This is a genomic window from Streptomyces sp. NPDC036815 (genome assembly GCF_055609205.1).
Map to the genome: position 1 here is coordinate 46,855 of NZ_JBVJPW010000017.1, position 56,174 is coordinate 103,028.

The following is a 56,174-nucleotide window of genomic DNA, read 5'->3' on the forward strand; positions in this document are numbered from 1 at the left end:
GTCGCCAGCCGCCAGCCGCCAGCCGCCAGCCGCCAGCCGCCAGCCGCCAGCCGCCAGCCGCCAGCCGCCAGCCGCCAGCCGCCAGCCGCCAGCCGCCAGCCGCCGCAGCCCCGTATCCCGGGCCCCTCAAGGAGAGAGCGGCCCCCGGCGCTGGGGGAGCGAGACCACCGAACCGTCTCCGGGTCCAGCGGGCGGCAGCCCCGCGATCTGGCAGAGCAGGTCGCACCACGCCGCAAGGTGCGCCCCCGTGTCCGGCACGCCGCCGCCCCTCTCCTCCCGGGGCGTCCACGACGCGCGGATCTCGATCTGCGAGGCGGGCGGGCGCTCCGAGAGACCGCCGAAGTAGTGCGATCCCGCACGGGTCACCGTGCCGCTCGCCTCGCCCGCGCAGAGCCCGCGCGCCTGCAGCGCGCCGGTCAGCCACGACCAGCACACCTCCGGCAGCAGCGGATCCGCCGCCATCTCCGGTTCCAGTTCCGCCCGGACGAGCGTGACCAACCGGAAGGTGCCCTGCCAGGCATCGTGGCCCGACGGATCGTGGAGCAGGACGAGCCGCCCGTCCGCGAGGTCCTCATCGCCGTCGACGACCGCCGCCTCCAACGCGTACGCGTACGGCGCGAGCCGCTGCGGTGCCCGCGTCGGGTCGATCTCGATCTCCGGCCGCAGCCGTGCCCCCCGCAGCGCCTCGACCGCCGCGCGGAAGGGCAACGGAGCCGAATCCGCCACCTTCCCCTCCGAACTCTCCATCTCGCCAGCGTCGTCCGACCGTTGTCCCTGAGCCGCAGCCATGCGGGGAAGGTTAAGGGGAACGGCGGCTTCGCGCAGGGAGAGACACCCGTGAGGGCGTTCTCGGTCAACGTGCGAGACTTTCCGCGTGAGTGCCAATGACAGCCGAGGCCCCGAGGGCCGGCAGAACGCAGCGACGTACGACTCCCCCTTCATGAAGGCGTGCAGGCGCGAGGCCGTGCCGCACACGCCGGTCTGGTTCATGCGGCAGGCGGGGCGCTCACTGCCCGAGTACCGCAAGGTCCGTGAGGGCACCGCCATGCTGGAGTCCTGCATGCGGCCCGACCTCGTCACCGAGATCACGCTGCAGCCGGTCCGCCGCCACCACGTGGACGCCGCGATCTACTTCAGCGACATCGTCGTCCCGCTCAAGGCGATCGGCATCGACCTCGACATCAAGCCCGGCGTCGGGCCCGTCGTGGAGAACCCGATCCGCACGCGCGCCGACCTCGCGCAGCTGCGGGACCTCACGCCGGACGACGTCCATTACGTCACCGAGGCGATCGGGATGCTCACGGCCGAGCTCGGTCCGACGCCGCTCATCGGCTTCGCGGGGGCGCCCTTCACCCTCGCGAGCTACCTCGTGGAGGGCGGCCCGAGCCGCAACCACGAGCACACCAAGGCCCTGATGTACGGCGACCCGCAGCTCTGGGCCGACCTGCTCGACCGGCTCGCGGAGATCACCGGCGCCTTCCTGAAGGTGCAGATCGAGGCGGGCGCCAGCGCCGTGCAGCTCTTCGACTCGTGGGTGGGTGCCCTGTCGCCCGCCGACTACCGCCGCTCGGTGATGCCCGCGTCGGCCAAGGTCTTCGACGCGGTCGCCCCGTACGGCGTGCCCCGCATCCACTTCGGCGTCGGCACGGGCGAGCTGCTCGGGCTGATGGGCGAGGCCGGTGCCGACGTCGTGGGCGCCGACTGGCGGGTGCCGATGGACGAGGCCGCGCGCCGCGTCGGGCCCGGCAAGGCGCTGCAGGGCAACCTCGACCCGGCCGTCCTGTTCTCCACGCGCGAGGCCGTCGAGACCAAGGCCGACGAGGTGCTCGCGGCGGCGAAGGACCTGGAGGGGCACATCTTCAACCTCGGGCACGGCGTCCTGCCGACCACGGACCCCGAGGCGCTGACCCGCCTCGTGGAGCACGTGCACACGCGCACGGCCGTCTGAACGGAGTCCGTCCGAAAGATGTCCGAAAAGGGTCCCTGCCCGGGTGGGCGGGGACCCTTCTCCGTGCGGCTCAGCTCCGGTCCGCCCGCACCGCCGCCACCGCCTTGCGGGCCGCCACCAGGACCGGGTCCCACACCGGCGAGAACGGCGGCGCGTACCCCAGGTCGAGCGCCGTCATCTGCTCCACCGTCATCTGCGCCGTGAGCGCGACCGCCGCCACGTCGACGCGCTTGCCCGCCCCCTCGCGGCCGACGATCTGGACGCCGAGGAGGCGCCCCGTGCGCCGCTCCGCGAGCATCTTCACCGTCATGAGGGCCGCCCCGGGGTAGTAACCGGCCCTGCTCGTCGACTCGATGGTCACCGTCACGAAGCGGAACCCGGCGGCCCGCGCGTCCTTCTCGCGCAGACCGGTGCGGGCGATCTCCAGGTCGCAGACCTTGCTGACGGCCGTGCCGACGACGCCCGGGAACGTCGCGTAGCCCCCGCCCACGTTCGAGCCGATGACCTGCCCGTGCTTGTTGGCGTGCGTGCCGAGCGCGATGTGCCGTTCGCGCCCCGACACCAGGTCGAGGACCTCCACGCAGTCGCCGCCCGCCCAGACGACCCCGCCCGCCTCGGCCCCGCGCACCCGCATCGCCAGGTCGGTCAGCAGCCCGCCGTGCTCGCCCAGCGGCAGCCCCGCCTCCCGGGCGAGCGTCGTCTCGGGACGTACGCCGATGCCGAGCACCACCACGTCCGCCGGGTACTCGGCGTCCTCCGTGGCCACCGCCCTGACCCGGCCGTCCCCGCCCGTGAGGATCTTCGTGACCTCGGCGTCGTTGACCATCGAGATGCCCATGCCGGTCATCGCGTCGTGCACGAGGCGGCCCATGTCCGGGTCGAGCGTCGCCATGGGCTCCTTGCCGCGGTTGACGACCGTCACCTCGTAGCCGCGGTTGATCAGCGCCTCGGCCATCTCGACGCCGATGTACCCCGCGCCGATCACCACGGCCCTGCGGCCCGGCGTCCGTGCCAGGGTGTCGAGGAGGGCCTGGCCGTCGTCGAGCGTCTGCACGCCGTGCACGCCGGGGGCGTCGATGCCGGGCAGCCGGGGGCGGACGGGCCGCGCGCCGGTGGCGACGACGAGCTTGTCGTACGACGTCCAGTACTCCTCGTCCGCGTCGAGATCGCGGGCCAGGACGCGCCGCCCCGCGAGGTCGATCCTGACCACCTCCGTGCGCGTGCGCAGATCGATGTGCCGCTCGCGGTGCTGCTCGGGCGTCCGCGCGATCAACCGGTCCCGGTCCTCGACGTCGCCGCCCACCCAGTAGGGGATGCCGCAGGCGGAGTACGAGGTGAAGCGGGTGCGCTCGAACGCCACGATCTCCAACTCGGTGGGGCCCTTGAGCCTGCGCGCCTGCGACGCGGCCGACATGCCGGCCGCGTCGCCCCCGATGATCACCAGTCGTTCTCGTGTGCTGCTCATACGGACACGCTACGGCGCGGGGGTTCCGGTCGACGGCCCCTCGGCCGCCGTCCGTTCGGGCGCCCCGCCACCGGCGGAGGGACGGCGCCGCAGCCGGGGCCTGACACCCCGCAGCCACAGGACGAGCAGCAGCGCCGCCACCGCCGCGAACGGCAGCACCGCGGCGAGGACGACCGCGACCCAGCGCAGCGCCGTGACGAACGCCTCCCAGCCGCCCGCGAGCGCGTCCACGAACGACGGATCGTCGTCGTCCTTCACCCGTGCCGCCACGGGGCTCTCGGTGAGCGAGAGCGTGATCGTCGCCATGCCGGTGCGGTCCTTCAGGGACGCCCGCTGGGCGAGCAGCGCCTCCAGGTCCGCCTGACGGGTGCTCAACTCCCCTTCCAGGGCGACCACATCGCTCAGCTTCGTCGCCCTGTCCATCAGCTCCCGCACCCGGGCCACGCTCGCCCGCTGCGACTTCACGCGGCTCTCCACGTCGACGACCCGGTCGGTGACGTCCTGGGCCTTCGCGTCGCGGCCGAGCAGTGTGCCGGTGCCTTCGAGCGCGTCCAGGACGTCCTCGTACGTGTCCTGCGGGACGCGCAGCACGACCCGGGAGCGTTCGCGGCCCTCGTCGTCGCGGGAGGTGTTCTCGTCCCCCACGAGGCCGCCGGAGTCCTCGGCGACCGTGCGGGCCCGGTCCAGCGCCGTGGGCACGTCCTTGACGCGGACGGTGAGGCGCGCGGTGCGGATGATGTGCGTGCCGGTGGGCGCGGGCGGCTTCTTCCTGCCCGCGGAGTCGGCGGGGCGGGACGTGTCGGCGCCGGACGTGTCGGCGAGGCCGCCGCCCGCGCCCTTGTGATCCCGCTCGGCGGAGACACCCGCATCCCGGTCGTCGCCGTCACCGCCCGCGTCGTCGCCCGCACTGCACCCCGTGAGCGCGAGCGCGGCCGCCAGCAGGACCCCCGAGAGGGACCGGGCGGCGCGGTGCCGTGAGCTGCGGAGCTGTGACGGGCGGTGCGGGGACCTGTCGGTCGAGCGCATCGGCGTACCCCCAAGGAAGTGGTGACTGATGCTCCTTCGACGGCGGAGAGGGGCACAACGGTGGTTGCCGACCGGTCCCGATGGGGTCACGGTCGGGACTCGCGCGGTGCGAGGAGCACGGCTCGTAGAGTGGAGGCATGCGCGAAACGGACACACGTACGGGTCATGTCGTCGTCATCGGTGGCGGGATCGCCGGACTGGCCGCCGCCCACCGACTGATCGCCACCGGGGCCCGCGTGACCGTCCTGGAGGTCTCCGACCGGCTCGGCGGCAAGCTGCTCCCCGGCGAGATCGAGGGCGTCCGCGTCGACCTCGGCGCCGAGTCGATGCTCGCCCGCCGCCCCGAGGCCGTCGCCCTCGCCCGCGAGGTGGGCCTCGCCGGCCGGCTCCAGCCGCCCGCCACCGCGACCGCCGCGATCTGGACCCGCGGTGCCCTGCGCCCGATGCCCAAGGGCCACGTCATGGGCGTGCCCGGCGACGCTTCGGCCCTGGCCGGAGTGCTGTCCGACGAGGGCCTGCACCGCATCGAGCAGGACCGTGACCTGCCGCCCACCGAGGTCGGCGACGACGTCGCGGTCGGTGCGTACGTCGCCGCGCGCCTGGGCCGCGAGGTCGTCGACCGCCTCGTGGAGCCGCTGCTCGGCGGGGTCTACGCGGGGGACGCGTACCGCATCTCGATGCGCTCGGCCGTCCCGCAGCTCTTCGAGGCCGCCCGCACGCACGGCTCCCTCCTGGAGGGCGTCCGCGCCCTCCAGGCCCGCGCCACCGCGAACCAGCAGACCGGGCCCGTCTTCATGGGCATCGAGGGCGGCGTCGGCCAACTGCCGCTCGCCGTCGCGGAATCGGTGCGCGCGCGGGGTGGTGAGATCCGCACCGGCACGCCGGTCACCGAGCTGCGGCGCACCCCGCGGGGCTGGCAGGTGACCACGGGGGAGCAGACCGTCGACGCCGACGCCGTGATCGTCGCCGTGCCCGCCTACGCCGCCGCCGCGCTGCTCGGCGTCGAGGCGCCCGCCGCCGCGGCCGAGCTCGCGGGCGTCGAGTACGCCTCCATGGCCCTGATGACCCTCGCCTACCGCCGCAGCGAGACCGACCTCCCCGAAGGCAGCGGTTTCCTCGTGCCGCCCGTCGACGGGCACACCATCAAGGCCTCCACGTTCGCCTCGCGCAAGTGGGCCTGGATCGCCGAGGAAGACCCCGACCTGCTGGTCCTGCGCACGTCGGTGGGGCGGTACGGCGAGACGGAGATCCTCGAGCGCGAGGACGCCGAGCTCGTCGAGCTCTCCCGGCACGACCTGCGCGCGGCCACCGGCCTGACCGCCGCCCCGGTCGCCACCCGCGTCACCCGCTGGCACGACGGCCTGCCGCAGTACCCCGTCGGCCACCACGCGCGCGTGGCCCGCGTCCGCGAGCACGTGAGCAAGCTGCCCGGCCTCGCGGTGTGCGGAGCGGCGTACGACGGAGTGGGCATCCCCGCCTGCATCGCGAGCGCCAACGCCGCCGTCGACCAGCTGGGCGGTGACCTGGCCGGTGTGCAGGAGCTCACCAGGAACCCGGTGCAGAGCCTGCACGGCGGCGGAGGAGAATAGGGCCATGAGTGACGACGCCCCCGCCAAGAGCCCGAACGCGGGCAAGAAGGCCAAGGACCTCAACGAGGTCATCCGCTACACGCTGTGGTCCGTCTTCAAGCTGCGCGACGTGCTGCCCGAGGACCGCGCGGGCTACGCCGACGAGGTCCAGGACCTGTTCGACCAGCTCGCCGCCAAGGACATCACCGTCCGCGGCACGTACGACGTCTCCGGCCTGCGCGCCGACGCCGACGTCATGATCTGGTGGCACGCCGAGACCTCCGACGAGCTGCAGGAGGCCTACAACCTCTTCCGCCGCACGAAGCTCGGCCGCGCCCTGGAGCCCGTCTGGTCGAACATGGCGCTGCACCGCCCCGCCGAGTTCAACAAGTCGCACATCCCGGCGTTCCTCGCCGACGAGACGCCGCGCGACTACGTCAGCGTCTACCCCTTCGTGCGCTCCTACGACTGGTATCTGCTGCCCGACGAGGACCGCCGCCGCATGCTCAAGGACCACGGCATGATGGCCCGCGGCTACCCCGACGTGCGCGCCAACACCGTCGCCTCGTTCTCCCTCGGCGACTACGAGTGGATGCTCGCCTTCGAGGCGGACGAGCTGTACCGCATCGTCGACCTCATGCGTCACCTGCGCGCCTCCGAGGCCCGTATGCACGTGCGCGAAGAGGTGCCGTTCTACACCGGCCGCCGCAAGTCCGTGGCCGAGCTGGTGGCGGGCCTCGCCTAGCCGACAGGCGCGGATCACGACGAGAGGCCGGACCCCGACGGGGCCCGGCCTCTCGTGCGTGCGTTCAAGGACGTGCTCTCAGCGCTCCCTGGGCAGCCCCGACGTCCGCACGCCGGACGTCGGCCGGGGCTCCGCGTGCGGTGCGCACGCCGCGCGCCGCACGGGGAGCCTGCCCTCCAGGAGATACGCGTCCAGGTGCCCGTTGACGCACTGGTTGGGTCCGCCGCCGATGCCGTGCGTGCCCGCGTCCCGCTCGGTCACCAGGACCGAACCGGCCAGTCTGCGGTGGAGCTCCTGGGCTCCCGCGTACGGCGTCGCGGCGTCCCGCTCGGCGGCCAGGATCAGCGTCGGGGGCAGCGCGCCCTCGGGCGTGCCGACGTCTACGGGACGCTGCCGGGGCGCGGACCAGTAGGCGCACGGCAGGTTCATCCAGGCGTTGTCCCAGGTCTCGAAGGGCGCCACGCGCGCGAGGTGCGTGTTGTCCCGGTCCCAGGTGGCGAAGTCGGTGGGCCACGCCGCGTCGTTGCACTCCACGGCCGTGTAGACGGCGTTGGAGTTCTCCGCCTCCGCGGCCCCCCTCGGCTCGGGCGCGGCCTGCTCGACCAACGGTTTCGGGTTGCCCTTCAGATAGGCGGAGAGCGCCGCGGCACGCATCGGCCAGTAGTCGTCGTAGTACCCGGCCTGGAGGTAGGCGGACTGCAGCTGCCCGGGGCCGACGTTGCCGCCCGCGGGCTTGCGGGCCAGCTCCGCGCTCACCTTGTCGTAGCTGCGCAGGACCTCCTCGGGCGTCTTCCCCAGGTGGTACGTCTTGTCGTGCTTGGCCACCCACGCGCGGAAGTCCGCCCACCGCCGCTCGAACGCGAGGGACTGTTCGAGGTTGTTGCCGTACCAGATCTGCGTGGGGTCGGGGTTGACCGCCGAGTCGAAGACCATGCGCCGCACGTGCGACGGGAAGAGCGTCGCGTAGACGGCCCCGAAGTACGTGCCGTACGAGGCACCCATGAACGTCAGCTTCTTCTCGCCGAGCGCCGCCCGCACCACGTCCAGGTCGCGCGCGTTGTTCAGCGTCGAGTAGTGGCGCAGCCCGGGGTTGCGGGACGCGCACCCGCGCGCGTACGCCTTCGCCTGCGCGATGCGCTCGCGCTTGTACGCGTCGTCGGGGTGGACCGGCGCCTGCGTGGGCGCCTTGATGTAGCCCTTGGGGTCCTGGCAGGACAGCGGCGCGGAGCGGCCGACCCCGCGCGGGGCGTAGCCGACCAGGTCGTACGCCGCCGCGATGCGCTTCCACTCGGGCAGGGCGCCCACCAGCGGGAAGTACGTGCCGGACGCGCCGGGCCCGCCGGGGTTGAAGACCAGCGAGCCCTGCCGGGCGACGGCCTTGCCGCGGGCCTTCTTGGTGGCCCCGGTGCGGCTGACGGTCAGTTTGATCTGCTTGCCCCGCGGGTGGGCGTAGTCGAGGGGCACGGAGACGGTGCCGCACCGGAGGGACGGCGGCAGGCCCTCGGCCTTGGCGCAGGTGCTCCAGTGGATACCGGCGGCCTCGGCGCGCTGGGCCGCGACGGCGGTGCCGTGCGTCTCGGGGGAGGGCGGGGTGCCGCTCGCGCTTCCCGCGGGGGCGGCGACGAGGGCGGTCAGGACCAGGGATCCGGCGGTTCCGTAGCGGGCGGCTGCTGCTCTCATCGCGCTTGTCTACCCCTTTGGTTCGGATGTGTGTCCGGGCGTACTCGAAAAAACTGGAGTACTCGAACAAAAGGGATGATTCGTGTGGTAAACGGCGAAGTAAAGCACCACCCTGCCGGTGTCGGCTCAATGACCCCGTTGCGCCGCTCCCCGGCGCGGCCGGTGCGAGAAGGCCGCCCGCAGCTCCGGGTCGCCCGTGGCCCGGACCCCGCGCACCGCCACCGCGGTCAGCCCGTCGCCGCGCGCGGGCAGGGCGCCGAGCAGCCGCTGGCCCGCGGGGGACGCCCACCGCGTGTACGGATGGACCTCGACGCGGGCGATGAGCAGACAGGCCGTGCACACCAGGAGCGGCAGCGCGAACCAGGCCGCGACGGGCACCTGTCCGGCACCCGGGCGCTCCTGGGGCATCAGCACGGCGACGGCGCCGAGGGCGAGGACCGCCACCGTCGCGGCCCGCACCTGGCGCACCGCGGCCGCGACGCCCGAGCCGGCCTCCTCGGGCACGGCGAGGCCCGCCGCGACGAGCCGGTCCGCGAGCGCCCGCACCGGGTCGGCGGCGGCCGCGCCCTGCCGTATCCGCCCTATCCGCGACTGCCCCGCGGGCCCGATCGTGCCGAGGACCGAGCGCTCCATGTCGTCGCGGCCCATCGGGTCGACGACGGTGGCCCAGCCGGTGTGCGCGATCAGCAGCCGCCGGGCCCTGGCCATCGCGACGAGCGTCACGTCGGCGACGCGGGCGGGGCCGCCGGAGAGGAAGGCCGCTTCGTAGAGGGTGAGTTCGTGCCCGCGGCCCGCGGCCTTCTCCTGGGTGGCGGCGCGGCTCGCGGCGAGGCAGAGCCGGCCGCAGGACAGGCCGGCCGCGGCCCAGGCGACGAGGAAGAGAGGGACCCAGAACATGGCGGTGTTCTATGTGACGTCGCCGCATTGCGCCATGGCTTATTCACCATGCGGACACCGGGTGACGGGTAGGTAACGTTCCGTTTGCGGCCGCGGGGGCTCACTTCTCCTTCTCCGGCCGTGGGCGGGAGACCGCGGGAGGCAGCGGGAACGTGGGTGACGGGCCGACCGGTGTGGCCGAGCGGGGGGTGTCCGTCGGCCCCGGTGGCGCCGGTGAGCGGGTCGCCGGGCCCGCGGGACCGGAGGTCGCCGCGTCCCGGGCGAGGCCGTCGAAGTCGACGAGGCCGGTGCCTTCGAGGATCTTGATGTGGTCGAGGACGGTGCTGTTGGCGTCGTCGGCCAGGGCGCGCACCAGCGAGTTGCGGGTGTTCGCGCGCACCTCCGCGACCAGCGCGAAGACCTTGCCGTGGGCGCGGCGCAGGATGTTGGCGAACTTCCGCTGGTACGCCTCGCCGCGCGCGCCGCTCAACTCGGCGAGCCACGACCGCTGCCGGCCGTTCGGCTGGCTGGGCAGTTCGAGACTGAGCCGGGTCGCGACCTCGCGTACGCGCGCGTCCAGGAACGTGTGGCCCTGCACGAGGTGTTCGCCCGCGGTGCGCACGGCCTCGGTGGTGCCGCGCTCCTCGGCCTGCTGTCCGGCGGGCAGCTCCCACAGGCCCGCGAGCCGCACCTTGGTGACGAAGTCGCGGTCCAGTGCGGACAGCGGCCCGAAGTCGGTCGACACGGCCTCGGAGTTGAGCCGGTCGAGTCCGGTGCCGGAGCGGTCCTCGTAGGACCAGAGGGGGAAGATCAGTGCGGCCAGGGTCGCGACGAGGCCCGCGACGATGAGGCCGGTGCCGTTGATGGTTCGGGATCGCATGACGCCTCCTGTTGCGGCACCGCACGTTAGTGCGCGCCGGGAGGGGCGCGGCCCGATACGGCCGGGAGTACGTCAACTGCCTTATGCGGGGCCTCGTGCGGCGGGCTCGGCGTGCGCCCTCGGAGCGAGGAGGCCGCACTGCTCAACTTGACCCGCCACCACAGGAGGAACCGCCTCCGCACGAGGACCCGCCCCCGCAGGACGAGCCACCCCCGCAGGACGAGCCACCTCCGCAGGACGAGCCACCTCCGCACGAGGACCCGCCGCCGCACGAAGAGCCGCCCCCGCCGCACGAAGACCCGCCTCCGCCGCTCCCGCCGCCCGAGCCGCACCAGACAGGCGTTGTGCCGCCCGAGTGCGAGGTGCCCGGGAACGGATCACGGTACGGGGCGGAGGGCGAACCCGCGGCGGTCACCGTCCCGCCCCGTACCCGCGCGGCGGCGGCCAAGTGGCCCCGCAGGTCCGGGTGGGCCGCCGCGAGGCCGCGCGTCGCCACCAGGTGGGCCGCGCCCGTGAGATGCCGCGCCGAGGCGACGTACTGGCGCAGCGCGTACCGTCCGGCGACGGTGCTCTGCTTCGACGTGACCGAGAGGCAGATCATGCCGCTCGCCACGCCGAGGACGGCGGCGGGCAGCAGGGCCAGGAGGTCGTCGAGGGCCGCGTCGGAGCTCCCCTGCTCCAGGCCGGGCTCCAGGTGCGCGGCACCGTGGTGCAGCAGGACCAGCGCGGCGGCCACCACGAACCCGAAGAGGGTCAGAAAGGCCTGCGCCCCGGCCCGGCGGCGCCACTTCCGCTGACGCCCCGGCCGCACCACGAGCCCGCGCCGCGCGAGCTCCTCGCCCGTCTCCTGCACCGGCGCGCTCCGCATCACGGCCGCCCGCAGCCAGTGCAGCGCGGCGTGGGGCGACGCGGTATGGGCGTCGATGACCGCCTGCTCCCCGGCGTTCCTGGCCGCCCGTGCGGTGAGGCCGACGACGCCGGGCCCGGCGAGGACGAGGCGGCCGTCCTCGTGCAGCCCCGCGAGCAGCGCGTCGGCGGCGCGGGCGGGCCCGCCGGAGAGGAACGCGGCCTCCAGGGTGCCCCGGACGAACACGCCGTGCTCGGCGTCGAGCGGGGCCCTCGCCCGGTGCGGGGCCCCAGCCCGGTGCGGGGGCCGGGTGCGGCGGGCCGCCGTCACGCCCCGGACGAGCTCCATGGCGGCGAGCGAGACGACGAGGGTGTAGACGACGACCACGATGCTCATGACGTCACCGCCTCAGCAGGACCCGGCGGGTGGCGTCCAGCAGCCTGGTGCCGGGCCGCCGCGACAGCGGCGCCGGGCCCGAGCGCTCCAGCCACCAGTCGCTCAACCGCCGCCGGGCGTCCGCGTCCCCGGGCCGCCCGGCGAGCAGCAGGTGCTCGGCGAAGTGCAGCGCGTCCCGGCGGTAGCCGCCGGTCATCGGGCGGGTCCTGGCGTACGCGAGGAAGTCGGCGCGGTACGCCGCGCCCAGGATGCCGGGGAGCTCGGGCGCGACCTTCGCGACGACGTCGGCCCGCTTGGCGGCCAGGGCGTGGCTCTGCACCTTCAGCCGCGTGTGGTCGAAGCCCTCGGGCGCCGGGGTGCCCGCGACGAGCGCGGAGAGCAGGGCGGTCTGGGCGAGCGCGGTGCGCTGGCGGGCGGCGGGGGAGGCGGGCGGCGTCGCGCGCGGGCGGCCCTCCGTCGGCGCGGGCAGCTCGCCGGAGGTCTTCACGGTGGCCCGTATCGCGTTCAACTCCCGCTCCAGCTCGGCCGGTTCGGGGAAGTTGTCGTCCCGCTCCAGGAGCACGCCCGGCGGGCAGACGCGGGCCGCGAGGTCGGCGAGGATCGCGAGGACGGGCTCGGGCACCGGGTGCGCGTGGCTGTCGTGCCACACGCCGTCGCGCTCGAAGCCGCCCGCCACGTGGACGTAGGCGATGGCTTCGACGGGCAGTTCGGCCAGGGCCTTCGCCGGGTCCTCGCCGCGGTTGACGTGGTTGGTGTGCAGGTTGGCGACGTCGATGAGCAGCCGTACGCCGGTGCGCTCCACGAGCTCGTACAGGAACTGCCCCTCCGTCATCTCCTCGCCGGGCCAGGCGAGAAGCGCCGCGATGTTCTCCACGGCGAGCGGCACGGGCAGCGCGTCCTGCGCGATGCGGACGTTCTCGCAGAGCACGTCGAGCGCGTCGCGGGTGCGCGGCACCGGCAGCAGGTGACCGGCCTCCAGGGGCTGCGTGGCGGTGAGGGCGCCGCCCGCGCGGACGAACGCGATGTGCTCGGTGACCAGCGGCGAGCCGAGGGCGGCCGCCCGCTCGGCGAGCGCGGTGAGCCGCCCCTCGTCGGGGCGGTCCGCGCCGCCGAGGCCCAGCGAGACGCCGTGCGGCACGACGGTGACGCCGCGCTCGCGCAGCCGCAGCAAGGAGCCGGGCAGATGGCCCGGGCAGAGGTTCTCCGCGACGGCCTCGACCCAGTCGATGCCGGGCATCGCCTCCACGGCGTCCGCGATCTCGGGCCGCCAGCCGATTCCGGTTCCCAGGCGCAGCTCCGGACTCCGCATGTCGCTCCCCCTTCGTCCCCCGGGCCCCCCGGCCCCTCGTCCCCAGGACCATGACCCGGGCGGGCGGCGGCGAACCCCCGGGTGGAGACGTTCAGAGCTACATTTGAGGTTCCGGGCGGCCGGTGTTCACCTCGCCGGGCGGCGCGGGCGAGGGCCGGGACGTGGTCGGCACGTCGCCGCTCGGCGTGGCGGGCGGCGGCTCCGGGGGCGTGGCACCGGACGGCGGCGGAGGCCCGGTGGGGCTTGCGGTCGCGGTCGACGCGGCGCCGTTCGCGATGCCGTCGAAGTCGACGAACCCGGTGGACTCCAGCATCGTGATGTGGTCGAGGACGGTCTGGTTGGAGTCCGTGGCGAGCTGGCGGACGAGCGAGTTGCGGGTGCTGTCGCGGACCTGCGCGATCACGGCGAACACCTTGCCGTGCGAGGCCCGCAGCAGGTTCGCGAACTTCCGCTGGTACGTCTCGCCGCTCGCCGCGGTCAACTCGTCCAGCCAGCCCTGCTGCTGCTCGGTGGGCTGGTTGGGCAGCTCGACGCCGAGCTGCGCGGCGGCCGCGCGGACCCGCTTGTCGAGGTCGGTGTGGCCGACGATGAGGTGGTCCCCGGCCTCCTTGACGGCCTCGGTCGGGGCGCGTTCGACGGCCTGCTGGCCCGCGGGTATCTCCCACAGCCCGGCGAGCCGCACCTTCACGAGCAGGTCCCGGTCGGCCGCGGAGAGCGGCCCCCACCGGGTGGCGACCGTCCCTGCGGCCAGATTGGCCTGGCCGGTCCCGGAGCGGTCGGCGTAGGACCACACGGGGAACGCGATCGCGCCCAGTGTGGCGACGAGTGCCGCGATGATCAGAGCCGTGCCGTTGACGCGCCGCAAGGTGCCTCCCGTGGTGCTCCCGTGTCGCCGGTGGTACGGGGGAGTACGGAAGATACGGGCGGGGTGTTCAACCGCGCGGGACGGTGGACGGCACGCGTGCGGGGGAGCGTCCCAAGTGGGTGAGTATGCCGTCCAGGGGCGAGGCGTCGGCGGGCGTGGGGAGCGGGGGCGCGAACGCGGCACCTGGGCCCCGCTGTTCGGGATGCGCGGGCACGCGCCGCGCGACGGCGAGCGCCGCGTCGGTGACGTCGCCGGGGAAGGTGACGGGGGCGCCGAGCGCGGTGGCGACGTCCCACGCGTGCACCACGTAATCGAGCAGATGGAACCCGACGGCGACCCGCCCGGGGAAGCTCCCCCCGATCTCGGGCAGCACGAACTCCCGCTCCACGCCCGCCTCTTCGTACTCGGCGAAGGCGGCGAGCAGGTGGCGCACGGACTCCTCGTAGCGGGTGAACGGGTCGCGCCCGAGGTCGTGCTCGATCCAGTACGTCCGGTCGTCGCCCGCACCGCGCGCGGCCGCCGCGAAGCCGTGGTGCTGGGCGGTCATGTGGGTCACGAGACGGCGCAGGGTCCAGCCCGCGCAGGGGGTGGGGCGCTCCCAGTCCGCCGCGGTGTGGGCGGCGGACAGCGCCTGGAGCGAGGTGCGGACGGCGATGCGGTCGAGGGCGACGAGGTCGGGCACGGCGTACCTGCTTCCTGGGGGTGCCGGGTCCCCCAGACTAAAACTAAACGAACGGTCGTGCGCATAATTTCCGAACATCGGGTACGGGCGGCACGGCGGGTGCGGCGGCACGGGGGGTACGGCGGGTGCGGCGCCGGAGACCCCTTAACGGTCAGGGGAGTTGAGGCACCGCCGACGCGTCGGCCGCCGCCCCGCGCAGCCGCGCCGTGATGGCCGCGCCCGCCCGCCGGTACGCGTCCGGCGTCCCGTGCAGGACCGAGCGCGCGTTGGCCGTCTCCATGAAGGCGACCAGTTCGAAGGCGAGTTGGCCGACGTCCGTGCCCGCCCGCAGCTCACCGGCGTCGAGGGCCTCGCCGAGGCGGCGCTCCACCTGCGCGTTCCACCCCCGGTCGGCGTCGGCCAGTGCGTCGTGCACCGCTCCTTCGCGGGCGTCGTACTCGGCGATGGCCCCGTAGAAGAAGCAGCCGCCGGGAAAGACGCGCCGCTCGGAGTAGTCGAGCCAGGTCGCGCAGAGCCGCCACACCCGCCCGATGCCGGGCGGCTCCTGATCGGCGGGCTCCACCACGGCGTCGAGGAAGATCCGGCCCGCGGCCCGCACCGTCGCGAGCTGCAGCTCCTCCTTCGACCCGAAGAGCGCGAACACCCCGCTCTTGCTGAGGCCCAGTTCGGTGGCGATGCGCCCGAGGGACAGGGCGTCGAGCCCCTCGACGGAGGCGATGTCCACGGTGCGGCGCAGGACGAGGCGCCGGGTCTGGTTGCCGCGCTCGACCCGCCCGTCGGACCGGGTCGGCGCCGTCGCCTCGTGTTCCGCTCTCACCTGCATGTTCCCTTCGCGGGTTGCGCCGCGGGCACGGCGGGTGGGTATGCGCTCCGAACCCTAGCGCCGCGGCGGACGCGGCGAGGCGCCGTCGGCGTGGGCGCCAGTACCTCGCTTCGTGCAGCGCCGGTGTCCTGCGGGCGCGCGGGCGCGACCGACGGACGGCTGACGGCTGCGGAGAACCGGCTCGGCCTTCAACTGCCCGCCAGCTACCCGCCCTGTCCTTGTCAGGGTTCCTTGACATCGACCCTCCGTCAGGGCAGCCTGACAGGCATGGGAGCTGAGGACACACCGGCCTCGCTGGCCGGGCAGGTCACCAACAAGGACCCCGCGGTGGGACTGCAGGCTGTTGTCGCCCTGCGCCGTCTCCTGGAAGAACTCGAACGGGTCCACGTCGACAACGCCCGCGACCAGGACTGGTCGTGGCAGAGCATCGCCACGTCGCTGAACGTCAGCCGACAGTCGGTGCACGAGAAGCATGCGAGCAGACGCAAAGCCGAAGGCAAGGAGAAGTAGAGGTGTTCGAACTTTTCACCGACCGCGCGAGGCGCGCCGTGTCGCTGTCCCAGGACGAGGCGATCGCCCTCGGACACGACTTCATCGGTACGGAGCACCTGCTGCTCGGGCTGGTCGGCACCGACCGGAGCACGGCTGGGGACGTGTTGCGCGAGGAGGGTGTCGAGCTGACGCGGGCCAGGGCGGAAGTCGTACGCATCCTGGAGGCCGCCGGAATCGTCGCCGCCGGCGGACAACCCGCGAAGGACGCCCTGTCGTCGCTCGGTATCAACGTCGAGGAGATCCAGCGTCAGGCCGACACCAACTTCGGCCCCGGAGCCTTTCAGTACCCCAGGCCCGCCTACACGCCGGACGCCAAGAAGGCGCTCGAACACACCCTGAGCGAAGCCCGCGCGCTGGGCCAGGAGAAGTTCGGCACCGAACACATCCTTCTCGGCATGCTGGCTGCAGGAGAAGGCCGCGGTCTGGAAGTGCTGGCCGCCCTGGAGGTGGACCCCAACGGCCTGCGCGAGAGGGTGCTGACCCGCGTGGCCAGGGAGGCTTCGTAGCGACGACCGGCAGATGCGGGCGCCGTCCGGCCGGAAAGGCCGGGCGGCGTCGCGTGCCCACGCCGACGCCCCATAGCCCATCCGTAACCCCTGCTCAGGGCAGTAATTCCACCTCGGGCAACAATCCCGTGCCGAAGTTCCCATTGTGGCAACGATGGGCCTCTCCGCAGGATGAGGGACGTACCGAACCGGCACGACCCACGAGGTGTTCATGATCGTCATTACTGCTCCCACCGGGAACATCGGGCGCCACCTGCTGCCCCTGCTCCTGGAGTCCGCCCCCGCCCGCGGCGAAGCGCTGCGCGTGGTGGTGCGGGATCCCGCCCGGCTTCCCGACGCCGTCCGCGAGCGCGTCGAGGTGATCACCGGATCGCACGGCGACGCCGAGGTCGTCGACCGGGCCTTCGATGGTGCGGACGCCGTCTTCTGGCTCGTACCGCCGGACTCCTCGCGGACGCCGGAGGAGGCCTACACCGGCTTCAGCCGGCCCGCCGCGAAGGCGCTCACCGCCCACGGCGTCCGCCACGTCGTCGGTGTCTCCGCGCTCGGCCGGGGCACTCCGGTCGCGGACCGCGCCGGACTGGTCACCGCCTCCCTCGACCTGGACGACTTCATCGCGGACACCGGCGTCGCCTACCGGGCCCTTGCCAACCCGTCGTTCTTCGAGAACCTGCTCGAAGAGGTCGACTCCCTCCGTGAGCGGGGCCTCTTCACCGACGCCGCCGACCCCGACCGCCCGGCCCCCTTCGTCGCCGTCGCGGATATCGCCGCCGTCGCCGCCGACCTCCTCCTCGAGCGCTCGTGGACCGGCACCGGCAGCGTCCCGCTCCACGGGCCGCAGGACCTGTCCCCGAACGACCTCGCCCGCATCATGACCGAGCAGCTCGGCCGTCCCGTCCGCTTCGAACGCCAGCCGCTCGACGAGCTCTACACCACCCTCGTCGGCTACGGCCTCGACGACGCGTTCGCACAGGGCATCTGCGACATGAAGCGGGCCAAGGACGAGGGCCTCGACGCGGGAGTCGCCCGCACCTCGGAGGCCGCCGCCCGCACCACGTTCGCGCAGTGGTGCGCCCGGACGCTCAAGCCCGCCGTCCAGGCCTGACCGCACCACGACCGCCCGCCACTCCGCCCGCCGCTCAGGAGGCACGCATCATGTCCACCCAGGAAATGCACACCCAGGAAATGCCCGCCCAGGAAACGTCCACCCGGGAATCCGCCCCGCCCGTCACCGCGTTCATGCTCGTCAAGACCACACCCGAGTGGCTCGCCATGACCCCGCAGGAACGCGTGGACGCCTTCGTGACCGAGGTCATCCCCGCGATCAAGGCCAAGACCACCGGCGTCCGTTCGCGCTTCTACGACACGGAGTTCTACTCCACCCGCGTCACCGACGTCTGGGTCTGGGAGGCCGACGACCACAACGCCTACCAGCTCCTCGTCGACGCCCTGCGCGAAACCCCCTTCTGGGACCGCTACTTCGAGGTCGTCGACCTCTTGGTCGGCACGGAGAACGGCTACGCCCGTACGTACGGCGTGGAGGCCGTCACCACCATCAGCACCTGATCCGGAAACGCCATCCGGGAGCGCTGGTCCGGAGGCCCTACGGGCGGTCTTCGTGCGGGAGCCTTCCGACGCGGTCCACCCCTTCGACCGCGACGGTCTTGCCGGGCGCGATCTCCGTGAAGCCCGCGTCGCGGACCACCGGGTTGCCGCCGGCGGTCACCGCCCGCCAGTGCTCCGCGTCGGCGGTCCGGACGGCGAACGGGAAACCGGCGTCGCGCCAGGCCGCGCGCTCCTCGTCCGACAGCTCCCACCAGGCAAGCTGCGCGCCGTGGCCCGCCTGGGCCATCGACTTGCCCGCCGTCATCTCGACGTGCGGGTTGAGCCAGAGCACGGGGTGCGTCGGGTCGGCGCCGGGCGGCGGCTCCGGATCGTCGAGTTCGGTGCCGGACACCTGGAGCTTGGCCAGTTCCCTGGGCCAGCCGTCCAGGGGTACGGGCGGGAAGACGCGGACCTCCGCCGACTTTCCGGTGACCGTGATGCCGGGCAGCGCCTCGGCCTTGCGCCACTCGGCGCCCCTGGCCCGCCGCACCACCTTGCGGATGCGGGCGTCCTGCCAGTCGCGCATCGCCTGCGCCCACTCGCCGTCGCCCAGGGAGCGCTCGTCGCTCAGCATCACCAGGACGGCGCGGGCCGCGGTCTCCAGGGCGTCCGTGCGGGCCGGGGGAGCGCCGCGCTCGATCCGCGCGACCAGGGGCAGGACGTACTGCGGGGCCTCGTCACGCGAAGCGATCTCATGGTTGAACGGGCTGCCCTCGGCGGGCGGCCCGGCGGGGGTGGTCGTCTCGTCGCTGCTCACGCCCGCCAGTCTGCCAGCCCCCTCCCGCCCCTTCGGGTCCCGCCCGCCCCTCCGGGCCCCGCCCGGCGGGGTGGGGCCCGTACGCGAGGATGGCCCGCATGGAACGTGATCTCGCCGTACGGCTCGACGGGGTGGGCCGTCGCTACGGCATGGGCGGGGCGTGGGTGCTGCGCGGAGTCGACCTCGGCATACCGCAGGGCGCTCTGCTGCGCATCGAGGGCGGCAACGGCACAGGAAAGTCAACGCTGTTGAGGCTCCTCGCCGGTATCGACGCGCCCTCCGAGGGGCGGGTGTCCGGGCGCCCGCGCACGGCGTTCGTGCCCGAGCGGTTCCCGGCCGCGCTGCCCTTCACGGCGGTCGGCTACCTCACGCACATGGGCAGCGTCCACGGCCTCGCACGCGGCGCGGCCCGCCGCCGCGCGACGGAGTGGCTGGAGCGCTTCGGCGCCGAAGCGTACGCGCGCACGCCGCTGGCGGAGCTCTCCAAGGGCAGCAGCCAGAAGGTCGCCGTCGCCCAGGCGCTCCTCGCCGACCCCGGACTGCTGGTCCTCGACGAGGCCTGGACGGGCCTGGACGCCCTCGCCCGCGCCGAACTCGACCGGGCGGTGGGCGAGCGCACGGCGGCGGGCGGCTCCGTGGTCTTCGTCGACCACGATCCGCGCCGCCTCCAGGGGGTGGCGGACGAGACGTACGTACTGGCGGGCTCGACGCTGAACCGCCGTACCGGGCAGGCGACTTCAGGCCTGTGGGAGGGGCCCGCGGTCCTCATCGAGACCCAGGGCCCGCCGGGCGCCGGGCTCCCGGCCGCGGTGACGGCGGCGGCCCTGGCGGTGTCGCGCGTGGGGCCGGAGGGCCCGGACGCGCCCGCCGGTCTCACGCGCCTCACGGTCCCCGCATCCCACTCGGACCGGGTCCTGCGGGACCTGCTCACGGCGCGACCGGCGTGGCACGTGGCGAAAGTGGTGAGAGTGGCGGAAGCGGCGAAGGCGGGCGCGGTGGAGGCGACGGAATCGGCGGACGGTGAGGCGCTGTGATGCGTGCCCTGCTGCGCTACCAGACCGCCCTGCTGGTGCGGTCCCAGCGGTGGCTCCCGCCCGTGATCCTGTACGCCGTCTTCCTCGGCATCGGCGTGCAGGGCGGGCAGCCCATCCTGGACTCGCTCGCGTACGCGGCGGGCGGACTGCTGCCCGTGACCGCCTGGCTGGTACGGATCTGCGTGACCAACGAGCCGCCCGCGGCCCGCAGTTGTGCCGCCGCGGCCGCCGGGCCGGGACGGGCCCACCTCGCCGCGCTGCTCGCCGCCCTGCTCGCGGCGGCCGCGCTCGGCGGGGCGGCGGTCCTCCTCGTGACGGCCATCAGCGATGCGTCGAGCACGAACGCGCGGGTGGCGGTGGCACGGGTGCCCGCGGGGGCGGCCGGTCTGCTGGCGATGCTCGTCAGCGCGCTGCTCGGCACGGCGCTCGGGGCGCTCGCCAACCGGCCGCTGCTGCGCTCCGCGGGCCGGTCCGTCCCCGCGCTGCTGCTCGGCGCGCTGTTCCTGCTCGTCACCACGGGGTCTCCGGCGAAGTCGGTCCTCACCGACCTGACCACGGGGTCGCGGGAGGGGGCGGTGCCGGTGCCGGTGGGCGCGCTCGCGGGGGCGGTGGCCGTCGCGGCGGCGGCCATGTGGGGGGCGTGCGCGCTCAGTTCGCGGCGGAGCTGATCGGAGCGGGGCCGACCCGGGCGCGGCCGGTGCGGACGGGTGCGCCCCGCCTCATCCCGAACACGCCGAGCGCTCCGCCTCCCGCCACGCGCAGACCGGGCAGAGCGTGACGCCCCGGTGGGACTCCGGGTACTCGGTGGGCGCGCGGCACAGCACACACTCGGCGCAGGGCTCGCCCGGCGCCGCCGCGCTGTGGTCCTCGTCATCCGCCATGCCGGTCAGCCTAGCTGCGCGCTCCCGCCGTTCCCGCCGCCCCCGACGACCGGATCTGCTCCGAGACCCGCACGAACCGGTACCCGCGCTCGCGCAGCTCCGGAACGATCGTGCGCAGGGCACGCTCGGTGGCGGGCGCCGCGCTGCGCGTGCAGTGCATGACGACGACCGAGCCGGGGCGCACTCCGTCGAGCACCTGCCGGGCCACCGCGCCGGAGTCGGTCGCGAAGGCGTCGCCGCTGACCACGTCCCACTGCACGGCGGTGACGCCGCCGGGAGCGAGGGCGCGCAGGGCCTGCCGGTCGTAGCAGCCGCCGGGGAAGCGGAAGTACGGCACCGGGCGCTCGACGCCCGCCGTGCGGAACGCCGCGAAGGCGCGTTCCATGTCGGCGCGCATGCGGGCCGCGGGCACGGTCGGCAGGCCGTAGCAGCTGCCGGTGAAGGCGTGGTGGCTGTACGAGTGGTTGGCGACCTCGAAGAGCGGGTCGCGGCCGATGTCCTTGGCCTGGCCCGCGTACTCCTCGGCCCACCGGCCCGTCATGAAGAACGTGGCGGGCACCTTCAGCCGCCGCAGCGTGGCGACGAGCGCCGGATTGTCGAACCGTTCCCCGGCCGCCGCGCGCCGCCCCTGGTCCGCGGTCATGTCGGCGTCGAAGGTGAGGGCGACGGTGCGCCCGTGCTTGCGGGAGCCGTTCGTGAACACCGGGGTCAGACCGGCGGGGCCCGGCGCGAGGGTGGGGGGCGCGGACGGCGAGGGGGCGGTGGTGGCCGCCGCGGTCCGGTCGGGACGGCCCGCGTGACCGGGCGTGCCGGGGGCTCCGGCGCATCCGGCGAGGGCGGCGGTCAGGGTGCCGAGGGCGCAGAGCGCGGCGCATCTCCGTACGAGAGTGATCACCCGGTGAAGATATAGGCATTAATGCTGCAAATAGGACAAGCTGTCGTGTCGCCCCGCCCACCGCCACCCGTCCGGGGCCCCGGCGCTCACCTCACAGCCAGCCGTCCAGGGAGCTCATGAACGCGTCGAAGTCGTCGCGGTGGATGGTGTGCCCCGCGCCCCGGACCGTACGCACCTCGAAGCCGCGCCGCCCCAGCTCGGCCTTGAGCGCCTCGTCGACGACGATGCTGGGGTCTGCCACCTGCACCAGCGAGGGAACGACCGGGGCCGCCGGGACGTGGTCGACGGCGCCCGCGCCGGAGATCGACAGGGCGGTGTCCGGGTCCCAGTCGGCCAGCGTGGCGACCTCGACGTCCACGTCGGCCTCCTCCCAGCGCGGGTTGAACTTCGCTATGAGGTTGCGCGGGATCCGCCGGAACTCCACGAACATCGCGGGGTCGACCGCGCCCTCGGCGCCGAGGGCCCACGCCGGGTCGGAGTAGACGGCCCGCGCGGGGGCGAGCCGCTCCACCGCGAGGGCCAGCGCGAGAGCGCCGAGGGAGTGCCCGATCGCGAGCTCGGCACCGGCGGGCAGGGTCTCCACGAGGTCGTCCGCGAAGATCTCCGCACCGTACGGGCCCCGCCCGCTCGCCCCGTGCCCCCGCAGGTCCACGCCGATCACGCGGTACCCCTTACCGGCGAGAGCGGGCCCCACGCGCCGCCACGTGCGGTGGTCCGACATGATCCCGTGGACCAGGAGGGCGACGCGGTCGCCGGTTCCCCACTCGTGGGTGTGCAGCTTCATGGTGGTCCTTTCCTCCGCGCGCCTCCTCGACGCGGCCCGCTCGTCCGGGGCGAACCCCACGGTATGCCGCACACCGCGTGGTCCGTGCACGGACAATGCCGTCACGGGGTGCGTCCAGGCGGCCCCGGACCATCCCGGAAGTGACGGAAGGAACCACGATGCGGCGGGTACAGCGCGACGACGTACGGCAGTTGGCGAAGGCGTGGGCCGACCGGGCCCGCGATGACGCGCTGCGGAACGGGGAGGAGCCGCCGCCCGCGTTCGACGCCATGCCCGACGACCGGCGCACCCCGCTGTTCCGTGAAGCGCACTACTGGCACACGCTCGCGTCCGGGATGTTCCTGGAGCAGTCCGCCCCGCCGCGCCCCACCGAGGCGAACGTCCGGGCCATGCGCACCCACGTGGAGACGTGCCTGGAGCAACTGCGCTCGATGATGGAGGCGCGCGGCGAGCTGCTGCCCGAGGGGGCCCGCGAGCAGCTCGCGGCGATCGAGCTGCGCGTGGCCGAGTCGGTCGGCCTCGTGGCGGACGCGGGCCAGGACTGGGCGCGGGAGGCCGACGCCGCCTGGCACGAACTGATGCTGTGGGCCCGCCTCCTGGACTACGACCCCTCGCGCGCGTCCGAGGCGTGGGTCCCGGAGGGGTGGAACAACTTCGCCGGTCTGTACCTGGTGTAAGGCTCTCACCCGGGGCGGAACGGACGGGCGGCGCGACCCCTCTTCCCCGATGGCCCGGTACGGGCACCTGCACCGCACGCGCCGCGCTGACGTCTCGCTCACGCGCCCCGTGAGCCCCACCCGTCACGGCACTCCGGATATGCCCGGCATAGCCCATCACCTGGCCGTTTATCGGCTGTTGATCGGGCGCGGAGATCCTCTGCGAGTCCGTGTCCGGCACGGACGACGGAAACGACCGGAGGTATGCACATGAAGGTTGTCCGCTCCCTCAAGAAGAAGATCACCGGCGAGAAGAGCCTCAAGGCCTACGCCTGGTACCACTGGTACTAGGCCGGCGAGCCGGTCACCGCGCGCATCCGCGCGGATGCGCATCCCGTAGGGACGTAATGCGCCGTCGAGGCCCGCGCCCGGTGTGCCCTGAACCGGACACCGGGGGCGGGCCTCCCGCACCTGGAGACCACCGATGTCCATATCCGGTACCGCCCGGCTCGCGCGGACCACCGTCTTCACGCCGCGACTCCACGCCCTGCTGCGCGACCACCTCGGCCAGGACGTGTTCCGCCTCGACGACGACACGGTCGGTGTCGCCGGGCCCGCCCTGACCGACCAGATCCTCGCCGCGCGGCCCGCCACCGAGCGCGAACGCCCCACCTTCAAACCGCTGCACGGGCGTTCCATTCCGCACACCGAGGCGTCCACCGTCATGCAGGCCATCGGCCGGGACGTGCGGGCGGCCCTGAAGAAGCCGCTGCCGGGCACCATCGACCTCTCCGGGCCCTGGCCGCACGTCGGCCACGTCCACCTGCGCGACCTGATCCTCGGCGCCGACCCCTACCGGCTGCGCATCCTCATGGACCGCACCCTGGAGCTGACGCCCAAACTCACCTGGACAGTCATCGCCACCGGCGCCGCCCTGCCCGGCAGGCTCCACCCGGGCGCGCCCGTCACCAGCATCGCGGGCCTGACCGCGAACGCCACGACCTACAGCGACCGCCGCTACGCCATGGGCCTGTACCGGCGGGCCGCAGCGCCGGTCTGCTTCACCGTCTCCACGCTCGTCGCCAACGCGTACTGGCTGGGAGCGCCGTTCGACGGGGACACGCCGAACGAGCACATCCTGTACGAGTCCATGCGGCTCCTGCCGCCGTCCTGGAACATCCTGCGGAACGCGTCCCCCGAGTACCCCGCCCTCGACGACCGCATCGGCAAGGGCGACGACGTCCTGCTGCTGCCGCTGCTCAGCCACCGCGACCCGGAGCTCTGGGACGACCCCGACGCGTTCCGCCCCGAGCGCTGGGCCACCCTCGACCCCGACAACCACCCGGGCTACCTCCCCTTCGGCCACGCCTCCGAACGCTGCTGGGGTCGGCACATGGTGATGCCGCTGGCCGGGATGCTGCTGGACGTCCTGCGCGCCGAGGGCGTGGGCGTCGACCCGCGGCAGACCTCCGCGAAGGTGCCGCTGGCGGGGCTGCTCGGCGTGGACAAGGTGCGGCTGGTGCGGCGGACGACCGGCAGGCTCTGACGGCCGGTCAGCGCTCCGGCTCCGCGTCGAGCGCACTGAGCGCGGCCCGTACGCGGAGCGCGTCCGGGCCCGCCGTGACGTCCAGGCCCGTGATCTCGGCGGCGCGGCGCAGCCGGTAGTCCACCGTGTTGGGGTGCACGCACAGCTCCTGCGCGGTGCGGCGCCGGCTGAGCCCGCAGCGCAGGTGGGCGCGGACCGTGTCGAGGAGTTCGGGGCGGGCCGTCAACGGCCGTACGAGCAGGGCCAGTTCGTCCCTGGCCGGTCCCGGGCGCATCAACTGGTACTCAAGCAGCACGTCCCGGAGCCGGTGCAGCCCCGGCGGCTGCCCCGACGCGGCCGCCACCCGGCGCACCTCGCGGGCCAGGGCGACGGCGGCGGGCACGTCCTCGGGGGCGGCCGCCGCCGCACCCGCCATGATGTCGACACCGGCGACCCGCCGCATGTGGGTGACCGCGTCGGCCAGCCGCGCCCATTCCCGGTCCGTGACCCCGTCCGGCTCCGTGCGGCAGGGGATCAGCGCCAGACCTCCGTCGCCGGAGAGGGCGGACAGGACCGTACCGTCGGCGTGCCGGTCGAGTTCGACGCGCAGCCGGCGCAGTTTGCGCTTGCCCGCGATGGCCGGGCTCACCCCCTCCAGCGCCTCGTCCGGGTGCGCGCCGACGGCGAGGTCGAGGACCAGGTAGCAGGGGGGTACGTCGAGGCCCCAGCGGGCGGCGGTGCCCGGGGCGTCCGCGCCCTCGACGAGCGCGGTCAGCAGAGCCTGGCGCGCGGACTGCTCCTCGCCGAGGACCGCCTGGCGCTCGGCGAAGTAACCGGCCACCACGGTGACCGTCATGCGCTCGAGGAACTGCAGCACGAGGACGGTGACGGCCCGCACGTGCTCCAGATCGTCCGCCGTGGCATGGCCGAGCATCTGCTGCAGGCACTCCTGCGCGCCGACGTGGTAGGCCCGCACCACCGCCTCGACGGGTACGCCTTCCCCGGCCCGCTTGGCCGCCGACTGACGCAGCGCCAGAAGCTCGTTCTCCGTGGGGAGCCGGCCCGTGCGCAGCATGGCGGCGAAGGAGCCGATGCCCTGCTCGACGACTCTGCGGATCTCTCCGTGGAGCTGCTCGCCGGGCATCGTGTCGTAGACGGGCACGTGGTCGACGAGGCGGCCGAGGACGCGGCCGGTCAGCTCGGGGAGCGCGTCGCTCAGGCGCTGGTGGAGGCCGACGCCGTCGAAGGCCGGCGGCAGTGGCGTCCCGCCCTCATGATCCATGCCGCCCTCCTCGCCCGTCCCGGGACCGTCCACCCGGAGATCGTCCACGCGCAGCGGTAGCAAAAGTCGCTGGCCGCGGGCGGGCCGTCAAGGGCGCGGCGGCCGGTGTGAGCGAGGTCTCCGGGGCGCCGGGCAGGTCCGTTTTTTGTGACGGCTCACAAACGGCGCCCCGGATGTCTGGACGTCAGCCGGGGTCCATGGGGCGGTTGCTCCTTCAGTCTTCTGCTGGGGCGCTTCCGCGTATCGCGGCGGGCCGCCCCTCGTTGATCCGCCTGCCGCCACCCCCCACCTGGGAGACCTCCATGCCAGTGACCGAGTCGTCCACGCGCAAGCTCCGCACGGGACTGGCCGCCGCGGCCGTCTGTGCCGCCACCGCCCTCACCTTCTCGTCGGCTGCCCCGGCGCAGGCCGACGAGGGGCCGAAGCTCCGCGAAGGGGGTGTGGCGCAGGCCCTGTGGAACTACGTGAGTTCGCCGGGGGCCGTGCCCGGTGCCAACGACTGGTCGTGCGAGCCGAGCGCCGCGCACCCCGAGCCGGTCGTCCTGCTGCCGGGCACCTTCTTCAACTTCGGCGCCAACTTCGTGAAGACGGCGCCCCGGCTGAAGAACGCGGGCTACTGCGTCTACGCCATGAACTACGGCTTCACCTCGTCCTCCCTCGGCCGCGCCGGGGGCCTCGGCCCCAACCGTGAGTCGGCGGCCCAGCTCGACGCGTTCGTGGACAAGGTCCTCGCGTCGACGGGCGCCAGGAAGGTGGACGTCGTCGGGCACTCGCTCGGCGGGAACGTCCCCATGTGGTGGATGAAGAAGCTGGACGGCGCCCGCAAGGTCGACAACTACGTGGGATGGGCCCCGAGTTCGCACGGCTCGAACCTCGACGGGATCGTCGATCTCGGCGCCAGGCTGAACCTGATGGGCTTCGTGAACCACCTGGCGGACGCGGGGCGCTTCCCGGGCGTCGTCGAGCAGGCGAGCACCTCGGACTACATCCGCGAGATGTGGGCCGACGGCGACACCGTCCCCGACGGCCCGCACTACACGGTCGTGATGACGAAGTACGACACCGTCGTGACGCCGTGGGCCACCCAGGCGCTCAAGGGCAAGGACGTCGACAACGTGGTCCTGCAGGACGTGTGCCCGGCGGACCGCGCGGGGCACATGGGTCTCTTCAACGACGATCCGACGCTGCAGATCACCATGAACGCCCTCGCGGACGGCCCGGCGGACTTCAAGCCCGTGTGCCGGGACTACGGGCTGCAACTCCTGTGAACCGGGCACTGCCCGCGGGCCCCCGCGGATCCGACGTCGCGGGGGCCCGTAGAGGGCGCTACTTGTGCCAGGGGCCCGTCACCGCGAACGTCGTGCCGGGCGTGTAGCAGTTCACGTACATCGTGTCGTGGTCCGGCGAGAACGTGACGCCCGCGAACTCGCCCCACTCGGGCTCCTGCGGGGTGCCGATGTTCTGCCGGCCGCGGGCCATCGGATAGACCTCGCCGCCGCGGGTCAGGCCGTACACGTGCTGGACGCCGCCGCCGTCCTCGCACACCATCAGGCCGCCGGTGGGGGCGAGGCAGATGTTGTCCGGGGACTCGCCGGGCAGCTGGATGTCGGTGTCGGGGCCGAAGACGATCACCAGGGTGAGGCGGCGCCGGGCCGGGTCGTACCGCCAGATCTGGCCGAAGTGGTCGCCCGCGGAACCGGCGGCGCGGTGGGCGAAGGACGACACGAAGTAGACGGACGAGCCGCCCCAGTAGCAGCCCTCCAGCTTCTGCGCGTGCGTGATGCCCTTCTTGCCGAAGTCCTGGAAGCGGATGGCGGTCCGGGCGGCGAGCGGGTCGGGGACGTCGGCCCACTCGATGTTCTCGAAGGTCGCGCCCGTCTCCTGGATCGAGGACAGGTCCGCCACCCCCGGCACCCGCATCGCCTGCAGCCTGCCGCCCGCGCGCAGGGAGCCGCGGCCGCCTTCGGGCTTCTTGGGCAGGAAGCGGTAGAAGAGGCCGAAGGGCTTGTCGAACGCGTCCTCGGTCTCGTAGACGACGCCGCGCCGGGGGTCGACCGCGATCGCCTCGTGCTGGAAGCGGCCCATCGCGGTGAGCGGCACGGCGCCGGTGCGGCGGGGGTCCACCGGGTCGACCTCGAAGATGAAGCCGTGGTCCTTGGTGTAGCCGTTCGTACCGGCCTTGTCCTCGGTCTCCTCGCAGGTCAGCCAGGTGCCCCAGGGGGTGGGGCCGCCCGCGCAGTTCACGGCCGTCCCGGCGATCGCGACGCGCTCGCCCAGGACGTTGTTCCTCCGGTCGAGCGAGAGCGCCGTACAGCCGCCCTTGCCCATCGGGTCGTACGTGAGTCCTTCGACGGTCGGCACGCCGATCTTGCCGGTGACGCGGTTCTCGTGGTTGCGGACGAGGTGGACGCCGCCGTTGCGGCCCCGGAAGGCGGCCATGCCGTCGTGGTTGCTGGGGACCTTGCCCTCGCCGGAGCGAAGGTCGTCCCCCTCGCGCGAGAGGACCTTGTAGCGGAACCCCTTGGGGAGGTCGAGGAGGCCCTCGGGGTCGGGGACGAGGGGGCCGTATCCGGCCTTCCCGTGCGCGGCGGCGGTGCCCGCGAAGAGTTCCGACAGAGCGCCGGTGAAGGCGATCCCCGCGCCCAGCGCACCGGAGCGGGCGAGAACCTGACGTCGAGTGGCAGACATGATGGGCAACCTCCTGCTGGCGGACAGGAATGTGACCGGATGTGTGTACCACGCGCCTTGGTGCACGGGAACCACGCGCGTAGCTTCCGTTTCGCGCGTCCCGCGTCGTCCTACGTCGTACGTCTCCGTACCCGGAGTTACCCGTCCACGAGCCCCTTGGCGTCCCGGGCGAGCGCCGTGAGCCGGGAGATGGCGCGGAAGTACTTCTTCCGGTATCCGCCGTTCAGCATGTCCTCGCTGAAGAGCCGGTCGAAGGGCACGCCGGAGGCGAGTACCGGTACCTCTCGGTCGTACAGCCGGTCGGCGAGGACCACAAGACGCAGCGCGGTCGACTGGTCAGGAACGGGCGTCACGTCGGTGAGGCAGACGGCGCTGAGGTCGTCGGTCAGCGCGCCGTACCGGCTCGGGTGGACCTTGGACAGGTGCGCGAGCAGGTGCGGGAAGTCGTCGAGCGAGGCGCCGTCGGTCGCGTACGCCGCCTTGGTGACCTGCTCCTCCGAGTACGGCGCGGGAGCCTCCGGCAGGCCGCGGTGGCGGTAGTCCTCGCCGTCGATGCGCAGCGCCTTGAAGTGGGCGGACAGGCCCTGGATCTCGCGCAGGAAGTCGGTGGCCGCGAACCGGCCCTCGCCGAGCTTGCCCGGCAGCGTGTTCGAGGTCGCGGCGAGCGCGACGCCCTGCTCGACGACCTTGCTGAGCAGGGACGACACGAGCACCGTGTCACCCGGATCGTCGAGTTCGAACTCGTCGATGCAGAGCAGCCGGTGATCACTGAGCGTGCGCACGGTCTGCTGGAAGCCGAGCGCGCCGACCAGGTTAGTGAGCTCGACGAAGGTGCCGAACGCCTTCTGCTCCGGCGCCGCGGGCGCCGCGTGCCAGAGGGAGGCGAGGAGGTGGGTCTTGCCGACGCCGTATCCGCCGTCGAGGTAGATGCCGCGCGGGCCCGAGGGGGCGGCGGCCTTCTTCTGGAACCACCGCTTCTTGCCCGCCCCGGAGGCGTGCGCCCCGCCGAGCCCCGCCGCGAAGCCGCTCAGGACCCGGACGGCCTCGGTCTGGCTGGGCTGACCGGGGTCCGGGATGTAGGTGTCGAAGCGCACCGAGTCGAAGCGCGGCGGCGGCACCATCTCGGCGACCAGGCGGTCGGCGGGGACATGCGGCTCGCGGGCACAGAGGGCCAGCGGAGCCACATCGGCTATCGGACGGTGCCCGTGGGCGGCGGTGGAGGACGACACGGTTCCCCAGCTTAAGGGGCGTGCGAGACTGCGGATATGCGACGCCTGTTCCCTGTGACCGACCAGACAGCCGACCGGACACACCCCCGGGCCGAGGACCGGACACCTGACCGGACGCGGCCCCGGACGGATGAGACGGCCGACCGCGAGTGGGGACTCGACGAGCTGGCGCAGGCCTACGCCTACCCCGAGGGGGAGGCGACCTGGCTGCGCGCCAACATGGTGTCCACCCTCGACGGCGCGGCCCACCACGACGGCCGCTCCCACCCGATCTCCGGCGACACCGACATGCGGATCTTCGGCACCCTGCGGGCCCTCGCCGACGTCGTGGTCGTGGGCGCCGAGACCGTCCGCAAGGAGGGCTACCGCCCGGCGAAGGCGCGCGCCGCCTTCGAGGGGCGCAGGGCGGCGGCCGGACAGGCGCCGGCGCCCGCCGTCGCGGTCGTCAGCGCGGGTCTCGACCTGGACTTCTCGCTTCCGCTCTTCACCGCGCCCCTGACGCCCACGCTCCTGGTCACCGGGGCCGCCGCGCCCGCCGACCGGATCGCCGCGGCGGAGAAGGCGGGCGCCGTCGTGGTGCTCGCCGGGGAGGGCGCGACCGTGGAGCCGGAGCGGGTGGCGCCGGCCCTGGCCGAGCGGGGCCTCACCCGGCTGCTCACGGAGGGCGGGCCCCGTCTGCTCGGCCAGTTCGTGGCCGCGGGGGCGCTGGACGAGCTCTGTCTGACGGTGTCGCCGATGCTCACCGCGGGGGACGCGCAGCGGATCGCGGGCGGATCCGCTCTCGCGGTGCCGGATCGATTCGTACTGACGTCCGTACTGGAGGAGGCCGGGTTCCTCTTCACTCGCTACCGTCGTAGCTGACAATCAGCGGAATCAGCCGTTCCGTTTGGCTTCGGCTGGGCACACTAGATCTCGCAGACCCCGTGCGGCCACGGGGCAGGATGGTTTCCGCAAGGGCCTCAGTACGGCCCACGGATGAGAAGGGCGCCTGGCGTGTTCACAAGCGTATTGATGATCGAGAAGGCCCTGACGTCCGCCGACGTTGAGTTCGTCACCACCTTGCACGGGGACGAGCCCATCACCTTCCACGTGCTGCTCCAGCCGCGGGGCGACCAGGCGGACCGGCTGCTGCGCGCCATCGACGACGTCGCCCTCGGCGAACTCGACGAGGCGGCGCGCGAGGGCGATACCCCGGAGGGGCACGAGGCGGCGGGCTTCGGCGTACGGGCACTGGAGGTCTCGCTGACGGCGCTGCGCGCGGCGGGCTGCGCCGCACAGGGGCAGCTCATCGAGAACCATCCGCTGGACGCCCTCAAGACGCTGGTCGCCGAGGTCGACGCCGACGAGGTGATCGTCCTGACCGACCCGCACTACGTGGAGGAGTTCTTCCACCGGGACTGGGCCTCGCGGGCGCGCCACAAGGTGGGCGTGCCGGTCCTCAAGCTCTTCTCGCACAGCCTCGCGGACGAGGCGTAGGCGCGCGGCCGGGGCGGGCCCGGGTGCCTCGGACGGCGTGCCCCGTGGGAGGCAATAGGCTGGGGCCTGCTCAGTCGTCGCAACACCACTCGTCACACCAGGGGAGACACACGCATGGCACCCGGCCTGCCCCAGTCCATGGCCGACATGGACCGACCGCACTTCATCGGCATCGGCGGCGCCGGAATGTCGGGCATCGCGAAGATCCTCGCCCAGCGCGGCGCCAAGGTCGCGGGCAGCGACGCCCGGGAGTCCGCCACCGCCGAGGCGCTGCGCGCGCTGGGCGCCACGGTCCACATCGGGCACGACGCCGCGCACCTCGCCTCCGACACGACCTGCGTCGTCGTCTCCTCGGCGATCCGCGCCGACAACCCCGAGCTGGCCCGCGCCACCGAGCTCGGCATCCCCGTCGTGCACCGTTCGGACGCCCTGGCCTCCCTGATGGACGGCCGGCGCCCGATCGCCGTCGCGGGCACGCACGGCAAGACCACGACGACCTCGATGCTGGCCGTCACCCTCTCCACGCTCGGCCTCGATCCGTCGTACGCGATCGGCGGCGACCTGGACGCGCCCGGCACGAACGCGCTGCACGGCGAGGGTGACATCTTCGTCGCCGAGGCGGACGAGAGCGACCGCAGCTTCCACAAGTACGCGCCCGAGGTCGCCATCGTCCTCAACGTGGAGCTCGACCACCACGCCAACTACGCGTCGATGGAGGAGATCTACGAATCCTTCGAGATCTTCGCGGGCAAGATCGTCCCCGGTGGCACCCTGGTCATCTCGGCGGACCAGCCGGGCGCCGTGGAGCTGACGCGGCGCGTGCGTGACCTGGGGCAGCTCAAGGTCGTCACGTACGGCGAGTCCGACACCGCCGACCTGCGCATCCACAAGATCACCGCACGGGGCCTGACCAGCGAGGTCACCGTCGTCCTGGACGGCAAGCTGCTCACCTTCCAGGTCTCGGTGCCCGGCCGCCACTACGCGAACAACGCCGTCGCGGCCCTCGCGGCGGGCATCGCGCTCGGCATCCCGTCCCGGAACCTCGCCGCCGCGCTCAAGTCGTACACGGGCGTCAAGCGCCGCCTCCAGCTCAAGGGCGAGGCCGCGGGCGTCCAGGTCATCGACTCCTACGCCCACCACCCCACCGAGATGACGGCCGACCTGGAGGCGATGCGCTCCGCCGCGGGCGACGCGCGCATCCTGGTCCTCTTCCAGCCGCACCTCTTCTCGCGCACCCAGGAACTGGGCACCGAGATGGGCCAGGCCCTGGCCCTCGCCGACTCCTCCGTGGTCCTCGACATCTACCCGGCCCGCGAGGACCCGATCCCCGGCATCACCAGCGCCCTGATCATCGACGCCGCACGGCAGGCCGGTGCCGACGTGACCGCCGCGTCGGACAAGGCGGAGGCCGTGCGGGCGATCGCGGGAATGGCGAAGCCCGGCGATCTCGTTCTCACCATGGGAGCGGGCGACGTCACGGACCTCGGCCCGCAGATCCTGGCCGAGCTGTCGAAGTAGTCGAGCTTCGAAGCATTCGAAGTAAAGGGGATGTCACCCATGTCGTACGACGTCGAGAAGCCGGACGAGCAGTGGCGCGCGGAGCTGACCCCCTCGGAGTACGCGGTGCTGCGCCAGGCCGGCACCGAACCGGCCTTCGTCGGTGAGTACACGGACACCAAGACCAAGGGCGTCTACTCCTGCCGCGCGTGCGGCGCGGAGCTTTTCACCTCCTCGGAGAAGTTCGAGTCGCACTGCGGCTGGCCGAGCTTCTTCGACCCGAAGGACACGGACGCGGTCGAACTGGTCGAGGACGCCTCGCACGGCATGGTCCGCACGGAGGTCCGCTGCGCCCGCTGCGGCTCGCACCTGGGCCACGTCTTCGAGGGCGAGGGCTACCCCACCCCGACGGACCAGCGGTACTGCATCAACAGCATTTCGCTGCGGTTGGCGGCGGACGAGGGCTGAGCGGGTCACCCTTCATGGGGCACGGCGGCGGGGTCACCGTCGCCGTGCCGGATCGCCGTCAGGCGCGAGTTGCCCCTGGGTGAGGGGTCGAGCTCTGAGTGGTGCCGATCGAGGCGCTTGCCTGCGTGCCGGATTCGACCCTTGAAGGCATGCAAATGAGTATCGCGAAGGCGGCTGCTATAAGCGTGCCTACGAGAAATGACGGGACGGCTTTCGAAAGTCCCGCGAGAAGCTTTCTTACCATGTGCTAATGCGCTCCCGCTACTCAAAGTTCGGGACGGGGTATTCCTCCGCCCCGTCGGGATCTTGTACCAGAGAGGCTGTGCAGCGCAAGGCTCGGGAGCCTGCTTTGCCGCGATGCTGCTCAATCTGGTAATGCGGGTGCTTCAGGAGTGGCGTTCCGGACTCGACTCTGGAACCACAGATTCCGTTTTGATCCCGGCGAGCGTGGCCCGCGCCCGAGCGGCTTCGTCCGCGGCACCCGTGCGATCTGCCGTCACCACCGCGGCGGTGAGGTGGGAGGCCGCTGAGGCCAGCTGCCCCAGTCGCTGCTCGGCGGCCCCCAGTCCGTGCAGGGCCTGCACCTCTTCGTGCGTGGCCCCGATGCTCCTGGCCAGGTCCAGTGCGCGCGCGTGGTGCTCGGCCGCCGCCTGGAAACTCCCTGCCGCGTGGAGGGCGCTTCCCATTCTGTGCAGAGTTATCGACGCATTGCGCCGGTCGCCGAGCCTGTGGAACGAAGTGAGCGAATCCCGATAGATGTTGAGCATATCCTCGAGTTCCGCCGGTGCGTCCATGGTGTCGGCTAAATTCACCTGCGCCATGGCGTGTTCTGCTGCGGTTCCCGATATTGCGAGGAGTTTCCGGGCCTCTTGCAGAAGATGCCGGGCGGATTTCCTGTCGTGAATGTGCAGATGGAGGTCCGCAAGATTGTTGAGCACGTGTGCTTCTTCGTGGGCGTCGTCCACCGAGCGGAACCTCGCGAGTGCGGAATGAAAGTGCTCTCCGGCGACTTTGAAATTCCCGAGGTAGAGGTGCGTGATGCCCAAATTGTTCTCCGAGCGGGCGATCTGCCAGGAATCGCCTGAGCGCGTGCGCAGCGCCAGGGTGTCCTCCTGGTCGGCGCGCGCCTGCGGCAGTCTGCCGAGGTTCCACCGCAGCACCCCCCGCGCGTGCAGCACTTCGGCCACGGTCGTGTCGCCGATGGACCGGGCCGTCCGCAGCGCCTGCCCGAGGGCGGACAGGGCCCGGTCGTGACGGCCGCTGCGGGACAGAGCGGTGCTCTGGTCGATCAGCGCGTACACCTCGGCCTCCGGCTCGCCCAGGGCCCGCCAGTGCGCGGCGGCCGCCAGATGCATGCCGTGGGTGTGGGCCGAGTGCCTCTCCTCGTGCAGGAAGCCCGCCAGTGAACCGGCGAGAAGTGCCGCCTCGTGCGGCCGCCCGTGGTCCCTGCAGTGGCGCTCCGCCGCGAGGAGCCCGGAACACTCCGCCGCCAGCCAGCGCCGGGCATCGCCCGGCCCGTTCCACGCCGGCGTCCGGTATGCGGAAGGGTGCAGGGAATGGCTTGCTCTCGGGCGTCGCGGGGCGATCAACCGGTCTGCGGCGTCGGATGCCTGTACGTAGAAATCGATCAACCGCTGGAGTGCTTCGTTCCGTTCGGCGGATTCCAGTTCGGAGGTCGCCAACATGCGCGAGTATTCACCGAGGAGATCATGGGTGGTGTACCGCTCGGGCGCCGGCTCCTGGATCAGGTGAGCGTCCAGGAGCCCTTCGAGAACGCGCTCCGTACGGTCGAGTGGGAGATCCGCAAGAGCGGCCGTCGTGAATGCGTCATAATCCGGGCCGAGTTGGAGGCCGAGAATGCGGAATACTGTTCTCTCCTCGGAGCTGAGAGTGTGGTAGGAGACCTCGAATGCCCGGGCTATCTCCTGGGTGCCGTCCCTGATCTCTCGTAGCCTGCCGTGTCCGTGAGTGAGCCGGTGCAGGAGGTGGCCCGCCGTCCAGGACGGCCGGGAGCCCAGGCGCCGGGCGGCGATCTCGACCGCCAGGGGGAGTCGGCCGCAGAGCTGGACGATGGCCGTGATCTCGTGGCTCCGGGCGGGAAGGGGCTCGCCGACCAGATCCTTGAACAGGGCCACGGCGTCCTCCTGGGGAAGGACGTCGAGCAGGACCGGCCGGACGCCGGGCAGTCCGGAGAGCCGGCGGCGACTGGTGACGATCATCAGTGAGGGGGAGGGGCCGGGCAGGAGCGGGCGCAGGTGGTCGGGGTCGGCCACGTCGTCCAGGACGATGACGGCGCGTCGGCGGCTGAGCAGCGTGCGCCACAGGCCGATGAGGTCGTCGAGTTCGTCGGGCAGGTCCTGCGGTGGGGTCCCGAGCATCCGCAGCAACGAGGTGAGGGCGGCCCGGGTGGTGAGGGGTGCCTGGCCGGGCGAGTGGGCGCGCAGATCCAGGTGGAGCTGGCCGTCGGGGAACTGCGGCCCCAGGCTACGGGCCGCGTGCAGGGCCAGCAGGGTCTTGCCGACTCCGGCCATACCGGAGATCGCCTGTAACGCGATCACGGTGCCGGTCGACCGGCCCGCCGCCCGGACGATGGTCGCCAACTCCCCCTGCCTGCCCACGAGGTCGGCGTGCCGGGGCAGGGTGTGGGGAGCGGCGGCCCGCGGGTCGTGGCGGGGCAGCAGCTCCCGCGGCGGAGCTCCGTTCAGGATGAGGCGGTGCAGGTGTGCCAGGTGCTCGCCGGGATCGGTGCCGAGGTGCTCGCCCAGATGGCGCCGGACGGTCTCGTACACGTGCAGGGCCTCGGCCTGCCGGCCGCAGCCGTACGTCGCGGTCATGAGCTGGGCGGCCAGCGTCTCGTCGCCGGGGTGCTGGTCGAGCAGCGCGGCCACGTCCGGCACCAGGTCGGCGAAATGGCCTCTGCGGAGTTCGATCCCGAACCGGGTCAGGTGCGCGGCCAGATGCTTCTGGGCCAGGCTCGCGCGGACGCTCTCCACCCACTGGCCGCTCAGTCCGGCCAGCGGTTCGCCACGCCACAGGTCGGTTGCCTCCCGCAGGAGGTCCAGCGCGGCGCTGTCGTCGGAGCGCTCGGACAGGGAACGGGCCCGGGCCGTCAGTTGCCCGAACCGGTGACAGTCCACCTGCTCCGGACGGACGTCGAGCAGATACGTGTGGGCCCGCTGGACGAGCAGGTCGCCGCCGTCGGCCACCCGCAGGCGGCGGCGGATACGGGCCGCGTACGTGTGCAGACCCGCGCGCGGTTTGGCGGGCGGGGCGTCCTCCCACAGGCGGTGGATCAGGGTGTCCAGGGAGACGGGCCGACCCGCGTCGAGGGCCAGGGCCGCGAGTACCAGACGTTCCTTCGCCGAACCGAGGAGATCGATATGCCCATCGCGTTCCAGTGCGACGGTGCCCAGGATGCGAATTCCGATCTCCACCAGTGCCCCCGTCCGTCGGTCGGCCTGTGTTCTGGATAGGCGTCAAAGAATCGCATGAGGTCAATATCGTTCAAATAGTGGCGCTAGATGGTTCACTGCATTGGCTTGTTTTGACGTAAACGCTCTCCATGGCGCGCTATTCGGTCTGACGAGAACGGCGGGAGGGTAGGACGCTCTCGCGACACGCGGCGAGGGCCGCGGAACTCGGGAAAGGACGGCGCGATGGCCCAGGTGACGGCCCTGGAACTGCAGGCCGCCCTGACACTGGCGGCCACGCGACCGCGAGCGGCACACGCCCTCCTGGCCGCGGTACGCGCCTGGGGAGACGCGCGGACGGCCGAACTGGCCGATGCGTGGGCGACGCCGCAGCCGGACTCCGAAAGGGCGGAGCGGGCCGGGCACCTCTCCGTCGTCCTGGCCGAAGAGGCGGCGGCCCGGCCCGGCCTTGCCGGGGAGCTGCGGACCTGGCTCGGTGGAACCCTGTCCGCCGCTCCGGCCGAGGTCGACAACTCCATCGGCGGCACCGCGCAGGTGCAGGGCCCCGTCGTCCAGGCGCACGGCATCCACGGCGGGGTGCACATCCACCCTCCGTCACGAGCCCGTGCAGTGCCCCGCCAACTGCCGCCCGTACCCGCCCACTTCACCAATCGCGAGCGGGAGCTTGCCGCGCTCGACCACACCTTGAGAGCGTCACCGGGGGCACCGGTCATCGCGGTCATCAGCGGCGCGGCCGGCGTCGGCAAGACCACGCTGGCGCGCCGCTGGCTGCTCGGCCTGGCCGACGACTTCCCCGACGGACAGTTGTACGCCGATCTGCGAGGGCACTCCGACCGTTCCCCGGCACGGCCCGGCGAGTTGCTCGGGCAGTTCCTGCGGGCCATCGGAGAGGAACGGGTTCCCGCGGACCTCGGGGAGCGGTCGGCCCTGTGGCGATCGGCCACAGCCGGTGGGCGCGTCGCCCTGTTGCTGGACAACGCGCTCAGCGCGGCCCAAGTTCGCCCGCTGCTGCCCGGTGGCGCCCGGGCGCTGACGGCGGTGACGAGCCGTGGGCGGCTGAGCGGCCTGGGCATGGACGGCGCGACCTTCCACCCGCTGGGGGTACTCGACACCCGTGACGCGGTGGAACTGATCCGTCGGCGGATCGGCCCCGACCGCGTCTCACGCGAACCGGAGGCCGCGCTGACGGTCGCGCGGGCCTGCGCGGGGCTGCCGCTCGCGGTGTGCGTCGCCGCGGCCCACGTGGCGGCGCGGCCCCGGCAGCCGCTGGCGGCGATGGCGGGAGCTCTGGGCGACAGGGCCGGTGGTGCCCTGGACGTGCTGCGGGTGGAGGGGGAGTACGCGGTACGCGGCGCCCTCGACACGTCGTACCGCCTGCTGCCGGCCGAACAGGCCCGCGGCTACCGCAGGCTCGGCCTGGTTCCGGTTCCCCTGCTCGGTGTCGAGGCGGCGGCCGAGGCCTGCTCACTGGGCGCGGACGAGGCGGACCGGCTTCTTGACGAGCTCGCCGAGGTGAATCTCCTGGAGGACCTGGGCCCCGACCCGCGCACCGGCGCCGGGCGCTTCCGCTTCCACGACCTGGTGCGGACCCACGCGGCACAGCTCGCCGTCGATCGGGACGGGCCTGCCGACGCCGAGGCGGCGGTGCGGCGCGTGGTCGACTACTACCTGTTCGCCGCCACCGAGGCCGAGACGCTGCTGACGCCGAGCCACCGCATACTGGCCCGTCGCTACGCCCACCCGCCCACCCAGCGCCCGCCGTTCGAGGACGCGCCCGGCGCCCTCGGCTGGCTCGATGCCGAACGGGACCACCTGATGGCCGCGTTGCGCTGTGCCGCGGAGCACGGCTGGCACGACACGGCGTGGATGCTCACCGATGCGATGTTCCCGCTCTTCCTGCGCCTGCGCCCGTACGACCTGTGGATCGAGGCACACGAGACGGGTCTCGCGGCAGCCCGCCGCGCGGGCGACAAGGAGGCCGAAGGGCAGATGCTCACCTCCGGGGGCGCCGGACTGCGCAACGCCGGACGCCACGACGAGGCGGTCGAATGGTTCGGCCGGGCGCTGGAGGTGGCGAGAGAGCGGGTGGCCGCGCTGGAGGGCGGCCGAGCCTCCGCGGCAGGCGCGAGAGACCCGGCGGGCCCGCACGCGCTGACCGCCGCCCGTCGTGCCGAAGCCCAAGCCCTGCACGGCCTGGGCCAGTCGCATCGGCTGGCCGGGCGGCTCACCGAGGCCACCGGGTACTTCAGGCTGGCCCTGCCGCTCCGCGAAGCCATCGGCTACCGGCGTGGTGCCGCCCTGACCAGGATCTGCCTGGGAGATGTGGCGTTGGCCGACGGCCGTCCGCATGAGGCGCTGCCCCACCTGACCACGGCCCGGGCGGACCTCCTGGCCGAGGACGACCCCTACGACGCCGCCCGTGCCCTGGCCTTCCTCGGGCAGGCCGCCCTGCGCTGCGCCGGTGACGACGCGTCCGCGGTGTCCGCCGCCGAGGCCCAACTCCTGGCCGCTGTGGGCGAGTTCGAAGCCACCGGCTCCCTGCACTGGCAGGCCCGCGTCCTGGAGATCCTTGGCGAGGCGGCCGAGGAGCGGCGGGAGCCGGAGCGGGCCAGGAGCTGGTACGCCCAGTCCCTGGCCCGCTACCGGGCCGTCAGCGCACCCGATGTGCGGCGACTGGAGGAGCGCCTGAGCGGTATGGGCTGAGGCCGTGAGCGACAGGTACCTGGCACAGCGACGCACGGCGCGTCAGGTCCGGGCCGCTTCCCTGTCCCCGTGTCGCCAGGGGTGGCGCGTCCCCCGCATCGCACCAGCGCGAGCGGTACCACCAGCCGCCCTCCCTCCGGCGCACCACGATCAGGACGCACCCCGGATAGCGCCGGAGAGCCAGGGAGGCCAGCGACGCCGCCGCTCGGCGCGGGCGCGGACGGTCCGCGTACAGCACGTCGGCGCACTGCCGCCAGGTCTCCCCGGAGGGGCGGCCGGTGACCGGGCAGGGCCGCGGGCAGTCGAGACAGACGATCACCGCGTCGTCGGGGACGGTGAGCGCGCTCATCCCGGGATCTCACCGCCTGCCGTCGCACCGGCCCGGCTCACCAGGGACGGCAGCGACGGTAGCGATGCCTCGTAGGCGGGCTCGCCGAGACCGAGCAGCCGGTACATCAACTTTCGTGTGTTGCGGGCGAACCGGCCCGGCTCGGAGGAGATGCGCCGCCCGATCCGCCGGTACTCCTCGGCGGGGTACTCCGAACGCGCGTAGGCGAGTTGCTCCACCAGAGGGTGCGCGGGCGACAGGGCGGGCGCGGTCCTGGCCAGCTCGGCCGCGGGCGAGTCGGGATTCACGTCCATGGCCGGGAAGCGGGCCAGCAGGATGGCCGAGCGGGTGAGGGTGGCGTACAGCGTGACCGATCCGTGGTCGCCGATCACCCAGTCCGCGGCGATCAGCGGTACGCGCCAGTCGGTGTCCGGCGGCAGCACGATGATCCCCCGTCGCCCGGCGGCGGCCAGCCAGGACCGCACCTGCCAGTCGCCGTGACGGGACCAGACGTTGGGGTGCACCAGGATCGCCACCAGGTGCCGGGCGGGGTCGAGTTCGGTCAGGAGCCGGGGGAGGAGGGCGTCCAGGCCGTGGAACGACGAGCCGAGGCCCCAGGTGGAGGAGACGAGGACCAGGCGCTGCCCCGGGCGCAGGCCCAGCGCCGCGCGGTAGCGCCCGCGCAGCGGCAGGCTCGCCACGAGCCGGTCGTGGCAGGCGTCCCCCACCACCTCGCTGACGGGCAGTGCCTCCGGGCAGGTGCGGGCCAGGGTGGCCAGCTCCTCGCGATGGGCCAGCGCCAGCGCTTTCGGCACCACTTTGCCGTGCCGTGTCAGATACTGCCGCCCCAGTTCTCCGACGGTGCGGGGCGCTCCGGGGTCACGGTCGTCCGCGAGCCGGGACAGCTTGATGTGTCCGGCGCCGTGCGGCATGCGCAGCAACGGGCCGTGCAGCCGGTGGACGCCCTGGGAACCGGCGGCGAGGACGAGGTCGAACTCCATCCGCAGCGCTGCCTCCCACGGCAGCACCGCGTTGCCCAGGGTGCGCAGGACGCGCTCCGCCCCCGCGTTGAAGGCATGGGGGGCGATAGTGAAGTGGGTCTGGACGCGCAGGTCCGACTCCAGCAGCGGAAGCAGGTCCCGCAGCCGGCTGCCGTACACCTCGGTGTGTACGACGACGAGTACGCGCTTGCAGTGAGGCAGGGTCAGCCACTGCGTCTCGGGCCCGGATCCGGAGCGGACTCCGGATCCGGGTAACACCGCTGTCGCGGCGGTTCTGCTGTCGTTCGCCATTGTTTCCCCCGGATGTTGTGGTCTCCTGACGGGTAGCGTGCTTCGGGTCGGGGGTGCCCCGGAGCACGGGCGGAAAGCTTGCGCGACGCTTGCGGGATCCTTGCAGGACCGGTACGCCGGACTACGTCAGAAGGTCAGCTTCCAGCTGTTGATGTACCCCGTGTCCTGCGCCGCCACGTCCTGGACGCGGAGCTTCCAGGCGCCGTTGGCCGTTTCGCTGGACGCGTCGACCGTGTAGGTCGCGATCACGTTGTCCGCCGAGTCGTTGCCGCTGGAGTTCTTCAGGCGGTACGCCGTGCCGTCGGGGGCGAGCAGGTCGACGACCACGTCGCCGCGCCAGGTGTGGCGGATGTCGACGTCCACCTTGAGGGTGGCGGGGGCGTTGCCCGTGCGGCCGGACACGTTCACCGTCGAGGTCACCGCGGCGCCGTTGTCCGGGATGGCGACGTCCGTGGTGTTCTCGTAGGTGTCGCCGGGCGGGACCGTGGTGCCCGCGCCGAGGGTCCAGATCGCGTGCGCGATGGCGTCGCTGTTGCGGTCGAGTGCGGTGTCGTTGATGTTCGACGAGGTGTCGCACGACGCGTGGTAGCAGCGGTCGAAGGCCTGGCCCGCCGTGCCGCCCCACTTCTGGGCCTGCGCGCTGGACTTGGCGCGCTCGGCGCCGCTGAACAGGCCGCCGACCGGGATGCCCGCGCTGTCGAACGGCGCGTGGTCGGAGCGGCCGTCGCCCTCGGTCTCGATCTCGGTGGGCACGTTCAGGCCCGCGTAGTAGTCCTTGAACGTCTTCTCGATGGTGGGGTCGTCGTCGTAGACGAAGTAGCCCGGGTTCGGTGAGGCGATCATGTCGAAGTTCAGGTAGCCACTGATCTTCGAACGGTCCGCGGACGGGAGGTTGTTGACGTAGTAGCGCGAGCCGACCATGCCCAGCTCCTCGGCGCCCCACCAGGCGAACCGCAGGTGCTTGGCGGGCTGGAGCTGTGCGCGGGAGACGGCCAGCGCGGTCTCCAGGATGCCGGCCGAGCCCGAGCCGTTGTCGTTGATGCCGGGGCCCGCCGAGACGCTGTCGAGGTGCGATCCTGCCATCAGGACCTTGCTCTCGTCGCCGCCGGGCCAGTCGGCTATCAGGTTGTAGCCGGTGGCGCCGCTGGACGTGAACTGCTGGATGCGGGTGGTGAATCCGGCCGCGTCCAGCTTGCCCTTCACATAGTCGAGGGAGGCCTTGTAGCCGGGGCGACCGTGGGCGCGGTTGCCGCCGTTGGCCGAGGCTATGGACTGGAGCTGGGAGAGGTGCGCCTTGACGTTGGCGAGCGGGATGTCGGGCGCCGCCAGTGTGGGCGAAGGGGCGGCGGGCGAGGCGAGGGCCGTGGGCGCGGCGGTGGCGATGAGGCCGGCCGCGGCGAGCACGGCCACGCCGGCGCCGGCCCGTCCGAGGGAGCGGGGCAGGGCGGGTCTGGAGAGTTTCATGTGGGGCTCCGTATTCCGAACAGCGAGAGGGACGGAACGTGCGAGGCGCCCTGCGACGCGGGTGCCGCGGGGCGCCTTTGGAGCTGTGCGTTGCCTGATGTTGAGGGCGGGACGACCGTGAGTCAAGAGGGGGAACCGGTCTCAATGCGGTCCGGCGCGTTCGGATAGCGGACGGCTCGGTGGCGCCCGTGCCGCGTCAGAAGAAGACCCCGCACCTCAGCAGCACATTCGCGTACGGGCGCGCCTCACCGGTCCTGACCACCAGGCGGGCGTCGGCCGAGCGGCGCTTGAGTTCCTCGTGAGGGACGAGGCCGAGCGCGGGCAGGCTCTCCCGCAGCAGCCGCGCCGCCGCCGGATTCGCCGCCCGCACCTCCTCCGCCGCCGTGCCGCCCTCCACCACCAGCTCGGCCAGGAGCCCGTCGAGGACGTCCGCGAACGAGGGGACCCCGGCGCGGAACGCCAGGTCCACCACGCGCGGCCCCGCCGGGACCGGCATGCCCGCGTCGCAGACGAGCACGGTGTGACCGTGCCCCAACTCCGCGAGCGCGCCCGCGAGATGACGGTTCAGGATGCCCGACTTCTTCACGGCGACGGAACCTCGGGGGCGGTCGCCGCGAGCTCCGAAGCCGTCGGGTACGAGTCCTGCGCGCCCTTGCGGGTGACCGCGGCCGCACCCACCCGCACCGCGTACGCGGCCGCCGTCGGCAGGTCCTCGCCGAGGCCCAGGCGCCAGCCGAGCGCCGCCGTGAAGGCGTCGCCCGCGCCCGTCGTGTCCACCGCGTCGACCTTCGGGCTCGGCACCCGTACGACGTCGGAGCCGTCCGCGGTGAGCGCGCCCTCGGCGCCCAGCGTGATCACCACCGAGCGGGGACCGAGCGCGAGCAGCCCGCGCGCCCACTCCTCGGGGGAGTCGCCCGCGCCGTCGCCGAGGATCACGCGGGCCTCGTGTTCGTTGACCACCAGGGGGTCACAGGCGGACAGGACCTCGTCCGGCAGCGGGGCCGGCGGTGAGGGGTTCAGGACGAAGCGGGCGCCGGGGCGCAGCGCGCGGACGACCTCGGCAACCGTGTCCAGGGGGATCTCCAGCTGGCTGGAGACCACCCGGGCCGCCGAGAGCAGGCCGCTCGCCGCGCGGATGTCCTCGGGGGTCAGGCGCGCGTTGGCGCCGGGGGAGACCACGATGCTGTTGTCGCCCGACGGGTCGACCGTGATCAGCGCGACGCCGGTGGGCGCGCCGCCCTGGAGGACGCCGTCGGTGTCCACCCCGGCCGCGCGCTGCGCGTCCAGGAGGAGCCGTCCGTGGGCGTCGTCGCCGACCCGGGCGAGGAGCGCGGTGCGGGCGCCGAGGCGGGCGGCGGCGACCGCCTGGTTGCCGCCCTTGCCGCCCGGGTGCACGGCCAGGTCGGAGCCGAGGACCGTCTCGCCGGGGGCGGGGCGCCGCTCCACGCCGATCACCAGATCGGCGTTGGCGGAGCCCACGACGAGGAGCTCGTAGTCGTCGTTCATGTGTGCTTGTTCCTGCTTTCGTGCGATGAGGTGCGGTGGCGACGGTACTCGGAACGGCCGTAGGCCAGCGCCCGGGGCACATGAGCTCAGGAGTTCAGGAGCTCAGGCGCCAGGGCGCTCGGACGCTCAGGAGAAGTCCTTCACGTTCTTCGACGTGACGACCTTCACCGGCACCTTCACCGTCTCCTGGACCTTCTTGCCCTGCGAGGCCCGCACCGCGTTGCGCACCGCGATCTTCCCGAGCTCCCCGGGCTGCTGTGCCACGGACGCGTACAGCGTGCCCGCCTCGACCGCCGCGAGACCGTCGGGAGTGCCGTCGAAGCCGACCACCGGCACGGACTCGCCCGCCTTGTCGCCGAGCGCCTTGACCGCGCCGAGCGCCATCTCGTCGTTCTCGGCGAAGACGCCGTTCACGCCCTTGTGGGACTGGAGCAGGTTCGTCATGACGTCCAGGCCCTTCGTGCGGTCGAAGTCCGCGGGCTGCCGGGCGACGACGTCGATCCCGGGGTACGCCTTGATGCCCTCGGCGAAGCCCTGCCCGCGCTCGCGGCTCGCTGAGGTGCCGGGCGTGCCCTGGAGGACGACGACCCTGCCCTTGCCGCCGAGCTTCTCGGCCAGCGTCTTCGCCGCCAGCCTGCCGCCCGCGACGTTGTCGGAGGCGACCAGCGTCGCGGTCTCCGCCTTGTTCACCCCGCGGTCCGCCGCGATCACCGGGATGTCCTGCTGGTTGGCGCCGCGCACGGCGGGGCCCGCGGCGTCGGAGTCCACCGGGTTCACGATGATCGACTTCACGCCCGATCCGGTGAAGTTCTGCAGCTGGTTGCTCTGCTGCGAGGCGTCGTTCTGCGCGTCGGTGACCGTCAGGTCGATGCCCGCCTTCTCGGCCTCGGCCTGCGCGCCCTCCTTCATCTGCACGAAGAAGGGGTTGTTGAGCGTGGACAACGACATGCCGACCTTCGTCGAGGTGCCCGACGAGCCCGAGGTGAAGAAGGAGACCGCGCCGACCACCGCCGCCACGACCACGGCGGCGACCGCGTACTTCACCGCCCGCGGCCCCTTGCCGCGCACGCCCCCGGAGGCGCCCGAGGACGCACCGGGCGTCGCGCCCGCCTTGCGCCGCAGCGTGTCCAGGAGGACCGCGAGCGCGATGACGACACCGATCACGACCTGCTGCCAGAAGGCCGACACGGAGAGGAGGTTGAGCCCGTTGCGAAGGACCGCGAGGATCAGCGCGCCGATCAGCGTGCCGGAGGCCTTGCCGACCCCGCCCGCCAGGCTCGCGCCGCCGATGACCACCGCGGCGATGGCGTCGAGCTCGTAGCCCTGCGCGGCCTGCGGCTGCGCGGAGACCAGGCGGGAGGCGAGCACGATGCCCGCGACGGCCGCGAAGAGGCCGGAGAGCGCGTAGATCACGATCTTCTGACGCTTGACGCGCAGCCCGGACAGGCGCGCCGCCTCTTCGTTGCCGCCGATCGCGTACATGGACCGGCCGATGAACGTGCGCCCGAGGACGACCGCCGTCACCAGACCCATCACGACCATCACGATCACCGGGACGGGCAGCCAGCCGCCGACGGTGTCACCGAGGTGGGAGACGGAGTCGGGGAACGCGATCGGGCTGCCCTGCGAGATCACCAGGGAGAGGCCGCGGGCCACCGACAGCATCGCGAGCGTCGCGATGAACGGCGGGAGCTTCCCGTACGAGACCAGCAGTCCGTTGACGAACCCGCAGGCCATGCCGGTGGCGACGGCCAGGACGACCGCGAGCCACACCGGCAGCCCCTGTGAAGTCGCCGTCCAGGCAAGGACGGTGGCCGACAGCGCGGCCACCGAGCCGACCGACAGGTCGATGCCCGCCGAGACGATCACGAAGGTGACGCCGAACGCCAGGATCGCGGTCACCGCGGCCTGCACGCCGACGTTGAGCAGGTTCTGGGTGGTGAGGAAGTCGCCGGAGAGCAGCGACATCGCCACGACCAGGACGATCAGTGCGCTGAGCGCGCCGTTGTCGAGCAGGACGCGGCGGAGCGTCGGTGCGCCACCCGCGTCGCGCTTCAGGGTTTCAGTGGCCACGGGTGCCCTCCGCTGTCGTGTCGTGCGCGTTCGGTGCCGCTTGGTCTGCTTGTTCTGCGTGGTCTGCTGGTACGGGGGCGCTGCTGACGGCGAGTGCCATCACCGCGTCCTGGGTGGCCTCCTCGGCCGTGAGCTCGCCGGCGATCCGGCCCTGCGCCATGACGAGGACCCGGTCGCTCATGCCGAGGACCTCCGGCAGGTCGCTGGAGATCATCAGGACGGCGTGCCCGGCGGCCGTCAGCTCGTTGATCAGCTGGTAGATCTCGACCTTCGCGCCCACGTCGATGCCGCGCGTCGGCTCGTCGAGGATGAGCACCTTGATGTCGGCGAGGAGCCACTTGCCGATGACGACCTTCTGCTGATTGCCGCCGGAGAGGGTGCGGACGTGCTGGCCGAGCCCGGCCATCCGTACCCCCAGCTGCTCGGCCATCCGGGCCGCCGCCCGCTGCTGCCCCTTCAGGTCCACGAGCCCGGCACGCGTCGCCGAACGCAGCGTCACCAGGCCGAGGTTCTCCCGTACGGACGCGTCCAGGACGAGCCCCTGGCCCTTGCGGTCCTCGGGGACCAGGCCGACGCCCGCGGCCATCGCCGCGTTCACGTCGTGCCGGGGCAGCCGCTCACCGTGTACGTCGACGGTGCCCGCGTCGTACGGATCGGCGCCGAAGACGGCCCGCGCCACCTCGGTCCGGCCCGCGCCCACGAGGCCCGCGAGACCGACGACCTCACCGGCCCGCACCTCGAAGCCGACGTCGTGGAAGACACCGTCGCGGGTGAGGCCCTCGACGCGGAGCAACGGCGGCCCGGTGTCCGGGCGTTGGCGCGGATACTGCTGCTCGATGCTGCGTCCCACCATCAGACGGACGAGCTCGTCCTCGTCCGTCGAGGCGGGCACCTGGGCGACGCTGCGGCCGTCGCGCAGGACGGTGACGCGGTCGCCGAGCGCGGCGATCTCTTCCAGGTGGTGGGTGATGAACACGATGCCGACGCCGTCCTCGCGCAGCGTGCGCACGATCCGGAAGAGCTTGTCGACCTCCTCGGAGGTGAGGACGGCGGTGGGCTCGTCCATGATGAGCACCCGCGCGTCCAGGCTCAGCGCCTTGGCGATCTCGACCATCTGCAGCCGGGCGATGCCCAGTTCGCGGACCTTCGCGCGCGGAGACACCCGCACGCCGACCCGCTTCAGCAGCGCCTCGGCGTCCGCCTCCATCCTCTTCCGGTCGACGAGACCGAAGCGGCGCGGCTGGCGCCCCAGGAAGATGTTCTCGGCGACGGTCAGGTCGGGGACGAGGTTGAACTCCTGGTAGATGGTGGCGATGCCGAGCCGCTCGGCGTCCTGCGCGCCGTGGATGCGCACCTCGCGGCCCTCGGCGAGGACGCGCCCGCTGTCGGGGCGGTAGGCGCCGGAGAGCATCTTGATGAGGGTGCTCTTGCCCGCCCCGTTCTCGCCGAGCAGGACGTGCACCTCGCCGCGGCGCAGATCGAAGTCGACGGAGTCGAGCGCGACGACGCCGGGGAACGTCTTGCGGATGCCTTCGATGCGCAGCAGCTCGTCCTGTCTGCGCGGCGACTCGTCGTGGTCGCTCACGGGTTGCTCCTTCGTACGGGAGTGTCCTCGCCGGCGCCCGCACCGCAGGAACGGCGGACGACGAGGCGGGCGGGCAGGGTCACGGACTGCGGGCGTCTGCCCTCGATCAGGTCGATCAGCGCCTGGACGGCGGCGCGGCCGAGGTCGGCGGTGGGCTGGGCGATGGCGGTGACGGGCGGGTCGGTGTGCACGAACCACGGGATGTCGTCGAAGGCCGCGAGCCCGATGTCGTGCGGGACCCGCAGGCCGCGGGCGCGGATCGCGTCGAGGGCGCCGAGCGCCATCAGGTTGTCGGCGGCGAAGACGACGTCGGGCGGCTCGGGCAGGGCGAGGAAGCGCTCGGTGGCGCGCCGTCCGCTGTCGGCCTGGAAGTCGCCCTGCCCGATGTAGGCGTCGGGCAGCGCGGTGCCGTGCTCGCGCAGCGCGTCCCGGAAGGCCTCGACGCGCTCGCTGCCGGTGGTGGTGGCGGCCGGGCCCGCGATGATGGCGAGCTTGCGGTGGCCGAGTCCGTGCAGGTGGGCGACGAGGTCGCGGACGGCACCGCGCCCGTCGGAGCGGACCACGGGGACGTCGACGCCGGGGATCCACCGGTCCACGAAGACCATCGGGGTCCCGGCGCGGACGGCGTCGAGCATGAGCGGCGACCCGCCGTCGGTGGGGGACACGAGCAGGCCGTCGATCCGCCGGTCGAGCAGGGTCCGTACGTGGTGGTCCTGCAGCTCGGGGCGCTCGTCGGCGTTGCCGATGATCACGCTGTAGCCGAGCGCGCGGGCGGCCTCCTCGACGGAGCGGGCCAGCTCGGTGAAGTACGGGTTGAGCACGTCGCTGATGACGAGCCCGAGGGTCCGGGTCTGGTCGGTGCGCAGGGACCGGGCGACGGCGTTGGGCCGGTAGCCGAGCGCCTCGACGGCGGCGAGCACCCGGGCGCGGGAGGCGGGGCTCACGGAGGGGTGCTCGTTCAGCACCCGCGACACGGTGGCGACGGACACACCGGCCTCGGCCGCGACGTCCTTGATGCTCGCCGAACTCGGAGCCATCTCGGTCCACCTCCTCGTGGAATCGATTACACGGAGGATTGGAAACGATTACACGGGGACCTGACAAGGGGTGGAAGGGGCGTGAGATCCGATCGTGATGTGGCGGCGGGACGCGGGAACCTCGCGGACGGCGCGCCACGTCGAACGGTCGGGGCATTGCGAGGGGTGGGGCATTCCGAGGGTCGGGGCATTACGACGGGAGGGGGTGCGGGCATGGCTTCCCGTGCGCAGGAGGAATCGGCCGTGGTGCGGGCCGAGCTGCAGAGCGCCAACACGCAGGCGTCGATAGCGCTGGCCGGTCTGGCGGTCGCGGTGGCCTCTTTCGGGGGGCACGCCAGGGGCCTGTTCCAGGAGCCGTGGCCGGTCGCCGTGCTCGCCGCCGCCGGGAGCGGCGCGGCGATGGCCGCCGTCTGGTCGCTGCTGGGCGTCGTCCTGCCGCGTCTCGACGCCTCGGGCCGCGGCAGCTTCCTGACGTGGTCGCGGTGCGAGCCCGACCGGCTGCGCGAGGCGCTCGAAGCCGACTACGAGCTCGACGAGCTCCGCGTCCTTTCGCGCATAGCCGTGGCGAAGTACCAGGGGCTGCGGAGGGCCGGGCGGCTGATCAAGGCGGGGCTGGTGCTCCTGACCGTGGCGACGGTTCTGGGGGGCGGGGTGACGTGCCGGGATGCGGGTGCTGTGCGGGGCGGGGCGGCGCGGCACGCCCCGACCTGCGCCGCCTCCGTCGCCTGCGTCGCCCACGTCGCCTGTGCCGCCTCCGTCACCGCCGCCCGGTCCGCATACCCCGCCTTCGTCCTGGGCGGGTTCTCCCGCAGGACGGACCACCCACTCACCTTGTTCCCGGCCCGCGGCTTCGGGCCCGGTTCTTCGCGATGTTCCGTGTCTTCCTGGTGCGGGCCGCCTCGGCGAGCAGGGCGAGCAGCGACGGCGAAGTCGACCGCTCCGCGAGGAAGCGCTGCATCCAGTCCGTGACCCGCGCCAACTCGGCCGGAGTCGGCACGTGACCGTCCTCGACGGACAGCCGGAACAGCCAGTCGTGGATGCGGCGGCGGAGGAACTCGCGGGACTCCGCAGTCTCGAACCGGTCGATCTCCGGCAGCAGTTCGGCCGACCACCGCCGGAACTCGGCGGGACCGGTCGCCTTCGTCGCGATCCTGTCCACGAGGGCGACCACCGCCGTCCTCGACCCCATCTCGTGGGGATCGCGCAGGATCGTGGCCACGACCTCGCGGTCCCGGTCACGGCTCCGCGAGGAGGCGGTCACCAGGACGACGCGCTGGTACGCGGAGGACCTGACGTGCTCGTCCGCGACGGCGTCGTCGACGTCCACGTCGAGGATCCCGGCCCCCGCCAGCAACTCGGCCACGTCGGAACGCAGCGTCATCGCTTCATCCCTCCTCGCGCGGCCGGTCTCCTTGGAACTCCACCGTCAGCCAGGGGCTGTCCGGGTCCGTCGTCAGAGCCCGGTGGGCGCGGAGCACGTCGGTGTACCAGGGGCCGAACGACTCCTCGTCGAAGTGGAGGCAGCGGCCCAGGACGTAGCCCGCCGAGAACGTCTCCCAGGAGGTGTACGCGGACCGTGCGGCCTCGGAGGCGCGTTCCAGGGCCTTGAGCATCTCCGCGCGGGTGGCGTAGCGGGCGCCCGCGCCCCAGCGGGCCATCTTCGATGCGCGGCCGATGTCCCACGCCGCGACCGTGGTGACGTGGCCGTCGGGCGGCAGCAGTCCGTCGGCGCGGAAGCGGGCCTCGTAACGGATCACCTTGCCGACCAGGGCGCGCAGGTGCGCCACGAAGCGGTCCGGTTCGGAGTCCGCGCCCGGGCGGTGCGGGGCGCTGGGGCCAGAGGTCTCCTCGACGCGGTGCCGGAGCGCCGCCTCGACCTCGTCGCGCCACCGCTCCGTGTCGACGCGGGGGCCGCCGCGCCGTGTCAGCCCCGCGCGGGCGTCGAGGACGAAGTCCCAGTACCAGGGGCTGACGTCACGGGTGAGCAGCCGCTCCTGCAGGGACAGCCAGTCGTCGCGGTCGTGCACGCCCCACCACTCCGCCAGCCGGTCGACCTCGTTGTGGTGGCCCGCGCCGTGCCAGTCGACGGTGTTCCAGGCGTCGCCGTTGGCGAAGCACAGGTGCGCGCCGCAGGCCAGGCCGTGCAGGAGCGGGCTGCCGGGCGCGGGAGCTCCCGTACGGCGGGTCTCGACGCGGTCGGTGAGGTTGCCGGGGCGGTGGTGCGTGGCGTGCAGGTCCGACCAGACCTCGCGCTCGTCGTCGGTCGTCGAAAAGAACTGCTGGCACGGTGTCGCCGCGTTCACGACGAGCAGGTCCACGTCGTCGGGACAGCCCGCGGCGAGCGAGTCGAGGGTGACGTACTCGTAGACGACGGCGGGGTGCGGGCGCGGGAGCACGCCCGCTGTGTAGAGCTGCGCGACCTTCCTGCCGTCCGGCAGGTCGATGGTGAGCAACTCGCTTGCGGCGGCGTCGCGTTCGGAGGCGTAGGAGCCGTCGGAACCGGCGGAGTCATCAGGGTCGGCGGGGCTGTCGAGCGCTACCGGGCGGTACAGGCCCTCGACGGCTATCGCCCGCAGATACCCGTACGCGTCGTCCTCCTGGCACAGCTCGTACAGGTGCTGTTCGAGGTCGGCGGGCGCCTGCCAGGGGCTGCCGTCCTCCGGCGCGGGGAAGTCGGGGAAGACGTCGTCATGGAACTCGTCGTGGAACGCGTCAGCAAGCGCGTTGTGGGACTCGTCGTGCATGGATCTGGCTCTCCGCTCGGGCACCCGCGCCGGATTTCGCGATCTTGCACTCTACCCGGGCGCCTCGACGCGTACCGACTTCAGTCCGTTGATGAAGTGCGAGACGAGCCTGCGCGGCGGCGCCGCGAGCCGCAGGACTGGCAGGGCGCGCGCCAACTCCTCGTAGAAAACCCACAGTTGGAGCCGTGCGAAGTGCGCGCCCAGGCAGACGTGCGGGCCGTCGCCGAACGCCACGTGCGGGTTGGGCGAGCGCGCCAGGTCGAGGCGTTGCGGGTCGGTGAAGACGCGCTCGTCGTCGTGGGCGGACGCGTGGAAGACGACGACCTTGTCCCCGGCCGCGACGCGCGTGCCCTCGAGCTCGGTGTCGCGGGTCGCCGTGCGCCGGAAGCTGAGCACCGGAGGGTGCCTGCGCAGCAGTTCCTCCACGGCGGTGGCGGCGGGAACCGCTCCGGTGCGCAGCCGCTCGTACTCGCGCGGGCTCTCCGCGAGCGCGAGCAGACCGCCGGGCGCGGCGCTGCGCACGGTGTCGTTGCCCGCGACGGTGAGGAGGAAGAAGAACATCTCCAGTTCGCCGTCGGTGAGTTCCGGGTCGGCGGCCAGGGTCGTCAGGACGTCGTCGCCCGGGTGCGCGCGTTTGTGCGCGGCCAGCGTCCCCGCGTACTCGAACATGTCGCGCAGCATCGCGGGCGAGCGCGGGTTGAGCGGCGCGCCGTCGGGGCCGAGCACGGGCGCGGCCGCCTCGTCGGGGTCCTGGTAGCCGATGACGCGCTGCGTCCAGTGCAGGAGCAGGCCGCGGTCGGCCGCCGGGATGCCGAGCAGGTCGGCGAGGTTGAGCAGGGCGTAGTCGTCGGTGACGGCGGTGACGACGTCGAAGGTGCCGTCCCCCGCGCGGGCCTGCGCCACGGCGGCGTCGAGGAGCGTGCGGGCCCGCTCGCGCACCGCATTCTCGAAGCGCTCGATCCGCCGCGGTGTGAACGCGCGGCTGACCAGCCTGCGCAGCCTGCCGTGGTCGGCGGCGCCCGTCTCTCCCCGTGGGGGGCGCGCGGCCGCCGCGGGGTCCTGGTTGAGCATCATGCGGCGGATGAACGGCAGGTCGTCCGGCGCGGGATCGCGGATCTGGGTGGCGCCCAGGTACGAGGAGTACGTCGACGCGTCCTTCAGGACGGTCACCACGTCCGCGTGCCGGGTGACCGCCCAGAAGCCCGGGCCCGCGGGCCAGCCGAGCACCGCCGTCTCCTCCTGCCACGCCACGGGGTGGTGGTCGCGCAGCACGCGGTAGCGGTCGTACGGGACGCCCTCCGCGTACAGTCGGGGGTCGAAGACGTCGGGGACGGGCGGCGTGCCCGCCGACGCGCCGCGCAGGCTCACGCGCCGTCGTCCGCGCGCAGGAAGTCCTCCACCGTGCTGATCAGTTCCAGGGGCACCTCGTCCATCGCGTAGTGCCCGGCCCCCGACAGCTCCGCGAGCGCGCCGCGCGGGTAGGAGCGCAGCCACGTGGCGCGCATCAGGTCCGCCGAGAGCGCGGGGTCGAGAGCGCCGGTGACGGCGAGCGCGGGGACGGGCGAGCCGTCGACCTCGGTGTGGAAGTCGTCGCCCGCCCACGAGTCCAGCCAGGCGCGGAACGCCTTCGCGTCGCTGACCGCGAGGGAGCGGCGCACCATCCGGTCGAGCCAGGCCCGGGGGCGTGCACCGCCCGTGGTGATGTCGATGATGGCGCGCCGGTTCTCCGGTACGAGCGCGGCAGAGGCAAACAACTCCCATTGGTCCGGCGGGAGTTGCAGTCCCGAGGCGGGTACGGGCGACACGCCGGCCAGGCGGCGCACCCGGTCCGGGGCCGCGGCCAGGACGCGCTGGGCGACGGCGCCGCCCATGGAGTGGCCGACGAGCGAGAACCGTTCCCAGCCGAGCCGGTCGGCCAGGTCGAGGACGTCGGCGGCGCCCTCGGCGGTGCTGTACGCACCAACGGCGTCCTTGGCCTCGCCGTACCCGCGCAGGTCCACCACCGCGTACTGGAACGCGTCGCCGTCGAGGTCCGCGAGCACCGGCTCGTACGCCGTGCGGTCGGCGAACCAGCCGTGCACCGCGAACACCTTGTGCGGGCCCTCGCCGATGAGGGTGTGGGGGAGCGGGAAGGAGGTCACTGCGGCTCCGATCGCCGACGGGGTCCGGGCGGCCCCGCTCGGTGCGGGCGCCGTGACCACGGTGTCCCCAACCCCGGTACCGCGCAAGGGCGCCCACGGCCCGCCCCGCAGCCCCGCCCCGCGTTCGACAGCGGGTGCGAACGGGGAACATCGGGGTGGGGGTCAACTTGGCGGACGGCCTGCGGTCCGGTGCCGCGGGTGGTCAGAATGTGGCATGGCCATCCGCCGCCTCAGCTACCGGCTCGACCAGGAGCCCGACGAGAGTGGAGCCCCCCGCCTGATCCGCACGGATCCGGCCGGTTCCGAACAGCAACCGCACAGCGGGACAGACCAGTTGGGAGACATCGTCGAGCGTGTCACAGGCGCGGGCGCGGGCGCAGGAGCCGGACCGGGCGCGGGAACGGATGCGGATACGGGCGGTGAGCTGAGCTACAGCCTGCTCCCGGACGGCGGCCGCCTCCTGTGCGCCGCCCTCCCGGGGCAGCGCCTGGAGGTCCTCCACCTGAGCGCCGACACCCCCGGGCCCGGACCCGTGTGGCCGATCGACACCTGGGGCTCCGCGGACTGGGAGCCGGGCGCAGAGGAGGCGCTCGGGGCCGGGTTCGTCGAGTCCGGGCTGCCCGTGTCGCAGGCGCACGCCGACCGTGACCTCCTCGTGGAGTTCGCCAGGGCGCGCGCCGAGCGGGTCGCGCCCTTCCTCACTGATGTGCGCCGCCTCTTCGACGACCCCGCGGGACGGCAGATCGTCCTCGTCGAGGAGGAGGCCGAGGCCGTGGCCCACTGGGTCGCGCTCGCCTGCGCCTCGCTGCCGGAGGCGTACGTCCCGGTGCTGACGTTCACCACTTGGACCACCGACCCGTGGCGCGCCCCGCAGCAGATCGTCGGCATCGCCCCCGACGCGGAGTTCGACCGCTCGGACGACGCGACGCTGGAGTACCTGTTCCGCGTGTACGACAGCACCGGCGGACCGGAGAGCCCGCCGCCCGCCGAACTCGACCCCTGGGCCCGGCTGACGGCCGAGCGGTGGCTCGCCGGGAACCCGCCGCGCCCCGTGCCCGGCGCCACGGACCGCCCGGCGGACGCCTTCGCGCTCCTCCCGCTCCTCTCGGGCGGGGCGGAGGGGGCGGCGGACGGCGCAGGAGGGGCCGACGGGGCGGGCGCCCCGTCCGGCGCCCAACTCGCGGGCCTGAGCGGTGAATCCCTGCGCATCGTCATCGACGCCTTCACCCGTACGGTGAGCAGGGGCGAGGCCGACCCGCGCACCGTCGACGCCCTCGACCGGCTCTGCCGCGGCCTCGACGGCGACCACGCGTCGGCGGCGCGCCCCCTCGCCCTCGCCCTCGTCAAGCACCGGCTCGACGCGTCCCGCGGCAGCGGCGCCCTGCCCGACCTGACCGCCTTCGAAGGGCTGCCGCTCGGCCAGGACGCCTGGCGTGAGCTGCGCGAGGAGTACGGCGAGCGCGCCGACGACGCCCTGCGCGCCCGGCTCCGCGAGCCCGTCGCCACCTGGACGGAACCGCTCCGCCTCGCCCTCGCCGTGGGGGCCGACGGCGGACCCGGCCTCGCCGAGGCGATGGACCGGCTCGCGGACGCCCTCCTGTACCCCGAGCGGCGCGACTGCGCGCAGGCCGTCGAGGTCCTGACGGAGCTCGACCACGCCGCCTTCAACCGCCGCGTGCTCCGGCTCGTCCTCGTCGACTTCACGGAACGCAAACTGGACCGCCTCATCGCGTTCGCCCGCTCCCCGCAGGGCGACTGGCTGCGGCACAACATCGAGGACGCGCCGCTCACCGTCCGCCTCGCCGCGGCCGCCGCGCACCTGAGCGGGCCCCCGGAGCACCTGCGGGGCGCCGACCTCTTCGAGCGGCTCACCGAGCTCCTCTCCAACCGACGGGTCGAGGACGTCACGACCCTGCGGCTGCTGTGGCGCATCGTCTGGCGCAACGAACCGCCGGACCGCGCCGAACAGCCCTGGGTGGCCCGCACCTGCACGCCCCGCCTGATCGTCGAGGCGGACCTCGGCCGGCGCGTCATGGGCTGGCTCAGGGAACCGGACCACTGCGACATCGAACTGATCGAATTCGCCCGGGAGATGCGCCACGACCGCAAGCTGGGCGCCCAGGACCGCGACACCGCCGAACTGCTCGTCACCGCCCAGGACCTCGCGGCGGGGCGGCTGCCCCTGAGCCGGGCCTCCGTCGGCCGGCTCAAGGAGCTGGGCCGGAAGGTGTCGCCGCTCGGCCCCGTGCTGCGGCGGGGCGTCGACGAGCGGGTGGGGTGCGCCCTCGCCGCGGCCAACCCGCTCGACCTGTGCGAGTCGCACGGACTGCAGATCCTCGTCGCCGCCCGCCCCGACCTGCTGCGGGCCTACCGCGCGCAGACCCTGGAGGCCGACCGGTGCGAGCGCATGATCCGCGAACTGCCCGGCAGACCGGCCGAGTTGGCGGCGTACTACCACATCTGGCGGCCGCGCCGACGGCACGGCGTCACCCCGGAATGGCGCACCGTCGCCGAGGAACTCCTCGACCGGGCCCTCGCGCCCGTCCTCGGCCACCTCGACGAGCACCACCTCGGACAGGTGGCCACGGTCCTCCAGCGGGAGGGCCAGGACGTACAGGCGTGGACCGCATGGCGGCACCGGGCGGCCCGGGAACCGAACTGACCCCGCACCCCACGAAAGGACCAGCGTGAGCGACACCAGCGAGACCGTCGTCGTCGACAACTTCCCCGGCGGCAGCATGGCGAGCCGCCCCGTGCACTTCATCTGGATGCTCGACTGCTCGGGGTCCATGGGCGTGAACGGAAAGATCGGCGAACTCAACTTCGCCATCCGCGAGGCCATCCCCGAGATGCAGCAGGCCGCCCAGTCCAACCCCGCCGCGTCCCTGCTGGTACGCGCCATCACCTTCGCCAGCGGAGCGAGCT

General features: G+C 73.0%; 50 protein-coding genes and 2 pseudogenes (1 of these 52 running past the window's edge). 22 read left to right on the forward strand and 30 right to left on the reverse strand.

What is annotated here, in order from left to right; translation table 11 throughout:
• Positions 1–126: 126 nt before the first annotated feature.
• Entirely contained in the window at positions 127–789 is a 663-nt protein-coding gene (locus ACZ69I_RS28440) for a DUF3000 domain-containing protein (protein ID WP_470835441.1), read from the reverse strand.
• An 85-nt stretch (positions 790–874) separates the two neighbouring features.
• Between ACZ69I_RS28440 and hemE the strand changes: the two genes are divergently transcribed.
• The gene (gene hemE, locus ACZ69I_RS28445) at positions 875–1,948 is read left to right on the forward strand and encodes a uroporphyrinogen decarboxylase (RefSeq protein WP_467680236.1); all 1,074 of its coding nucleotides are present in this window, start codon (positions 875–877) and stop codon (positions 1,946–1,948) included.
• A 70-nt stretch (positions 1,949–2,018) separates the two neighbouring features.
• On the opposite strand, the gene ACZ69I_RS28450 is transcribed toward hemE, so the two are convergent.
• Together ACZ69I_RS28450 and ACZ69I_RS28455 are read right to left on the reverse strand one after the other, a co-directional pair.
• Positions 2,019–3,413 carry an FAD-dependent oxidoreductase gene (locus ACZ69I_RS28450; RefSeq protein WP_470835443.1) on the reverse strand — a complete coding sequence of 465 codons (1,395 nt, stop codon included), beginning with the start codon at positions 3,411–3,413 and terminating at the stop codon, positions 2,019–2,021.
• A 9-nt stretch (positions 3,414–3,422) separates the two neighbouring features.
• Entirely contained in the window at positions 3,423–4,439 is a 1,017-nt protein-coding gene (locus ACZ69I_RS28455; RefSeq protein ID WP_470835444.1) for a DUF4349 domain-containing protein, read from the reverse strand.
• Positions 4,440–4,576: 137 nt separating this feature from the next.
• Between ACZ69I_RS28455 and hemG the strand changes: the two genes are divergently transcribed.
• Together hemG and hemQ are read left to right on the forward strand one after the other, a co-directional pair.
• Positions 4,577–6,028, forward strand: coding sequence for a protoporphyrinogen oxidase (hemG, locus tag ACZ69I_RS28460; protein ID WP_470835446.1), 1,452 nt, complete (start codon positions 4,577–4,579; stop codon positions 6,026–6,028).
• 4 nt (positions 6,029–6,032) lie between these two features.
• Positions 6,033–6,752 carry a hydrogen peroxide-dependent heme synthase gene (gene hemQ / locus ACZ69I_RS28465; protein WP_467680244.1) on the forward strand — a complete coding sequence of 240 codons (720 nt, stop codon included), beginning with the start codon at positions 6,033–6,035 and terminating at the stop codon, positions 6,750–6,752.
• Positions 6,753–6,830: 78 nt separating this feature from the next.
• Here the strand turns inward: hemQ and ACZ69I_RS28470 are convergent, their stop codons facing one another.
• From ACZ69I_RS28470 to ACZ69I_RS28505, 8 genes are all read right to left on the reverse strand, one after another.
• Entirely contained in the window at positions 6,831–8,432 is a 1,602-nt protein-coding gene (locus ACZ69I_RS28470; protein ID WP_470835447.1) for an alpha/beta hydrolase, read from the reverse strand.
• A 126-nt stretch (positions 8,433–8,558) separates the two neighbouring features.
• Positions 8,559–9,329 carry a TIGR04222 domain-containing membrane protein gene (locus tag ACZ69I_RS28475; protein WP_467680248.1) on the reverse strand — a complete coding sequence of 257 codons (771 nt, stop codon included), beginning with the start codon at positions 9,327–9,329 and terminating at the stop codon, positions 8,559–8,561.
• A gap of 100 nt (positions 9,330–9,429) precedes the next feature.
• Positions 9,430–10,188 (reverse strand): DUF4142 domain-containing protein, encoded by a 759-nt coding sequence (locus tag ACZ69I_RS28480; protein WP_467680250.1) that lies wholly within the window; start codon positions 10,186–10,188, stop codon positions 9,430–9,432.
• 142 nt (positions 10,189–10,330) lie between these two features.
• Positions 10,331–11,431: a TIGR04222 domain-containing membrane protein gene (locus ACZ69I_RS28485; RefSeq protein WP_470835449.1), complete on the reverse strand. Its 1,101-nt coding sequence runs from the start codon at positions 11,429–11,431 to the stop codon at positions 10,331–10,333.
• Between the two features lie 4 nt (positions 11,432–11,435).
• Positions 11,436–12,740, reverse strand: a complete 1,305-nt coding sequence (locus ACZ69I_RS28490) for an MbnB/TglH/ChrH family RiPP precursor modification enzyme (protein WP_470835450.1) — start codon at positions 12,738–12,740, stop codon at positions 11,436–11,438.
• Positions 12,741–12,837: 97 nt separating this feature from the next.
• Entirely contained in the window at positions 12,838–13,605 is a 768-nt protein-coding gene (locus ACZ69I_RS28495; protein WP_470835451.1) for a DUF4142 domain-containing protein, read from the reverse strand.
• 67 nt (positions 13,606–13,672) lie between these two features.
• Positions 13,673–14,287: a TIGR03086 family metal-binding protein gene (locus ACZ69I_RS28500; protein WP_470835453.1), complete on the reverse strand. Its 615-nt coding sequence runs from the start codon at positions 14,285–14,287 to the stop codon at positions 13,673–13,675.
• A gap of 151 nt (positions 14,288–14,438) precedes the next feature.
• Positions 14,439–15,110, reverse strand: a complete 672-nt coding sequence (locus tag ACZ69I_RS28505) for a TetR/AcrR family transcriptional regulator (RefSeq protein ID WP_467680260.1) — start codon at positions 15,108–15,110, stop codon at positions 14,439–14,441.
• Between the two features lie 267 nt (positions 15,111–15,377).
• Here ACZ69I_RS28505 and ACZ69I_RS28510 point away from each other — a divergent pair, with 267 nt between their 5' ends.
• The 5 genes and pseudogenes from ACZ69I_RS28510 (at position 15,378) to ACZ69I_RS28530 (ending at position 17,734) form a co-directional block, all read left to right on the forward strand.
• Positions 15,378–15,620, forward strand: coding sequence for a hypothetical protein (locus ACZ69I_RS28510; protein ID WP_386453168.1), 243 nt, complete (start codon positions 15,378–15,380; stop codon positions 15,618–15,620).
• Positions 15,621–15,622: 2 nt separating this feature from the next.
• Positions 15,623–15,766, forward strand: a pseudogene (locus ACZ69I_RS28515) (Clp protease N-terminal domain-containing protein); the annotation flags it as partial.
• Positions 15,764–16,168 carry a Clp protease N-terminal domain-containing protein gene (locus ACZ69I_RS28520; RefSeq protein WP_470835557.1) on the forward strand — a complete coding sequence of 135 codons (405 nt, stop codon included), beginning with the start codon at positions 15,764–15,766 and terminating at the stop codon, positions 16,166–16,168. The pseudogene ACZ69I_RS28515 and the gene ACZ69I_RS28520, both read left to right, overlap by 3 nt.
• 211 nt (positions 16,169–16,379) lie before the next feature.
• Positions 16,380–17,273, forward strand: a complete 894-nt coding sequence (locus tag ACZ69I_RS28525; RefSeq protein ID WP_470835454.1) for an NAD(P)H-binding protein — start codon at positions 16,380–16,382, stop codon at positions 17,271–17,273.
• Between the two features lie 80 nt (positions 17,274–17,353).
• Complete coding sequence (locus ACZ69I_RS28530; protein WP_467680466.1) at positions 17,354–17,734, forward strand: darcynin family protein; 381 nt, start codon at positions 17,354–17,356, stop codon at positions 17,732–17,734.
• A gap of 37 nt (positions 17,735–17,771) precedes the next feature.
• On the opposite strand, the gene ACZ69I_RS28535 is transcribed toward ACZ69I_RS28530, so the two are convergent.
• Positions 17,772–18,530: a peptidyl-tRNA hydrolase gene (locus ACZ69I_RS28535; RefSeq protein ID WP_470835455.1), complete on the reverse strand. Its 759-nt coding sequence runs from the start codon at positions 18,528–18,530 to the stop codon at positions 17,772–17,774.
• 98 nt (positions 18,531–18,628) lie between these two features.
• Between ACZ69I_RS28535 and ACZ69I_RS28540 the strand changes: the two genes are divergently transcribed.
• Both ACZ69I_RS28540 and ACZ69I_RS28545 read left to right on the forward strand, forming a co-directional pair.
• On the forward strand, positions 18,629–19,564 hold the full coding sequence (locus tag ACZ69I_RS28540; protein WP_470835456.1) for an ATP-binding cassette domain-containing protein: 936 nt from the start codon (positions 18,629–18,631) through the stop codon (positions 19,562–19,564).
• Positions 19,564–20,232 (forward strand): ABC transporter, encoded by a 669-nt coding sequence (locus ACZ69I_RS28545; RefSeq protein ID WP_470835458.1) that lies wholly within the window; start codon positions 19,564–19,566, stop codon positions 20,230–20,232. Before ACZ69I_RS28540 ends, ACZ69I_RS28545 begins: the two co-directional genes overlap by 1 nt.
• Before the next feature lie 51 nt (positions 20,233–20,283).
• On the opposite strand, the gene ACZ69I_RS28550 is transcribed toward ACZ69I_RS28545, so the two are convergent.
• From ACZ69I_RS28550 to ACZ69I_RS28560, 3 genes are all read right to left on the reverse strand, one after another.
• Positions 20,284–20,445 (reverse strand): hypothetical protein, encoded by a 162-nt coding sequence (locus ACZ69I_RS28550; RefSeq protein ID WP_467680272.1) that lies wholly within the window; start codon positions 20,443–20,445, stop codon positions 20,284–20,286.
• A 10-nt stretch (positions 20,446–20,455) separates the two neighbouring features.
• On the reverse strand, positions 20,456–21,340 hold the full coding sequence (locus tag ACZ69I_RS28555) for a polysaccharide deacetylase family protein (protein WP_470835459.1): 885 nt from the start codon (positions 21,338–21,340) through the stop codon (positions 20,456–20,458).
• Between the two features lie 91 nt (positions 21,341–21,431).
• A complete protein-coding gene (locus tag ACZ69I_RS28560) occupies positions 21,432–22,124 on the reverse strand; it encodes an alpha/beta hydrolase (protein WP_467680276.1) in 693 nt (230 codons plus the stop codon).
• Positions 22,125–22,264: 140 nt separating this feature from the next.
• Here ACZ69I_RS28560 and ACZ69I_RS28565 point away from each other — a divergent pair, with 140 nt between their 5' ends.
• The 3 genes from ACZ69I_RS28565 to ACZ69I_RS28575 all read left to right on the forward strand — a co-directional run bounded on the left by ACZ69I_RS28565 (position 22,265) and on the right by ACZ69I_RS28575 (position 24,326).
• Positions 22,265–22,801 carry a hypothetical protein gene (locus tag ACZ69I_RS28565; RefSeq protein ID WP_470835461.1) on the forward strand — a complete coding sequence of 179 codons (537 nt, stop codon included), beginning with the start codon at positions 22,265–22,267 and terminating at the stop codon, positions 22,799–22,801.
• A 249-nt stretch (positions 22,802–23,050) separates the two neighbouring features.
• Complete coding sequence (locus ACZ69I_RS28570) at positions 23,051–23,131, forward strand: tryptorubin family RiPP precursor (RefSeq protein WP_223828759.1); 81 nt, start codon at positions 23,051–23,053, stop codon at positions 23,129–23,131.
• Positions 23,132–23,264: 133 nt separating this feature from the next.
• Positions 23,265–24,326: a cytochrome P450 gene (locus tag ACZ69I_RS28575; RefSeq protein WP_470835462.1), complete on the forward strand. Its 1,062-nt coding sequence runs from the start codon at positions 23,265–23,267 to the stop codon at positions 24,324–24,326.
• 7 nt (positions 24,327–24,333) lie between these two features.
• Here the strand turns inward: ACZ69I_RS28575 and ACZ69I_RS28580 are convergent, their stop codons facing one another.
• A complete protein-coding gene (locus tag ACZ69I_RS28580; RefSeq protein ID WP_470835463.1) occupies positions 24,334–25,587 on the reverse strand; it encodes a PucR family transcriptional regulator in 1,254 nt (417 codons plus the stop codon).
• Positions 25,588–25,889: 302 nt separating this feature from the next.
• On the opposite strand from ACZ69I_RS28580, the gene ACZ69I_RS28585 reads away from it, so the two are divergent.
• Positions 25,890–26,855 carry an alpha/beta hydrolase gene (locus ACZ69I_RS28585; protein ID WP_470835464.1) on the forward strand — a complete coding sequence of 322 codons (966 nt, stop codon included), beginning with the start codon at positions 25,890–25,892 and terminating at the stop codon, positions 26,853–26,855.
• A 58-nt stretch (positions 26,856–26,913) separates the two neighbouring features.
• On the opposite strand, the gene ACZ69I_RS28590 is transcribed toward ACZ69I_RS28585, so the two are convergent.
• Positions 26,914–28,275: a PhoX family protein gene (locus ACZ69I_RS28590; protein ID WP_470835466.1), complete on the reverse strand. Its 1,362-nt coding sequence runs from the start codon at positions 28,273–28,275 to the stop codon at positions 26,914–26,916.
• A gap of 137 nt (positions 28,276–28,412) precedes the next feature.
• Positions 28,413–29,504 (reverse strand): cell division protein ZapE, encoded by a 1,092-nt coding sequence (gene zapE / locus ACZ69I_RS28595; RefSeq protein WP_470835468.1) that lies wholly within the window; start codon positions 29,502–29,504, stop codon positions 28,413–28,415.
• Between the two features lie 36 nt (positions 29,505–29,540).
• On the opposite strand from zapE, the gene ACZ69I_RS28600 reads away from it, so the two are divergent.
• The 4 genes from ACZ69I_RS28600 to msrB all read left to right on the forward strand — a co-directional run bounded on the left by ACZ69I_RS28600 (position 29,541) and on the right by msrB (position 32,945).
• Entirely contained in the window at positions 29,541–30,365 is an 825-nt protein-coding gene (locus ACZ69I_RS28600) for a pyrimidine reductase family protein (RefSeq protein WP_470835470.1), read from the forward strand.
• A 132-nt stretch (positions 30,366–30,497) separates the two neighbouring features.
• The gene (locus ACZ69I_RS28605; RefSeq protein ID WP_470835472.1) at positions 30,498–30,980 is read left to right on the forward strand and encodes an indole-3-glycerol phosphate synthase; all 483 of its coding nucleotides are present in this window, start codon (positions 30,498–30,500) and stop codon (positions 30,978–30,980) included.
• A gap of 114 nt (positions 30,981–31,094) precedes the next feature.
• On the forward strand, positions 31,095–32,498 hold the full coding sequence (gene murC / locus ACZ69I_RS28610) for a UDP-N-acetylmuramate--L-alanine ligase (RefSeq protein WP_467680296.1): 1,404 nt from the start codon (positions 31,095–31,097) through the stop codon (positions 32,496–32,498).
• Positions 32,499–32,537: 39 nt separating this feature from the next.
• On the forward strand, positions 32,538–32,945 hold the full coding sequence (gene msrB, locus ACZ69I_RS28615; RefSeq protein WP_467680301.1) for a peptide-methionine (R)-S-oxide reductase MsrB: 408 nt from the start codon (positions 32,538–32,540) through the stop codon (positions 32,943–32,945).
• Positions 32,946–33,331: 386 nt separating this feature from the next.
• Here msrB and ACZ69I_RS28620 read toward each other — a convergent pair whose 3' ends face one another.
• Positions 33,332–36,379, reverse strand: a complete 3,048-nt coding sequence (locus tag ACZ69I_RS28620) for an AfsR/SARP family transcriptional regulator (protein WP_470835474.1) — start codon at positions 36,377–36,379, stop codon at positions 33,332–33,334.
• 222 nt (positions 36,380–36,601) lie between these two features.
• Here ACZ69I_RS28620 and ACZ69I_RS28625 point away from each other — a divergent pair, with 222 nt between their 5' ends.
• Positions 36,602–39,079 carry an ATP-binding protein gene (locus tag ACZ69I_RS28625; protein ID WP_470835475.1) on the forward strand — a complete coding sequence of 826 codons (2,478 nt, stop codon included), beginning with the start codon at positions 36,602–36,604 and terminating at the stop codon, positions 39,077–39,079.
• Positions 39,080–39,424: 345 nt separating this feature from the next.
• Here the strand turns inward: ACZ69I_RS28625 and ACZ69I_RS28630 are convergent, their stop codons facing one another.
• The 7 genes from ACZ69I_RS28630 to ACZ69I_RS28660 form a co-directional block, all read right to left on the reverse strand.
• Positions 39,425–40,699: a hypothetical protein gene (locus tag ACZ69I_RS28630; RefSeq protein WP_470835477.1), complete on the reverse strand. Its 1,275-nt coding sequence runs from the start codon at positions 40,697–40,699 to the stop codon at positions 39,425–39,427.
• A 126-nt stretch (positions 40,700–40,825) separates the two neighbouring features.
• Complete coding sequence (locus ACZ69I_RS28635) at positions 40,826–42,163, reverse strand: M28 family metallopeptidase (RefSeq protein WP_470835478.1); 1,338 nt, start codon at positions 42,161–42,163, stop codon at positions 40,826–40,828.
• A 196-nt stretch (positions 42,164–42,359) separates the two neighbouring features.
• Positions 42,360–42,749 (reverse strand): D-ribose pyranase, encoded by a 390-nt coding sequence (gene rbsD, locus ACZ69I_RS28640; RefSeq protein ID WP_470835480.1) that lies wholly within the window; start codon positions 42,747–42,749, stop codon positions 42,360–42,362.
• The gene (locus tag ACZ69I_RS28645; RefSeq protein WP_467680313.1) at positions 42,746–43,669 is read right to left on the reverse strand and encodes a ribokinase; all 924 of its coding nucleotides are present in this window, start codon (positions 43,667–43,669) and stop codon (positions 42,746–42,748) included. Before ACZ69I_RS28645 ends, rbsD begins: the two co-directional genes overlap by 4 nt.
• Before the next feature lie 126 nt (positions 43,670–43,795).
• Positions 43,796–45,742 (reverse strand): ABC transporter permease/substrate-binding protein, encoded by a 1,947-nt coding sequence (locus ACZ69I_RS28650; RefSeq protein WP_470835481.1) that lies wholly within the window; start codon positions 45,740–45,742, stop codon positions 43,796–43,798.
• Positions 45,732–47,327 carry a sugar ABC transporter ATP-binding protein gene (locus ACZ69I_RS28655; protein ID WP_470835482.1) on the reverse strand — a complete coding sequence of 532 codons (1,596 nt, stop codon included), beginning with the start codon at positions 47,325–47,327 and terminating at the stop codon, positions 45,732–45,734. The genes ACZ69I_RS28650 and ACZ69I_RS28655 overlap by 11 nt, the downstream gene beginning before the upstream one ends.
• A complete protein-coding gene (locus ACZ69I_RS28660; RefSeq protein ID WP_467680319.1) occupies positions 47,324–48,364 on the reverse strand; it encodes a LacI family DNA-binding transcriptional regulator in 1,041 nt (346 codons plus the stop codon). The genes ACZ69I_RS28655 and ACZ69I_RS28660 overlap by 4 nt, the downstream gene beginning before the upstream one ends.
• 213 nt (positions 48,365–48,577) lie before the next feature.
• Here ACZ69I_RS28660 and ACZ69I_RS28665 point away from each other — a divergent pair.
• Positions 48,578–48,994, forward strand: a pseudogene (locus tag ACZ69I_RS28665) (Pycsar system effector family protein); the annotation flags it as partial.
• 196 nt (positions 48,995–49,190) lie between these two features.
• Here the strand turns inward: ACZ69I_RS28665 and ACZ69I_RS28670 are convergent.
• The 4 genes from ACZ69I_RS28670 to ACZ69I_RS28685 are packed head-to-tail and all read right to left on the reverse strand — an operon-like array spanning position 49,191 to position 53,249.
• The gene (locus tag ACZ69I_RS28670; RefSeq protein ID WP_470835483.1) at positions 49,191–49,745 is read right to left on the reverse strand and encodes a hypothetical protein; all 555 of its coding nucleotides are present in this window, start codon (positions 49,743–49,745) and stop codon (positions 49,191–49,193) included.
• Between the two features lie 4 nt (positions 49,746–49,749).
• On the reverse strand, positions 49,750–51,108 hold the full coding sequence (locus tag ACZ69I_RS28675) for a DUF1266 domain-containing protein (protein WP_470835484.1): 1,359 nt from the start codon (positions 51,106–51,108) through the stop codon (positions 49,750–49,752).
• A 51-nt stretch (positions 51,109–51,159) separates the two neighbouring features.
• Entirely contained in the window at positions 51,160–52,476 is a 1,317-nt protein-coding gene (locus ACZ69I_RS28680) for a cytochrome P450 (RefSeq protein WP_470835485.1), read from the reverse strand.
• Entirely contained in the window at positions 52,473–53,249 is a 777-nt protein-coding gene (locus tag ACZ69I_RS28685) for an alpha/beta fold hydrolase (RefSeq protein ID WP_470835487.1), read from the reverse strand. Before ACZ69I_RS28685 ends, ACZ69I_RS28680 begins: the two co-directional genes overlap by 4 nt.
• 214 nt (positions 53,250–53,463) lie before the next feature.
• Here ACZ69I_RS28685 and ACZ69I_RS28690 point away from each other — a divergent pair, with 214 nt between their 5' ends.
• Positions 53,464–55,911 (forward strand): GTPase-associated protein 1-related protein, encoded by a 2,448-nt coding sequence (locus tag ACZ69I_RS28690; protein ID WP_470835489.1) that lies wholly within the window; start codon positions 53,464–53,466, stop codon positions 55,909–55,911.
• 76 nt (positions 55,912–55,987) lie between these two features.
• Positions 55,988–56,174: the start of a vWA domain-containing protein gene (locus tag ACZ69I_RS28695; RefSeq protein WP_467680469.1), read on the forward strand. Its footprint extends 473 nt past the window's final position; the window shows 187 of its 660 coding nt (coding positions 1–187); it begins with the start codon at positions 55,988–55,990; its stop codon lies off the right edge, out of view.

Excerpts from the sequence above, each read along its gene's own strand:
- ACZ69I_RS28440 (WP_470835441.1), bottom strand. The coding sequence starts at position 789 with ATGGCTGCGGCTCAGGGACAACGGTCGGACGACGCTGGCGAGATGGAG.
- ACZ69I_RS28450 (WP_470835443.1), bottom strand. The coding sequence starts at position 3,413 with ATGAGCAGCACACGAGAACGACTGGTGATCATCGGGGGCGACGCGGCC.
- ACZ69I_RS28455 (WP_470835444.1), bottom strand. The coding sequence starts at position 4,439 with ATGCGCTCGACCGACAGGTCCCCGCACCGCCCGTCACAGCTCCGCAGC.
- hemG (WP_470835446.1), top strand. The coding sequence starts at position 4,577 with ATGCGCGAAACGGACACACGTACGGGTCATGTCGTCGTCATCGGTGGC.
- hemQ (WP_467680244.1), top strand. The coding sequence starts at position 6,033 with ATGAGTGACGACGCCCCCGCCAAGAGCCCGAACGCGGGCAAGAAGGCC.
- ACZ69I_RS28470 (WP_470835447.1), bottom strand. The coding sequence starts at position 8,432 with ATGAGAGCAGCAGCCGCCCGCTACGGAACCGCCGGATCCCTGGTCCTG.
- ACZ69I_RS28475 (WP_467680248.1), bottom strand. The coding sequence starts at position 9,329 with ATGTTCTGGGTCCCTCTCTTCCTCGTCGCCTGGGCCGCGGCCGGCCTG.
- ACZ69I_RS28480 (WP_467680250.1), bottom strand. The coding sequence starts at position 10,188 with ATGCGATCCCGAACCATCAACGGCACCGGCCTCATCGTCGCGGGCCTC.
- ACZ69I_RS28485 (WP_470835449.1), bottom strand. The coding sequence starts at position 11,431 with ATGAGCATCGTGGTCGTCGTCTACACCCTCGTCGTCTCGCTCGCCGCC.
- ACZ69I_RS28490 (WP_470835450.1), bottom strand. The coding sequence starts at position 12,740 with ATGCGGAGTCCGGAGCTGCGCCTGGGAACCGGAATCGGCTGGCGGCCC.
- ACZ69I_RS28505 (WP_467680260.1), bottom strand. The coding sequence starts at position 15,110 with ATGCAGGTGAGAGCGGAACACGAGGCGACGGCGCCGACCCGGTCCGAC.
- ACZ69I_RS28510 (WP_386453168.1), top strand. The coding sequence starts at position 15,378 with ATGGGAGCTGAGGACACACCGGCCTCGCTGGCCGGGCAGGTCACCAAC.
- ACZ69I_RS28525 (WP_470835454.1), top strand. The coding sequence starts at position 16,380 with ATGATCGTCATTACTGCTCCCACCGGGAACATCGGGCGCCACCTGCTG.
- ACZ69I_RS28530 (WP_467680466.1), top strand. The coding sequence starts at position 17,354 with ATGCCCGCCCAGGAAACGTCCACCCGGGAATCCGCCCCGCCCGTCACC.
- ACZ69I_RS28540 (WP_470835456.1), top strand. The coding sequence starts at position 18,629 with ATGGAACGTGATCTCGCCGTACGGCTCGACGGGGTGGGCCGTCGCTAC.
- ACZ69I_RS28545 (WP_470835458.1), top strand. The coding sequence starts at position 19,564 with ATGCGTGCCCTGCTGCGCTACCAGACCGCCCTGCTGGTGCGGTCCCAG.
- ACZ69I_RS28550 (WP_467680272.1), bottom strand. The coding sequence starts at position 20,445 with ATGGCGGATGACGAGGACCACAGCGCGGCGGCGCCGGGCGAGCCCTGC.
- ACZ69I_RS28560 (WP_467680276.1), bottom strand. The coding sequence starts at position 22,124 with ATGAAGCTGCACACCCACGAGTGGGGAACCGGCGACCGCGTCGCCCTC.
- ACZ69I_RS28570 (WP_223828759.1), top strand. The coding sequence starts at position 23,051 with ATGAAGGTTGTCCGCTCCCTCAAGAAGAAGATCACCGGCGAGAAGAGC.
- ACZ69I_RS28575 (WP_470835462.1), top strand. The coding sequence starts at position 23,265 with ATGTCCATATCCGGTACCGCCCGGCTCGCGCGGACCACCGTCTTCACG.
- ACZ69I_RS28580 (WP_470835463.1), bottom strand. The coding sequence starts at position 25,587 with ATGGATCATGAGGGCGGGACGCCACTGCCGCCGGCCTTCGACGGCGTC.
- ACZ69I_RS28585 (WP_470835464.1), top strand. The coding sequence starts at position 25,890 with ATGCCAGTGACCGAGTCGTCCACGCGCAAGCTCCGCACGGGACTGGCC.
- ACZ69I_RS28590 (WP_470835466.1), bottom strand. The coding sequence starts at position 28,275 with ATGTCTGCCACTCGACGTCAGGTTCTCGCCCGCTCCGGTGCGCTGGGC.
- ACZ69I_RS28600 (WP_470835470.1), top strand. The coding sequence starts at position 29,541 with ATGCGACGCCTGTTCCCTGTGACCGACCAGACAGCCGACCGGACACAC.
- murC (WP_467680296.1), top strand. The coding sequence starts at position 31,095 with ATGGCACCCGGCCTGCCCCAGTCCATGGCCGACATGGACCGACCGCAC.
- msrB (WP_467680301.1), top strand. The coding sequence starts at position 32,538 with ATGTCGTACGACGTCGAGAAGCCGGACGAGCAGTGGCGCGCGGAGCTG.
- ACZ69I_RS28625 (WP_470835475.1), top strand. The coding sequence starts at position 36,602 with ATGGCCCAGGTGACGGCCCTGGAACTGCAGGCCGCCCTGACACTGGCG.
- ACZ69I_RS28630 (WP_470835477.1), bottom strand. The coding sequence starts at position 40,699 with ATGGCGAACGACAGCAGAACCGCCGCGACAGCGGTGTTACCCGGATCC.
- ACZ69I_RS28635 (WP_470835478.1), bottom strand. The coding sequence starts at position 42,163 with ATGAAACTCTCCAGACCCGCCCTGCCCCGCTCCCTCGGACGGGCCGGC.
- ACZ69I_RS28645 (WP_467680313.1), bottom strand. The coding sequence starts at position 43,669 with ATGAACGACGACTACGAGCTCCTCGTCGTGGGCTCCGCCAACGCCGAT.
- ACZ69I_RS28660 (WP_467680319.1), bottom strand. The coding sequence starts at position 48,364 with ATGGCTCCGAGTTCGGCGAGCATCAAGGACGTCGCGGCCGAGGCCGGT.
- ACZ69I_RS28670 (WP_470835483.1), bottom strand. The coding sequence starts at position 49,745 with ATGACGCTGCGTTCCGACGTGGCCGAGTTGCTGGCGGGGGCCGGGATC.
- ACZ69I_RS28675 (WP_470835484.1), bottom strand. The coding sequence starts at position 51,108 with ATGCACGACGAGTCCCACAACGCGCTTGCTGACGCGTTCCACGACGAG.
- ACZ69I_RS28690 (WP_470835489.1), top strand. The coding sequence starts at position 53,464 with ATGGCCATCCGCCGCCTCAGCTACCGGCTCGACCAGGAGCCCGACGAG.